The following is a 57,671-nucleotide window of genomic DNA, read 5'->3' as shown; positions in this document are numbered from 1 at the left end:
ACCTCAACCTTAAAAGCCGGAATGAGCGTCTGGCCGTCCCGAGTGGCCAGCAATGAGCCCTTTGCTCCCCATTTGAAGATGCAGGCCCCTGCTCCCAGATCGAGAAAATATTTTGCCGTGTCTTCGGGAGTCTTGGTTCCCGAAACCTCCATGGCCTCTTCCAGGCTGGGCATAAAATAGTCAACATGGGGCATTGCCAGTTTCAATCCATTCAAGGTACCGTCATTGGGCGCGATAAAATCACAGGTAACCGTTGCCCCTTTCTGCCGGGCCTCTTTCAGGATTTCAGGACCGGGGCCTCCATCGAGTTTCAGCATGGTTCCCACGCCGCCCCAGTGAATATAGCGGCTGTTCGTGATGAAATCCCTGGTCCTGCCGTCTATCTCCAGGAGTATGGACGATCCGATGGCATGGAAATTGGGCCGCTGCCCGTCGCTTTTAACGGCCAGCATGGTTGCCGCCGTGGGCAGCTCGTCCCTGCGCTGAAGGTATGAAACATCGACACCGTTTTTTTCCAGCGCCATGGTGAGGAACCCGCCCATATCGTCCTTCCCGATGGCGCCCACAAGGGCTGTTTCCACGCCAAGCCTGGCGGCAATAACGGCAGGTCCCGCCGCTGTGCCGGCCGCCGTAAGGCGTATCTGCTGAATAATAGTGGTTTTCCCTCCCGGTGGTATTTCATCTATAGGCCTGCCCAGAATATCGAGTATGGTAAGACCGACACATGCAAGATTATTATCCATGATGCTCCTCCGCTGAAATATGTATATTCTGTCCTCTTTAATATATGCAGGATATTTCCGTATCCGTCAAATCGTTTCCTGATATATCAGAAATCGGCCTCCGCCTTTTCCCGAAAAAGCCGTGCCAGTTCATCGACTTCAAAAAGGGGCCACTGCGCTTCAGTGCCGCCCTGCATAGCCAGAATACCTTCGCCCTCGCCCAGCACCGTGCCTATACATGCCGCCCCTATCCCCGCCGATTTCAGGCTTTCCATAAGAGGGGCTGCAATTTTTCCGTCACAGCAGATGAGCAGGCTGCCCGAGCCGATGAGTCCCAGGGAATCAATTCCCAGCAGGCGGCACATCCACTCCGTCAGGTCGGAACGGGTAATGGCGTCCATATCCACCTTGATTCCATGACGCCCTGCCGATGCCAATTCAGCCAGGGCCGTGGATATTCCTCCCTCAGTAACATCATGCAGAGCCCTGACTCCCTTGAACGATGCAGCCAGGGCCGCTTCCTCCAGGATGCTGATCTTTCCGACATATGCCAGGCCCTCCTCTATTTCCCCGCGGCTCATCCCTTTCTCAGTCAGCTCCGGGGCAAATTCCCTGGCCAGGATGGAAGTCCCTTCCAATGCCGCGGTTTTGGTCATGATGATACTGTCTCCGCTCCGCATATTCTTCTTTTCGAGGAGGCGTTCCCTTGCAACAAGGCCCGCCATCATTCCCGATACAATAGGGCGCGTGACAGCATCGGTGATCTCCGTGTGTCCCCCGCAGAGCGTGATATGACGGCTTTCAGCTATGACGAAAAGATCACGTATGACTTCATATATCTGCGAGGGTGTGGTCCCGGAAGGGAAAAGGAGAGTCGTGAGAAACCATCGCGGTACGGCTCCCGAGGTAGCGATATCATTGGCATTGACCAGCACTGCATACCGGCCCGCCGATTCCGCCGTAAAAGTAATGGGGTCCGATTTGAGTATGAGGATATCCTCTCCCTCTATATCCACGGCCGCGCAGTCCTCGCCGATCCCGGGATTGATTATGACGGAGCTGTCGCAAATTTTGAACTCTGCCAGGAAAAGCCGCAGCAGATCATTGGGCAGCTTTCCGCTCTGCAAAGGAAGTCCCATTCTTACGATGTTTTCCAGTTCTCCCAGGTTCGATATGATGAAATGACTGTCCGTTTCATCGGGCCTGTGCTCGCCGCCATTGGTGAGAAAAACCGTTGTGGAGCCGGCACGGTTACCGGCCTCGATATCAAAGATATAATCACCCACAACGAGAATATCCGACGCTGATATTCCCAGAAGTTTCGCGGCATGGACCACTCCTTCTTCGTGGGGTTTCGGTTTCACGGACGTATCACGGGATATTATGAGATCAAATGTTGCGGTGTCAACGCCGGTAAAGTTCCCCAGGGCCGTATCCACGGCCTTCCGGCTGTTCCGCGTTATAATGCCCGTCCGTATCCCCAGGGACCTGAGCAGCATCAGGGTTTCACGTGCTCCGTCATTGGGAACGGACCGGGCCGCGGCCTCGCTCTCATGGGTTTCCAGTATGCCCATGGCATGTTTCTTTTCATCACCGTCCGGCATGGCCTCGATGAATTCCAGCACCGGCATGGAATCGGGACATCCCACCTCTCTTTTTATGGCAGGGAAATCCAGGTGCCCCGGTTTCGTCAGTGTGCCGTCAAAATCAAAGAGTACGGCCCCGACCCTGTATCCTTTTTTAATTCGTTTCAGATCTGTCATTGATATCACCTTCGTCAGCTTCAGGGCTCATCCCGGTTTTGACAAAGGGAGAGCAGAGCAAGCCTCCTGCAATGCCGAGAATGAAGCCAACGCCATGGGCCGTATAGCTCACTTCGGCCTGCACCGTTGAGGGAATGAGCATAGCGAGAGAGAAACCCACGGCGCGGAACAGTCTCATGGGAACCGTATGATCGCTGTCAAACCGCACATACAGAACGATCCAGAGCCCAATCATGGAATGAATCATCCCCGAGGCTCCCACGAGGTTCACCGTGGGATCATAGAACAGAAGGGTGATCCAGGTTCCTGCCATACCCAGTACCAGGGACAGAACAGGAAAAACAATCGTTCCAAAATAGGTCCGGAGGAACCATCCGAATATGATAAAGAGCCACGAGTTGGACAGAAGATGCGTCATGCCCGAATGGGTGAAAAGGGACGTTAGAATTCTCCAGTATTGATGCCCGGAGAAAACCGCTTCACCGCTGGCGGGAAAAAGGCTTCCAAAGGAATAGCCCCTGTACATGAGCGTGCTCACAACAAAAAGGAGAAAAATCTGCAATGCGGGATGGATGTCCCTCCACCGGGGCGGCCGGCTCAGCGGCCCCTTTTTCTTCTCCTGCACGCTTGTTTCATCATCATCAAAGTCTATGTCGTGAATTCCGTCATCCATGGGTCTCTCACCGACTTCCTTTTATCGCTACAGAATCAATATATTCCAGTCCATATTATACTCAGGGTGTACTGCACATGCATGGACATATCACAGTGACCTGAAATAGTCGCCTTCCCAGAAGAACACGACAATCATGCACGATTGTCCCATATTTTCCAGCAAAGTTTTAAATCTTTTCACATGCTCATGACCGCAGACAAAAAGAATACGGCGTGCCAGGTGAGGCGCCAGTTTTTCAAACCAGAAATTCTCGCGAATATCCCAGTATCGTACGACCTCTCTGTCCGTATCCTCCTGTATTTTTCTGCGCAGCTCTTCATCGAAAACAAAGGTCCCGGTGACACCGTAGCGCCGCTTCACAGCATCCTTCTGTTCAGCGTAATAAGGGATTCCCAGCCGCCGGCGGTCCCCATCGCCGGGATCACAAAAGAGATGGTCCTTTCCCAGTTCACGGGCCAGGGCACGCAGGGTGGCCTCGCGGGAAAAATAAACCTGTTCCAGGTATTCTTCGTGAAACTCTTCAGCAATGAGGTCAATACTATGGTACTGAATAATATTCTTCATGGATTCCCTGAAGGTATTGAACAGGTTCTCGGGCACGATACGGTTTTCATACTGGATCAGGTGGTCAATGCCAACCAGGTATATCATACATTATTCCGATATAATGAAATAGTTCATGAATAGTACAAATTTTTATATAATATTACAATATTTTTTTTACTTTATTATGATAAATTTCCAAATAAATTAATTTTTACCGCCCGGTTAAGCTTTTTTTTTAATACGGAATGGCCTATTTTTAATTTCCTTTTGTATATTATAATACATATAAAGAAATATCAACCGGAGTGTATATGAACAGGAAATATCTCATTTTGAGAGTAGTGATGGATGAAAGCAGGAATATATCGTACACAAAAGAACATGAATGCGAAACATATAAAGAGGCCCTGCATCATCTGAAGGACAAACCGGACCGAGAAAGCTATATCATCCAGGACATTTTTTTTTAAAAGGATGAGCCCCTGCGCTCCAGGGATTGGATCTCCAGGAAATCCCCGTTCCCTTTCTCCTGCACTATCCTGAAGGAGATCCCCGCCTCATCAATGGTTATTACGGCAAAGGTGGGGGCCGATGGTGAACCTATATACTGGTCTCCAGGATTGCAGAGAATGATATTGTTCCGTTCCGCCAGGAGCGGCTTGTGGGTATGGCCAAAGAGCAGGATATCACACCCCTCGATCTGGGTCATGAGGGCCATCTTTTCATACAGGCCTTCCAGCACTTCACCGGAATGATACGGTGTAATATCAAACTGATCGCCGTGAATGAGCAGAAAATTCCTTCCCTGAACCGGGACTTTCTGCTTCCGGGGGAATTGCGATCCCTGATCTTCATTGCCGCTGATACCCGTCAGGGGAATACCCGCGTCCACGGCAACGGCACGGGCATCCTCAACACCGTCGCCCAGGTGGAACAGGTAATCAAAGGGGCCGCAGGCCAGGATCATCTTCCCCATCGATGCCCGGTTGCCGTGCGTGTCGCTGAAAACAGCGATTCTTGTTTTACCCGTATCCATCATCATATCCTGACATCACGGGTAAAGTATGAGTCCACTGCTGTAAATACTTTTTCCGGAAATTTTAGCACAGATAGTCGGGTTATTAAAAAATAGCGACGGGAATACCCCGGCGAAGACAATTAAGCGATACATAAATGGATAGTCGCCACCCCTGCGAGGGGTTTAATACTATTACTATCTTCTTAATAAAGAAAGTCCCCCTATATGGCAGGAAAAAACATTGACACAACCGGTACAATTGCATTACATTTGTATTATTGTATGACAATATAATATACATATTATAGTTTCCTCATTTTCCGACAAGGAGGCCCTCATGGAAGAGCAGGTAACGGATTACGGCAGCTGCCTGGTCACCAGGAAAGAAAATTACGCCATCGTCACTTTCAATAATCCGGAAAAACTCAACGCCTTCGGCCCCGAGCTCTTTGAGTCTCTCCAGAAAGTATACCGTAATATCAAAAATGATTCACACCTCAGGGCCGTTATTTTCACGGGAAAAGGGGACCACTTCTCGGCCGGCGGAGACGTGGAACAGGATATCAATCCCCTGCGCGGCAAGAGCATGGCTGACTTTAAAAAATATTTTCTGGAACTGAGTGAACTGTACATGGGCGTCTACAATATGGATATTCCCACTATAGCGGCCATCAACGGATACGCGCTGGGTGCGGGCATGGAACTTACTCTTATCTGCGATATACGCATTGCCTCGGAAACCATGCAAATCGGGGAATTTTTCGTCAAAATGGGATTGGTTCCGGAAATCGGCATGTGCCTTCTTCCCAAAATTGTGGGAACCGGCATGGCCAAATTAATGTGCTATACGGGAAACCTCATCGATGCCCGTGAAGCCCTGCGCATCGGGCTCGTTGAGCAGGTGGTGCCCGCCGCTGAACTTCTGCCCACGGCGGAAAAGCTGGCATCAAAACTTTCCAGGGGCCCCGCTTCGGTGGGAATAATGAAACGGGCTATCCAGGAGTTTGGCGATTTAAGCCTGGAAGAGACCCTGAACCCGGCCATTGCCTACCAGTACCAGGCCATACACACGGAAGATCATGCCGAGGCAGTAACATCATTCCTGGAAAAGAGAAAGCCGAAGTTCAAAGGTCTCTGATTCCGCCCCCTACTGGCGGAATTTTCTCATGGCCAGGAAATCCTTATCGGTTCTGACCTTTGCGGCCATCCTGTCCAGGTCAGGAAAGGGAATACCACGGGTTTCCATATCCTGTATCACCAGTGTCAGAATAATGGATTCGTGACTGAAATCGTCGGGAAGGGACTTGATGAATTCAATGATTTTTTTCTTTGCAGTGTTCATGCGATTCTCCTTGTTGTTTTATCTATAACACGAAGGAGAAGCTTGCCTATTGAAATTTTTTTATGCAGGGTTACTGAAAAAAAAGATTTTTTACGGCGAACCGCAGGTTGCCCCAGAATCTTTTTTTCCGGTTTTTCAGTCCGTCATAGAGCCGGTCCGATGTCTCGGGCGGTACGGCCTCATTTATATTCCTGCCCAGTGTAAGGGCACCGCTCGTGCAGGCCGGGACACAGTTGCCGCACCCGATACAGCGCCCTGCGTCAATTTCAACTTTGTCCGTTTTTTTATTGAGCTCAATGGCATCGACCTGGCACTTTTCAAGACAGATTCGGCAGCCGACGCAGGCGTCGTCATTCACCACGGCATGAAAATTGGCGGCCCAGAAATTCACGGGAACGGGAAGGCGCTTTTGAATGCGGAGCATACCGCAGCAGCATCCGCAGCAGGAACAGATGAATTCCACTTTCTGCGTATTCGAGGGCTGGAGAACCAGCCCCTCCTTCTGATTTTCCCCGAGAATGCTCAAGGCCTCTTTTTTATCGATTGTCCTGCCAATGCCCATTTCAACGCACTGCTCCGCCATGGAATCAATGGCCAGGCATGTTTCGAGCCGCGATGTCACTTTGCAGCTCTCTCCTTCCAGGCTCCTGGACTTCCGGCAGATACACTCATTGATGACAAAGGGACCGGTTGCAGCTTCGATTATTTTCCGGACATCGTCCCAGGGAGCCACGGCCTGTCTGCTGTCGAGGCTCTCCTCTATGGGAATTGTCCGCATCTGCTGCATGCCCCCGTTGAGAAAAGAGAGGCCGAAGGAAAGCGTTGACGTGTAATCATGAAAATCCCGCAAAAAGTCAGGGGACAGCCAGTTGACCTGGGCCTCGTAAATTCCAACTATGAGGGGGATAATGGCATACTGCGCAACGCCCTTTTGGGTGCGGAATCCGATGAGGCCCCGGGCCGCCATTTCTTTCAGGCGATCAGCAAGTTCCTGCCCGGCAAATCCCGAAGCGGCCGAACGCTTTTCAATATCAGCGATAGACCTGAACCGGTAATCCAGGGCCATGGCTGTCCTGGCCTGCTCAGGAGTATAGAGGCCCTTCAGCAGCCTGATGTGAGCCCCTGATGAGGCGGCAGGGAATCCAACGGCCTGCTCATCAAGATGCCTGCCGAATTCCCGGTACAGCGTGTCGCTCATGCGGCTGTTCCCTTATAACCTGCCGATCCTTTCCCATCGTATGGACCAGGTGTCAGGATCAATAGACGTCCAGCGGAATACCAGCTTCCCGAGAACGTTCTCTACGGGGACAAACCCCCAGTACCTGCTGTCAAAGCTGTTATCCCTGTTATCACCCATGACAAAAAGCGCCCCCTGGGGAACCGTGAATTTTTTCATGTTCTCTTTTCCATTGACATGGCGATAATTCTGCACCAGGTACTCCCGGCCGTTAAGCTTTTCCAGAAAAATTTCCGTATTTTCATCGCGTGAAATGAACGATCGGGGAATCTTTTTCCCATTGATATATACTACCCTGCCGCTGATCGCGATCTCATCGCCGGGCACACCGATAACCCGCTTCGTATAATTGACCGATTCATCACCGGGATATCGGAAAGCAATGATGTCACCCCGTGAAGGAGAATCCCATAGTACTATATCATGCTTTGTAAAGGGTATCTTCAGACCGTAGGCCGCATTATTGGAAAAAAATTTATCCCCTTCCCGAATCGTGGGATTCATGGAGCCCGTATCAACGGCATAATTGCCCAGAACAGTTGTCCTGATGAAAACCATGAATAAAATTGTCAGGATTATGCTGAATATATCATGTTTTCTCGAAAAATCACGCAGCTTTTTAAAGTACATAATTCTCCTCTGCGGCTCCCGCTCATGGGCCGTTTTTTCCAGACATATGATTATTAATTGATTGCCGGGTGCATTATCCCTGGCAGGGGAATGAAACACCCGGCAATCTTGAAACTGTTAATTTAAAAATAGAGGTGTAATTAACATATATCCTGCAGGCGGCATGAGAATGCCACCAGTGGATACAATATTAAAAGACATCGTACAGCGGAAAATGTTACATCTATATGGATCAGAATGAGACAGGGATACCTGTTTTTACCTGCAAAAATAGCGACAGCACAATAGTGCATTTCGTCAGTCAGCGTCTTTTCTCATTACATTGTACACCGCGCCAACAAGCTCGACTTTATCAATGGGCTTATGAAGATAAGCCACCGGATTAGTCGCAAGGGCGCGCTGCTTTACTTCCTGGTCGGCATTTGCCGTTATAAATATCACGGGTATATCGAACTGTTTTTTCATTTCCCCTGCCACGGCAATGCCGTCCATATCATCTTCGAGAAATATATCCATAAGGACCAGATCGGGCTTCTCCAATATCACGGCGGGCAGCACATCGGCACCCCGGGAAATGACACGGGAAACGCCGTATCCCGCCCTGATCAACATGGCTTTCATATTCATGCCCGTGATTCTTTCATCTTCAACAATGAGGATTTTTATATTCCGCACTTCGCCGGCGTCCCTGCCGGACAAATTGGCTGCGGAAGGCCCCGCTTTCCCTCCCTTCCCGAAGGACAGCATGAATTTTGTACCGGAACCCGAATCACAGCTGATAGATCCTTTCAACTGGTGAGTAAGTGCATGAATGAGCTGCATGCCGAGACTGTCATTATTTTTAATATCAAATTCCCGGGGTATCCCCACGCCGTCATCGGCAACGGTCAGCGAATACAAACCCTCTTCATCTACATAAAAATCTACGGAGATCGTACCCCTTCTCCCTCCGGGGAAGGCATGTTTCAGGGAATTGGTCAGCAGCTCATTGACAATGAGAGCACAGGGAATGGCGTCATTGATATCCATATAAACATCCTTCACGCGTATATCAATGACCACATTTTTTGTCATACTGCTCAGTGTATCATTATATTCCCTGATCAGTCCCTGTATATAATTTTCAAAATCTATGTTGGTCATACTGTCGGACTGATACAGCTTTTCATGTACCAGTGCCATGGCGCGGACGCGGTTCTGGCTGTCGAGAAAAAGCTGCCTGTCCGTTATGTTGATGATACGGTGATACTGCAGATCCAGGAGGCTTGATATTATCTGCATATTGTTCTTCACGCGGTGGTGAATTTCCCTGAGCAGCAGTTCCTTCTCCTTCAGGGACTCTTCCATCCGGTTTTCATTTTCGCTCCGCTCATCTATCATTCTATCACAGAAGGCCTTTCTTGAAAGAGAGATATTTATTTCCGTGTTAAGTCTTTCGGCACTGAGAGGCCGCAGCAGTATTCCCGACATTCCAAGATCAGGTCTGCCGGCGTGCGGTTGATCGGTCACTGTGTCATTGATAAAGATAATTGGCGGATTTTTTCCATCAACAAAAGATGAGATAGCCTGCAGCCAAAGGCTGTCATAAGGAAGAGACCCATCGGCGATGATGACATGGGGATTCGCCTCCTCGATGCAGGAGTGCCAATCTCGGGGATTCCTGACGATTCCGGTCACAACATAACTGTCTCCGGGAAGAAGGGGAATAATTTCCCGGGAAAATTGTACTTCATGTTCAATTATTACTATATTCTTCATACTCAGTACACTGCTTTATCACAAGTCCCTTTTTGAGGGTTCATTGTCCACGGGACATAATAGGTCTTCATCCCCTGCCTGAGCAGCCGTCCTTATTTCCATAAGTATACACCATAATACACCCCTGTTCAACAGTAAATTTTTTCGATATCAATATTTTACCTCCTACTATTTAAGATATGGTGCATAAAAAAGTACTGGATTATTATAAACGATCCATGATAACTGTTTTGCATGACCGATTTGAGAGAAAATTCTCTGCCGGAACAAGTATAGCAACCCCCATGAAATACATACTGGAAATAAAAAACCTGGTGAAGGATTACAGTGAAGTCCGCGCCGTCGACGATATAAGCTTCGCCATTGAGCCCGGTATCTGTTTCGGGCTCCTGGGACCCAACGGCGCCGGGAAAACCACGACTATCGAAGTGATCGAGGGAATCCTGAAACAGACCGGCGGGGAGATTTTATACAAGGAAAAACCCCGGCTGGCCGGCTTCAAGGAGGAAGCGGGAATTCAATTCCAGAACACGGAGCTTCCCCAGTATCTTACCGTGAGGGAAACGCTCGTCATGTTCCGGAAACTCTATTCGCGAAAGGCCGATATGGATGAACTCATTGCCATCTGCCGCCTGGAAGAAATCCTGGACAGGGACAACCGAAAAATCTCGGGGGGCCAGAAACAGCGCCTCCTCCTGGCCATGGCCCTGGCCAATGATCCCGAATTGCTTTTTCTGGACGAGCCAACGACAGGACTTGATCCCCAGGCACGCCATCACCTCTGGAATATCGTGAAAGACATTAAAAGCCGGAACAAGACCATCATCCTCACCACTCATTACATGGAGGAAGCGGAACTTCTATGCGACCGCATAGCCATAATGGACACGGGAAAAATAATCGCCATGGGCTCCCCGTCGGAACTGTTGAAAGAACACGCTAACAGGACTATCATTGTCATCCGGAATGACATAAATGAGGAGAACCTCTGCAGCCTTCCGTGCCGGTATTTTAAAATACACGACGGGTATGAAATCCAGACTGACAATCTCAACACATGCCTGCAGGCCCTCATGAAAAGCAATGTGGATTTATCCGATATCACCGTCCGTTCCCAAAACCTTGAGGATCTTTTTCTCAAGCTCACGGGAAAGGAACTACGGACATAGGAACACCGCCATGATACGACGTCTCTGCGCACTCATATCAAGCCGTACTAAAGAATTCTACCGCGACCGCTCCGCCCTGGGATGGAACCTCCTCTTTCCCTTCATGATCATTTTCGGCTTCAGCCTGATCTTCAACCAGGACAAGCAGGTGCTGTACAAAGTTGGTGTTCTTAAAGAAACCTCAGCGAACTCCCTTCCCGTTGAACCCGAATTTGCCGGTCGATATGAGCACTTCAGAAAAACCCGTTTCATTGAATTCATCGATTTCAATTCTCTCGAACGGGGTATGAACAGGCTTGAGCACCACCGCATCGACTTCCTTGTCAGTCCGGAAAGAGGAGAATACTGGGTCAGCAAAACCTCCCCCAAGGGATATATTGTTGAAAAGCTTTTTCAATCAAGCGCTGAGATTGGCCCCGGCCATTACACCAGGCAGGATATAACCGGAAGAGAAATACCCTACGTGGAATGGCTCTTCCCGGGCATCCTGGGTATGAACATTATGTTCAGCTCCCTCTTCGGCGTGGGATACGTTGTGGTGCGCTACAGAAAAAACGGTGTACTGAAAAGATTCAGCGTCACACCGGTACGCACCTTCGAATTCCTCACGGCCCAGATCGTTTCTCGCATGGCCGTTATTCTCCTCACCACATTCATCGTGTACGCGGGATGCGCCCTCATCTACGGGTTCCAGTGCCGCGGTTCCTACCTGAACCTTTTCCTCTCCTTTGCCCTGGGAGGCTTCAGCATGGTGTCCCTGGGCCTCCTCGTCGCTGCCCGAAGCAGCAGCGAGGAATTCGCCGGGGGGATATTGAATATTATTACCTGGCCCATGATGTTTCTGTCCGAGGTTTGGTTTTCCCTGGAAGGAGCCCACCCCTGGGTCTCGGGTTTTTCAAAAGTACTTCCCCTGACCCACATGATTGACAGTTCGCGCATGATAATGAACGATGGCGCCGGTCTCATGGAGGTAAGGGAACACTTCATAACTCTGGCAGTCATGTCCATTATCTTTATAACCCTGGGCTCTCTCATGTTCAAATGGCAGAAGGACTCCTGATCCCTGCAAAAATAAATCTGAGTTACATCTGAAAATACTCCTTGAAAAATGCCCTCCCGTGAGCTACAGTACAGTATAGGCATATTTGAACCGTGACAAATGGCATGAAAAATATAAAAATAATAATAATCGATGTAAAGAAAACAAAGGCCTCTGTCCTGGCCGATCTTCTGGACGATCTGTCATATTCCGTCATTGGATCTTTTGTATCCAATGAAGATACCCTCGCTCTGTGCGTGAAGGAACGGCCCAATATCATCATTCTGGGCATCGCAGGCGATGGAAATCGGGCAGGCATGAAAATCATAGAGTCACTTCGGGATCAGTACCAGCCCCTGCTTATTTACTGCGCTGATCAGTTTTATCAACATGCCCGTGAAACAATGCTGCCGTCACAGGGGTATATCGTACCGCCCTTCAACACCGGTCAGATCAGTGCCATCCTTTCATCGGTCCTGGAGAATAATTCCGCCGGTACATCACTCATGGCAGAAGAAAAGTTCCGACAGCTCTTCAATAACAATCCTGAATACTGCTATCTCATCTCACCGGACGGGACGATTCTGGATATAAATAATTCCGCCCTCGGGATACTGGGATACACCAGGGAGGAAATGGTAGGAAAACCCCTGAGCATAATTTATCATCCCGATTCGAAGGCGAACATGGATATTCTTTTTAAAAAATGGAAAGCCTCGGGCAATCTGCATGATGAGCGGATAGACATTATAACACGCGACGGGCAGCGGAGAAAGGTTATACTGCACGCCGCATCGATACGGGACAATCAGGGTTCTATTATCCATTCCATCTCCTATCAGCACGACATCACGGATTTCGATAACATCTTCGACGCCTATCGTGACAGTGAAAGGAAATACCGGAACATTTTTGAAAACGCCCCCATGGGCATTTTCCAGACCTCGTCCACAGGAAAAGTGCTGGCGGTTAACAACAAAATGGCGGCTATATTGGGATATGACTCCCCGGTGGAGGCAATTGAGGCCTACAATAACCTTGACAAAAAACTCTATGTCGATCCCGAAAAGAGAAAAGAATTCCTCAGACTCCTGGAGCACGATAAAGCCGTGGTCAACTTCGAATACGAGGCTTTCAAAAAGGACGGGACAACCACCTGGATTTCCATGAACGCGCACGCAAGCGGATATAATGATGACGGTTCATTTTTTATAAACGGCTTTTCCGAAGATATCACGGCCAGAAAAAAGGCCCATGCCATAATAAATATGGGAATCAGCCACATGGTTCTCATAAACGAGTTGAATTCGGACATCAATAAAAATGCCGGGACCGATGAAATAATAAAGAAAACCTGTGACCGGCTGAGGGATATTCACGATCTTCGCTTTGCCGATTTTTACTTCAAGGCCGTTTCCACCGATTTCAGCGAATACCTTATATATCAATACAGCAATATCCAGAGTGTCATCCTGAGCGCTGCTGAAAAACTCTCAGGCCTGTCCCTGCAGAAAATACGGATACCCCTTTTCGCGGGGAGTGTTTATCTGGGACTCTATACGAACCGTATCCCCATGGAATTCAACGGCAAGGAAGAAGTGGCGCGGGCCATCAGAGATTTTGTCCCGCCAGATAAAAAACTTCTCCGGGCCCTGGCAGGCGAAATTGCCCAGGTTGCCGGCAACAAGTATGTGTACCTGGCTCCCCTGATCGTACGCGGTGAAGCTATCGGACACATCGGGTTTAACCGTGAAAAACCATTTTCCCGCGAAGAAAAGGAATCGGTCTCCATGGTCATTGACAAACTGGCCAGCATCTTCGACAAGATAAAAACCGATGAAGCACTGCGTTCATCTCTGCGAGAGAAGGATATACTCCTCAAAGAAATACATCACCGGGTCAAGAACAACATGCAGATCATCTCGAGCCTCCTGGCCCTGCAATCGGGATTCATAAATGACGAGCGTGACCTGGAACTCTTTGCCGACAGCCAGAACCGCATCCGCTCCATGAGTCTCATCCATGAGCAGCTCTATCAATCCAGCAACCTGTCGCAGATTGATTTCCGATCCTACACGGACAGGCTGGTCACTGAAGTGCTGCAGTCCTTCAATACCGGTTCAAGAATCGGCATTGACATGGACATTATAAACACTCCCCTGCCAATCAATGTAGCCATCCCCTGCGCGCTCATTCTCAATGAGCTTTTAAGCAATGCGCTGAAACACGCCTTCCCTGAAAAACAAAGCGGCAAAGTTCATATTTCCTTTATTAAAAACGACGGTCACCGCTATATATTCTCCGTCAGCGACAATGGCATTGGGTTTAGCGCTTCACAGGACACCTCAACAGGTAAGTCCCTGGGGATGCACCTTGTGTCAGAACTGACACGGCAGATAGGGGGTACTCTTACTATCCAGCATAAAAATGGTACAAGCTTTATTATAGAATTCAGCGATCTGTACGAGCCGTCCAGGGATGAAAAAATCAGCTGCCTGGAACCCAGGAGGGATTCGGAAAAACTCATTCTCATCGTAGAGGATGACCTCATCACCGGCAATTTCCTGAAAAAAATGCTGGAAAAACGCGATTATAAAATACCGCCCGTAATGGTGACGGGAGAAAGCGCCATTAATTTTGTCCGCCAGTGCAGACCAGACCTGATTATTATGGATATCATGCTCGGCGGCCCCATGGATGGTATAGAAACGGCACGGATCATCAAAGAGCAGTATGGTGTCCCCGTAATTTTTTCATCGGGAAGCAGTGAAGACGCCACACTGACGCGCGTACAGAAGATCAGGCCCGCCGGTTTTATCCTGAAGCCCATCGACAAGGAACGACTCCTCTCTCTCATCCGGCAGGTTTTTGGGGAATAGAAAAACGGCAATTTCCGGTCGCGGATATGTATATAAATATTTGACAAAATAATGCTTATTTATTATAAAAAGTAAACCTCATGAGAAAAAGAAAATAACCGTCCTTTTAAATATGAACAGAGCAGGAATCATGGAACAGGGAGACAATTATAGCGCTAACGATTTACCGAACCGGATCACCAAGGAATTTATCAACAACCTTCCCATCATACGGTACGCCGGTCCCATTTCCGTCATAAACAGGGGACGGGACCTGGATAACTGCCTTTCCCTTCTCAGCTCGGAAGAATTGCTGGGTTTTGATACGGAGACACGTCCTACATTTCAGCGGGGACAAAACAATCCCGTTTCCCTCATTCAACTGGCCACGGACGAGATAGTATATATCATTCAGCTCGGGCTGACAGGGTTTCGTCCATCGCTGGTAAAATTACTCGAAGATGAGCGTGTAAAAAAAATAGGCCTGGCTGTTCGTGATGATATCCTCAAGCTCCAGGAAATACGCCCCTTTGAGGCCGCAGGGTTCATTGATCTGAGCGACATGGCATCCAGGAAGGGCATAATCCAGACGGGCCTCAAGGCCCTGGCGGCCCGTTACCTGGAAGGCAGAATATCAAAGGCGGTGCAGACATCAAACTGGGCCCGCCCTGACCTCATGGAAAAACAGAAGATTTATGCAGCTACCGACGCCTGGATCTGCCTGAGGATATATTACCCCCTCATAAGCGATGAGCGTGATTATCACGATGATATTGAGGCACCACCTGAACCGGACATGGTGGAGTAGCAACGGACCGATATTGAAATATTGTCCTCTCCATGATTACCCAACGGAAAAGACATTGACATAAAAATCATGCCTGCTCATAATAATTGAAGCACCGTAATAAGGGAACCTCTATAAATTAGATTTTGGAAGTTCCCTTGTGGGCACAAGCATAGGAAAAATTAGGTTTTTCCATTTTTTGGTTAATGAAAAACCTAATTTTTAGAGGTGCCCATAAAATACTATAACAACAGGATTTCCCTATGCTCGGATTACTGCAGACAATAAACAGCTACATATGGGGGCTTCCCCTGATCATTCTTCTCGTCGGTACCGGCGTTTATCTGACCTTCCTGCTCCGGGGACTTCAGTTCCGGCAGCTCATACCTTCCCTGTATCTTGCCCTTATTAAAAGAAAAGAAGGCGGAACCCATGCCGGAGACATCTCGCACTTCCAGGCGCTCATGACAGCCCTGGCTGCCACGGTGGGCACGGGAAATATCGCCGGAGTAGCCACGGCCATTGCCACGGGCGGCCCCGGAGCCCTATTCTGGATGTGGGTCACGGGTTTTTTCGGCATGGCCGCCAAATACAGCGAGGCGGTTCTCGCCGTTAAATACCGTGAAGTTGACAAGCTGGGAACCATGAGCGGTGGTCCCATGTACTACATTGAAAAGGGCATGAAGATGAAACCCCTGGCCGTGGCCTTCGCTTTGTTTGCATCGATCTCGGCCTTCGGCACGGGAAACATGATACAATCCAATTCCGTTGCCGATGCCGTTAATTCCACTTTCGGTGTACCGCACATGATAACGGCCATTGTCCTGGCCGTTATTACCGGTCTGGTCGTCATGGGAGGCATTAAAAACATTGCCAGAGCTACGTCAGCCATTGTTCCTGTCATGATCCTGTTTTATGTTACAGCCGCCCTGGTAATACTTGTCATGTATTTCCGTCATATTCCCGAAGCCTTTGCTCTGATTTTCCGACATGCCTTCAGTCCCACGGCCGCCGCGGGTGGATTTGCCGGATCTGCGGTCATGCTCAGCATCCGCATGGGCGTCTCACGCGGGATCCTGTCCAATGAATCCGGTCTGGGCAGCTCTCCTATTGCGGCAGCAGCTGCCAGAACCGATGAGCCGGTTCGCCAGGCACTGGTTTCCATGACCCAGACATTCATCGATACAATCGTCGTATGTACTCTCACCGGCCTGGTTCTCCTCGTTACCGGCATCTGGTCCTCGGGAGCCACGGCAGCAGCCCTCACGGAACAGGCCTTTTCAGCTGGGCTTCCCGGTTCATGGGGTGGTATCGTGGTCACCGTCGGCCTGGTATTTTTCGCCTATTCAACGATTCTTGGATGGTGCTACTACGGCGAAAAATCCATAGAATACCTGCTGGGTGAAAAATCTGTTACGCCCTACCGTCTGGTTTTTGTTGCGGCGGTATTCGTGGGAGCCGTAGTGAAGCTGGATCTGGTATGGAACTTCGCCGATATCATGAACGGCCTTATGGCTGTCCCGAACCTCATCGCCCTCATCGCCCTTTCAGGCGTTGTCCTGGCGGAAACGAAGGCCTATTTCAGCAAATACCCTTCATAAATATTATTGGCCGGTGCAGTGACAGGTCACAACCTGCCACTGTATTCACCCGAGGTTCCTGCCACATAACGCACAATAAAAGTCTTCTGGAATCTACATTCCCCGAACAGCTGGACGGACATTTTCAATTCCCGCATACAATTAATCCTTGACTCGAATGTCAATCAATTACATTATTTTCCGACAAACAGATGTTATAACTCCTTAAGAGTGTTTGCATGGACAAAATTAATTCAGGCACCAGGAATATGCTGGAAGATTCCCTGGTCAATTCTCTCAGTACCGATATAATGGCTGAAGCAGCGAGCCGCCTCATTCGCGGATACGATATTCACAAGCGTACCGGGATTCCCTATGGGGAAACGGTCTCGAAAAAGGATGCAGCGTCACGCGTCATTTCAGATATTGTAGAGGCCAGGCTCATCCCGCACTTCATAACGCTTCTGGTGGAAATGCAGTATATCGGCATTATGGGAAGAAAATATCCCATATCAAACCTTTCCAGCATCGTGAGGGAACTGCAAAAATACGGGTACATCTTTGACCAGAACAATCGAATTTTCATCGAAAACTCGAGGATGCGTATTACAAAAAACTGGGGTTTTCTCCGCGAAGGGCAGGAATATGTTTTCTCATTCCTCAGATTCGATATCATCGACAACACCCGGCTGGTACGGAGCTATCCTGAATCTAAAATCAAAAAGACCTTCAACGATTTCCATGCAATTGTCCGGGAATCCGTCACAAAGAGAAACGGCCGTATCTGGAATATGGAGGGCGACGGAGGACTGGCGGCTTTCCATTTTTCAGAAAGGAATCTTATGGCCACCCTATCCTCCATGGACATTCTTCATCGTCTTTTCATGTATAACCGGACAGGCAATAAACTGGGTGAACCGCTGCAGATACGCATGGCGGTGCATAACGGCCATTATGAATATTCCGACAGCATGAACACCATGCGTGAAAACGAGATTATAAAAACCGTGCATGATATAGAAAGCAGATATTCCGGCCCCAACAGCGTCACCCTTAGTGAAACAGTGAGCATCTATCTGGATTCCCTTCTCCTTGACCAGTTCCAGCCCATCAGAATCGATAGCAATAAAAATTATTTCAATTACAGCATAAGGATCGGAGACTGAATGGATCTGATTATCTCCACGGTGAGCGGCACTGTAAAAAAAGCGTTTAACAATGCCGCCAAAACAGGGGGACTGAAAGTCTCATGGTGCGATTCAGGCAGCATTATACAGACCGTGATGGAGTCGGAAGAAAATATTTTCATATATATTGACATTTCAGAAATGGACAACGATCAAACTATAGCTCTTACAAACACCCTGTCCAACAAAGCTCATGCCCGTTTCGGTATTATTGATCCCCATGGCAACGTCGAAGATATTGCCGGCCTGTTTTTCCGAGGGGCCAGCGATTATATTGGAAAGGATATGTTGAAAAAGGGGCTTTCGCCCGATCGTCTGAAAAAAGCCGCAGAATTCAGAGGGGAAGCCAAAAAATACGACACAACCGCAGCTAACGGTAAAAAAAAATTCATTCTCTCGGGAAAAGACTGGCAGAATATCATGGAGAACAGGGAATACACTTTCTGCTTCATGTTCATCATGCTGGAAGATCAGGATATCATAGGGAAAAAACTCGGCGACGGTCACCTGCAGAAGGTTCTGGATGCTTTTATGGGCATCGTCGCTGAAAAAGTTTCACACGTAAACGGAAAATTATGGCTGTGGTCCGAATCAGGCGGCCTGGTTCTCTTCCCCTTCGATGGGAAGCGGTGTGAGTGCATAAAGCTCTGTATAGAGATGACCCTGGACAGAAAAATATTCAGCTTTGAAGATTTTGAATTCAATACGCTCATTAACTTCAGAACCGTTCTTCATCTGGGCAATACAATGTACCGGAAAAAAGGAGACACGGGAAACATCATCTCTGACTCCATCAACGCTATTTTTCACCTGGGCCACCAGGCCGATCCCGGCAGCTGCATCATCACCGAAGAACTGTTCGATTTCATTCCGCCTGGACTGGAAGACCTCTTCATCGACGGCGGCACATTCGAAAAACGGCGCATCAGGTGTCTGAAAAAATTTTTATGATGTAATAAATTATGAATCCGCTGCAAATAAAAGACCGTTGCCGCCGGGGCCTTCTGAAATACACACGAAAGGCCTTTCTGAGCATTCCGCCTGTCGATAATGCCGAAATACTCGATATCGGCTGCGGCACAGGCGTCCCCACCCTGGAGATCACCTCCCTTGACAAGGCCCTGCAGGGATTTTGACCGCGTATTAGCCGGAGAAATCCAGGAGCTCGACATGTACCGCCGTGCCCCATCCCGGTTCCGATCGATCTATTATGTTTTGAGGAAAGACAATGACCTGCGGCGCCAATAAATGTATTGACATATAAGGAAATTCATTATTGACTGACATGTCACTCAATATCGCATTCCCAAGGAGAGTACAGGTGAAAAAAGATTACGTTATTCCCGTTCGTGAAAAACTGGCCTATGGCATGGGAGACCTGGCAATCAACATTGCCTATGGCTCCATCGGTTTCTATATGCTATGGTTCATGGTCAATGTGGGCGGCATTTCGCCGGGCAAGGCCGGTGCCGTGTTCATGCTCGCCCGGGCCTGGGACGCTATTACCGACTACTTCATGGGCAGGATTTCCGATCGAACCACCTCCCGCTGGGGACGCCGCAGACCCTATATTCTTTTCGGCGCCATTCCCATGGGCCTGTGCTTTGCCTTTCTCTGGTTCGTACCCCAGGCCTCGGAGACCTGGCGATTCTTCTATTACCTGCTGGCCTTCATCATATTCAATACGGCATTCACTGTTGTAGCCGTTCCCTACAGTTCCCTCATGGCCGGCATGACCCAGAACTACGACGAACGCACGAGCCTCTCGGGATTCCGCATGGGCTCTTCCTTCGTTGGCACTCTCATCGGTGCAGCCGGAGTAACCCTGCTTGTCGATGTAATCTTCACCGATTACGCAAAAAGCAGCAGTTTCTTTTTCATGGGAATGATATTCGGGCTTCTTATAGTGGGCCTTCTGTTCATTACAGGCGCGGGAACAAAGGAGAGGACAAAACTTACCGATCAGGCCTACGAAGGTTTTTTCGAAACCATCGCTTCCTTTTTCAAAATGAAGGAGTTCAGGGTAGTGCTGGGAATGTTTCTTTTCAATATGATCGGATTTGACATCATCATGGCCACCTTCTTCTTTTTCATTTCCGATGTCATACAAGTAGAAGGCGACGCAACAATATATATGGCCATCCCCCTCGTGGTTGCAGTCATGGCTTCGCCGCTGTGGATTTACCTGGGCAACAAGCTGGGCAAAAAGAAGGCCTATGCCATTGCAGCCGCGTATTTTTCCGTTTCAATGCTGGTATGCCTCTTTATTCCCCGGGGAGATGTCAATACGACCATCGTATTATGCGCTCTTGCCGGTATCGGTATTTCGGCATCACAGATTATTCCATGGTCAATCCTTCCTGACGTTGTGGAAATTGATGAACACCGGAACGGCGTGCGCCGCGAGGGAGCTTTCTTCGGTATATCGACCTTTCTATATAAAGTAGCCTCGGCCCTGGCCATTGCCGGAACAGGAGCGATTCTTGATATATTCGGCTACATAAAGGCAAATCCCGATGAAACCGTGGCAGCAGTGCAGAAAATCGTTCAGCCCGAAAGTGCCCTCCTGGCCATACGCGCCCTTATAGGTGTGGCGCCCGGGATATGTTTTATCATTTCGGCCGTGTTTGTGACTATCCTTCCAATCACCAAAGAGAGCTTTGACAAAATCAGGAAAGACCTGGACGATCGCAAGGCCGGTTCTTAAAGAATGGTTTTTACTCTCCCCACGGACCCGTCCTGGAGGCGGACTTTGATGCCGTGGGGATGGGTCGGGGAGTTTGTCAGGATATCCTTAACGATGCCCTCGGTAAGCTTCCCTGAAGCCTGGTCCTTCTTCAGAACAATGGCAACCCGGATTCCTGTTCTTATGTCCGAACGCTTTGTTCCGTCCATATCGTTACCTGCCGTTTAATTCTTTTTCCCGGATGGCACATCCCACAACCCTGGTCGTTCCCCCGCTGGCACTGTGTGTTACATGCTGCTGCTGACGCTTCCAGTAATTGCAGATGACATATCCTGAAGTATAGCTTATGTGATGTGGGCATTTGATGCAGTTTTCAATATTCATTTCATTTTCCTCAATATGGAGAACACAAGTCCGATATTAACGCTTTTTTGTCAAGAAGGTATCTTCGACTTTTTACCACCACTGCAGTATAATTCTCGACAAAGGAGTCCATTTCTTCGATAAAGGCACAAAGCTGATGTCAGAATACAGTAACAAAAGAATAAATCCCTGCAGACCCGGTCATGGCGCTTCCTGCGCCCTGTGCTGCGGCAGCCATAACTACAACATGCCGCAGGAGCAGCTGGAGGAAATGTTTTATGCCAGGGGCCAGAAAGAACCCAGCCGTCCCCTGAAACACCCCGAAGAGGCTGAAAGGGAAAAACTTTTCAGGGATGCCATGCAGTGTTCCCATATGGGAATACTGCCCGACGAACCGGGAATCATGGGATGCCTGATTTACGGGGAGCAGGACCCGGGGCATCACATGGAATCATTTATCACGGGAACCTGCCGCAACTTCTACTGCCCGGCCTGGGAAAATCTCACGGACCGCCAGGTACTCTTTGCCGCCCGACTTATGGGTGACTGGTACTGGTACAGCCTTTTAATAAACCATGTCGAGGCTCTTCTCCGTATTTTTTCCCAGTACGAAAATCCCGAAGATATTCCCGATGAGGAACTCGAATCGTTGAAAGAAGAACTGCTTGAACGGCTTTATGATGAGGATGGGAAGTAAAACAGGTTTTCAATAACTGAAGGGCGGAATTCCGCCCTTCGTATTTTTGTATTATCCTACAAACTTCTGAGCCTGGCGATACGGTCTTCCAGGGACGGGTGCGTTGAGAACAGTGACACCCTTTTCGTAGAACTGATCTTTGCCATGGCAAAGGAATCCTTTACCTGGGGAACACCGGCCATTTTCTGAAGCCTCTGTAGTGCGGAAGCCATGGCCGTCGGTGATGTGATGCGCGCCGCGCCTGCATCGGCCCGGAATTCACGGTACCGCGAAAAAGCCGCCAGGGGAATGGACGCCAGGAGCATGAGCACGGTCTCCAGGGCCATGACCGTCATGATATAGCCGAAAAATCCCAGTCCGCCCTCGCCGTCATCACCGCGAAGAAAGCTGTCAAGAAGCTGGGCAATGATTCTTGCCAGGAACATAACCAGGGCATTGGCCACTCCTGTCAGCAGCGTCATGGTCACCATATCGCCGTTTGCGATGTGACTCACCTCATGGGCAGCCACGGCTTCAACCTCGATTTTTTCCATGGAAGACAGCAGTCCCGTTGAAAACGCCACCAGAGATTTCTCTTTCGAGGGACCCGTGGCAAAGGCATTGGGTTCTGCCGACTTGTATATCCCCACCTCAGGAACGGCAGGAAGACCGGCCTGACGCGACAGGCGGACCACCATGTCATAAATCTCACGTCCACGATGATCCTGCGTGGAGCCGTCAACAAGCTGAATATTATAGGCCCTCTTGGCCATCCACCGGCTCATGGCCAGGGATATAAAGGCACCGGTCATACCGAAAACGCCGCTGAAAACGGCAATCCCCCAGGCGCCCTGTACCCGTATGCCCAGCATGGGCAGAACGATATTCAATATAAGACTCACCGTGAGTACTACAAGCATATTGGTGAGCAAAAACAAGCCGATTCGTTTGAGCATGGATATTCTCCTTATCACATTGATTCTATGGAACAGTTGCAAAATGCGGTCCGAAGGCCGCCCTCTGAAGTTTTCTGTCCAATTACATGCAGTCGGTAATACGGAAACAAACAGGTATTCCGGTTACACTGTCCACACTAATTTTTTATACCCGACAGGGATGTTTATATTCGGTCATTGGAGGCAAGTCGTTTCCAGTGTAAATTATTTTACAATGTAATGTTCCCAGGGCTGTTATACATAAAGGTATTGGCGCCCTTTACGGCCGAATCGCCGAAGGGTACGAGGCTGTTGTCCTTATTATACACAACTCGTCATGCGGTGCGGGTCATCGCAGGTGTAACTCTGTTCCGTGGTGACATTGCCCTCATTCGTGATGGTGAAGTCCTTGTTTACTTCTCCCTGCCTTCTCTTATAATATCAACAATTTCCTGCGATGAAATGTTCGCTTTTATAGTCGGGACATCCAGCGGAGAAGATACATCTTTCTCCGGACTCAGGGCAAAGGTCCTTCCGTCTTTTCTTCGAATCAAGACTTTACCTGTATGCTCCGCCTGCTTCAAAACTGAGGCGAGTTTTTGTCGTGCTTCAGAATATGTATAAACGCGCATCTTAAACCTCCAGCGTCTCAATCTTTATTTTTCGGGCAGCCAATTTCAATTTCTGATCCAGGGTAAGCAGGGGAGATTTATATTTTATTGCACAATCAAGAATGTAGGCATCGTATGCATATATATTTTTCGTTTTTGATAATTTAAGGACATTGAAAAAATCAATTTCAACATACCTGAGTGGAATGCTGTTGAATATTGATACTCCTTTTTGAGCCTCTTTTAGCGTGAGCCTGTTTTGCTTGAACATGGCTGAAAAAGCATTGCCGATCTCCCAGGGGATTGAGCCGGGTCCAATCAGAGTATTTCCTGCAGTCAGTTCAATAATTTTATCCCGCTCAGGCTCACCCACGATTACCGCAATTAAGGCCGATGTATCTATCGTTATATTCATATTATACGTTCAGTATTATTTATCAGACAATTGTACAACAGCAAGAAAGAATGTCAAGTGAAAGATTCCTTACAATATAATCTTGAACTTGGGGTTGTGATTTTTAGGTTCTCCCCATTATATCATTGACAAATATGCAGGTAGTTACTATCTTTTAATGCACAGGAGTACATTATGACTATACATGATATCCTTGCTATCATCGGTCTTTTAAGTGGTATCTATCTGGTATATCGCGGAACGGTCATGCGCCTTGAAAAACAGATTGATCAGCGAATAGAAAAGAAGACGCGAGAACTGCTCCATAATGATAGATAAGATTATCCGCATTCTGGGATTCTTCGTTATTGCGCTAACCCTGACTTATCTATTATTTGACTATACCGGCATCTTTCAAATTATCGTTGATGTAATTTCAATAGCAACAGGCATCCTGGCTCTTTATATATGTCTGACAAACAGAGAATAGCTTTACTTCTCCACTTCCTGTTAGATATAAACCCCGCTTTTGCCAATGCATTTAAAGTCTCTCACCACATTGAGTATATGACAATCACTGGTGGACAGCCACAATGATTTCCTACATTTTAATGAATCTTTGGGCCATATTTGGACAACGCAGAGGTTTCAAAGAATCACCTCCCCCTAAAAACAAATAACCCCTGATTTAAAAAAACATCTTTTTTACTTTACACTTTAAACAACTTGCATTTAATTATAAACATCATTGCACAATGAATATTGATTTATACTTCGGAGATAAAAATGAATATACAGGATATAAAAAATATGACTGCTTCCGAAAGAATTCAGACAATGGAAGCTATCTGGGACTCACTGATCTATGAAAACAAAGACATTGAAACACCCGCATGGCATGAAGAAATAATCGAAAACCGCAAGAAACGAATTAAGAGTGGAAATGCTCAATTCATTTCACTTTCTGACCTTAAAACGAAGTATAATAAATCAATATTAAAGATGTCTATATTTTAGACGAAACGGCTGCTGATTTAGAAGATGGAAAACTGTTCACAGTATCATTTCTGATATTGAGTCTCTGGTCCTATATGCAGGCATTCATAAAAAAGTATATGACTTGTTTCAAATGTATTCAAAACGCTTCCCCTATGCTATTTATTACGATATGAATAATCAAAGCGTCTATGTGATAGCTATTTTACCTATGCGACGAGACCCGGCATTGATTTCACAAATATTGGGTGATAGGAATTCATAAATCCCCGCTCTCTCTGTTGGCCCTTATTACAAAGAAGCCTTTTATTCCTTTATAAAATAATGACTAATCTTGACCGTGCAAAAATCGTGCAAACCCTCCACCGGCACCGATGCTGTTGTCAACGCTGAAGCTATTTTTCATGCTTTAAAAATATTTATTGACTATTTCCATAATATTGTTAACTTTATTTATCAAGTAATGACAGTTAAATAAAATGAATCATTCGAAATTCGAGCTTACAAAACATGCTGCTGATGTTATAGAGGAGCGACAAATTTCTTTAAAATTGATTGAAAGGGTTATTGATAATCCGGGTTTGATCATACCGGATATGGCTGATAATGATTTAGAGCATTTATTATTAAAAATAGAAGAATACGACAACAGGATTCTGAGAGTCATAATCAATAGAAATTATTCTCCACTAAAGGTTATAACAGCATATTATGACAGGACTATGAGAGGGAAACTATGAAGATAAAAATTGACGAAAAAGCCGACGCACTTTATTTGCGGATAGATGATTCTGTCATAATCGAATCGGAAGAAGTTATGCCAGGAGTGATTCTGGATTTTAATAATAATAATCAGGTTATAGGCGTGGAAATTCTTAATCTATCAAAACGGTCGTCTGCTATAAATTACCATTCTCTGCAATATGAGATAGCATAAGGGATATCTGCGCTACCTCTTTGACCGGCTGCCTGGTGCTTCTTTAAAAGAACAGCTCCGGGCACTGCCCCCTGATTTGGCCATTATTACAAAGAAGCCTTTTATTCCTTTATAAAATAACGACTAATCAAGACCGTGCAAAAATCGTGCAAAACCTTCACCGGCACCGAACACACACAGTCCCTTAAAAACAAATAACCCCTGATAAATTCAGGGGTTACATGAGCCAACGATCCGAATTGAACGGACGACCTGCTCATTACGAGTGAGCTGCTCTACCGACTGAGCTACGTTGGCGTTTCTTTTTGATACAGTGAACATTTGTTGAAATGAGCCGTAAATTTCAAGACAATTCCTGTCTTCAAATCGTTTTTTTACTGTTATTTACTCTACTCAGAAAAACCATGTATTACTATAATTTTTGAACCCCCACCGAGGGTGGCGCCTGCCATTGACTGCACCCCCCCGGGATTCCTTCGCCGGGGGCCGTACGTCTATTTAAACACCTTCGAAAGCGGAATTTCCGTAATATCAGCGCCCTTTTTTTCAACATTCACGCGCCGGATGAGAAAACTCTTCCTCGCCATGGATTTCAGCGCCGATATGTTCTGGGCAATGCCTGTCTCGAATATCTCTATGGAAAAATCAAAAAGACTCAGGGCCTCGAGAATGGTCTCCACGTTTTTGCGGGCAACGGGTTTTACCACGCTCTCCTGCCGGTAGCTGCCGCCGAACAGTCCCAGGCAGGCGATATGCGTGCAGCCCTTTTCCTGGAGGCCCGTGCGCAGAGCCGATACTTCCTTGAGGGCTACATCGACCTTTTCATTGCGGGACCTGATCATATGGTTTATGCCGAACCAGACCTTCCCGCTTTTATCCTGGCCCGCGAATATCACGGACACGCAGGGACCGAGAATGAGATTGATGATATGGCTGTCGTCGGCGATGACGGTTTCTTCCATCTTGACGGTTTTGATCTTTTTCTTCGACGCCTCGGCATCAAAAACGCCGACCAGGTTTTCCCCTTCTTTCGGCGTATCTTTATCTTTTTCTTTCTGCATGATATTTGAGCGCCTGTTTCCGTTTCAGTTTTTCAAATCTTTTATATGCCCATACCGATACCCTGTCAATATAAAAACAGCCCCGGTTCAATAACTCTGTTCCGTGCCAAAGGCCCCGCGCCCCTCGACGGGAATAAAATTGTACTTCCCGTAGACGCGCCTCAAACCGTCAGTCACCTCCCGTGCCGTATCATATAACGTTTTCAGCCCCTTCCCGAGATACGAAGACCCGGCATCCACGAGGAACTGTTTCGTGCCGCCTTCGGGCCTCAGGGCCTTGATATGCCCGCCATGCGTCGGGACAAAATTGAAGGGTTCGCCGCGAAGGCTCATGACAGTTTCCTCGTGGGGCTTGGTGCCGATGGAATAAAAAAGAGGATTGTGTCCCTTCGTGGGAGGAATCATGGCCACATAGGTTACATGGTCTCCCACCTTCAGATCATCCAGTATTTTTCTGAAAGTCTCCTTGCGCTCCTTATCCCAGTTGACCTCCACTTTAAAGCGCCCTATCCTGAACTTCTGCTGGAGAGGAATAAAAAGATTCTGAAGCTGGTCTGTCTTTTCCAGATGCAGTATATGGGCCGGGGCATAGGCCGTGCGTACAAAATAGTCAATGGCGTTCTGGATATCGGTATTCTTCCTGTACAGCGGCCAGTTTGATATGATTTCCATGGCCCGCTGCGAATCCCTGTCTTTGCCGAAGGTCCCTCGGTAGCAGTATAGCTGTTCGTCATTTCTCAGCCGCATGATGCCGGCAGTAGCGAGGAAGGAGCAGCCCGCACAATCTACGACATTCACCACGATGAGATCACCGCCGTCATCGCGGTTCATGAAACAGCCCTGCTGATCCTTGACACCGGAAACCCTGCGTATTACCGAACCCCGCTCCAGTACGCCGGGATCTTGAACGGGATACAGAATATCTTCACTCAGCAGCTTCTCGATCATCGCTCTTCTTTTGCCGGCATCTATACTGAACAATCACGCGCGCCGCTGTATTCCCCGTTTATCAATCCTGTTCCTTTAACATGGTTTTGGGACAAAGCGGTTTCAGAACACGTTTTTTCTGCTCCACAACCAGGGACAGGTTAAGCAGTTCCTGGTACCAGTAGGAACCCGTTGGATGGTAATATCCCCGCTCATCTCCCACGGTATGATAGGTCCGCCGCGCCGTTACATACTCCGCCGCAGCCTTGTCCACGACGCCGCAGTCATTGCCCGGTATCGCCGTGCATTCAGTTCTGCATTTTTTTACGAGGCCGTCCGTTTCCTTATCTTCACCGGAAAAGAGCAATGATCCCGCCGCACCTAAAAGTATAAATACCATAGAAAGAATTAATACAAACCGTGTCATAACATGCCTCCTGTTTTGATTCCTTCCCTTATTGAAAGGTTTACATCCCGGGTCAGATTGAGTTCATTTTTCATACAATTTTCACAACTGATTATTATACTGCAGGAGAATAAAGATGTCCATACAATTTTATGCAAAACTCTATCAACGAGACTATTAATTCTTCTTCAGAAAAAGATGCCCCGGACGTAAAGATGGAAGTAATAATACATTAACAGAAGAAGATACCAGAAATAGAGGGAAGATGAGACCCCGGCATCGATACCTTAGGATTGCATAAAAGAACTGTTGCCACCCCTGGGAGGGGTTTATAATTTTCTATTTTTCTTTCAAGTCCCCCTCAGGGGGATTTAGGGGGATAAGGGGTAATTATGCTTATTTTGCCGACTATATCTTGGAACTCATTTCCTTATACAGCATGGTAGCCAGGCCCAGGTTTGCGTTTTTCGACATTTCAAGGGAGTATTTATCATAAAGCATATCCTCGAAAATATCTTCGGCAAAACCGCCATGGATCCAGCCCGTCTTATGAACCGTGCTGCGCATTTCCTTCATCATCTTCGCGACAAAGAGAGACTCCATTTCCACGCAGACATCCATGAGTTTTTTATCGACGACCTTTTTCCCGCCGGCATCACTTTTCTGAAGCTCAACGGTCTCACGCAGCGTTTCCTGAAAATCCTTCTTGCCCGCGGCCCTCTCGGCCTTTTCTTTAAAAGCGGCGTCTCTATTTCCCCGGGCACTGTCGAGTATCTGGTTCTGCAGCATGGTGGTGTCGATCATTGCTCTGCTCCTACTTGATTATGAGTTCCGCGTGAAGAGAACCGGCGTCCTTCAGCGCCTTCAGTATCGCTATAATATCGCCGTTTGAAGCGCCCATGGCATTCAATGAATCAACCAGGTCCTTCACCGTTGTTGCTTCCTTGATTTCTGCCGCCGCTCCTTTTTTTTCGGAATCTTCTATCTCCACGACCAGGCCTTCACGGCTCACGAATGCCTCGGATATCCTGATATTGCCGCCGGCCACGATAGTCCCGTCTTTTTCATTTATCACGACACGGGGCCGGTCACTGGGCGCCACTTCCATATTCTCGATGGTGCCGATGAATTCCGGCAATGGAATCTTCTCGATAATCTGCAGTTTGATCTTTCCGTCGGCAGTCATCTCGGGTGCCGATGCCGGATATTTTTTCTTTATAACCTTTATGATCCGGTCTGCCTGACCATAGTCGAAGTCGTGGAGAACCAGGAATATTTTATTGTCAGTGATAATTTCCGGCGAGAGGTCCCGCTCGATGACAGCGCCTCGGGTCAGTATTGCAACAGTCTTCACGACCTTTTCCTTTCCAGTCTTCCGCGGGAATTCCAGCCTTCCCTGCGCAGCAGCATAGGTGTTCCCATCGGCGCCGAGCAGCGATGATTGAACGAGGATTCCCCCTTCCAGGGATTTGGCGTCTCCGATTGATGACACGGTTATATCGATTCGGTCGCCGATTCTCACAAAGGGAGGAAGTTTGGCCGTGAGAAGCACGGCTGCCACGTTCCTGGTTTTCGTATCATCACTTTCAAGTCCCAGGCCTTTCAGAAAATTTTTCAGTGATGATTTCGACAGGGATGTCTTGGAATCACCGGTTCCCGGGAGTCCCACTACAAGGCCGTAGCCATAGATCTGGTTTTCCTTCAACCCATCGATGGTCACGATGTCACGGAGCTTTACCGTCACCTCAGCCATTAGCGCCGACGAGACCGGGAAAACAACCGCAACAGCGAGTAGCATATGTATGATATTTCTTTTCATTTATCGTGTCAGCTCGTTTATCATTTTTTCAAGATAATCAATTATAAGCCGCTGCTTTTCCGCTTCCGTCAGCGACACCTGGGCATTCTCTCCTTCTTTCAGAGCAGGGCGCTGGAGCCTCAATCCCTCGCGGGTGCTGCGGATCTCTATTCTAAAATTTGCCACTTTATCGGAATCGACGTTTCTTCCCTTCACCAGGACGGGATCAACGAGGCCCGTGACTGTTACAGTGCTGGCAGCTCCATTAATTGCGTACACCCTCGTACCCCCCAGGGTAAATTTACCGTCGGGCGTTCTGTTCTGAAGCTGTGCCGCAATGGTAAAATTAAATTTGCCCTTTTCGCCGAACTGTGTCGTATCATCGCTCTTCATGGCCTTGGTGCCGTTCACCTTGGGCAGGAAACCCGTGATGGTGAGATCAGGACTTGACGTAAGCGATGACGTTACGGTGTTCTTCAGATTTATAGTGAACTGCATGGCCGAAATATCCAGGACATTGACGACAATGATATCACCCACGTTTAGATTTCCCGCTGAGGCAAAATTATTTTTATTCACCCAGATCGTTTTCCCCTGGAGGCTTGAAAAGGATATGATGCATGCCATGATGAATATGATTTTGCTTTTCATAGTTCTTTCCTGACCGTGTATCGGTCAATAATCCTGGCCGACATTGCCCTGCCTTTCACTTTTACCTGGATTATCTCTCCGGCCTTTCCCTTTTCCATGGCGATACCGCCCGTCTCTATACTGATCCCTTTTAATGAATAAAACACCCGTACAGGTGCTCCTTTCTGAATCAGCTCTTCACTTTCTTCTTCTGTTTCAGCAGACGGTTCCTTGTCATGACTTTGAAACACCCTGACAGCACTGCCGAAGATCACGGGTTTTTCGCCAACCATGGTCTCGACCAGGCGGGCTACTTCATCCTTACCGATTAATCCATTTTTCATTAAGGAGGGTCCGATCTCCAGGGCCTCTATGCTTTGCCTGAGACCATCCCTGGCCTCCACAGTGCCTATATCCGCCACGCTTATTTTCTCACCGATGATATCGGCCCGTGAAAAAAGATATATCTTAACCGCGGCATCAGCGCCAACAGCGCAGAACAGCATAAAAAATGCAATAATGCCCCGGCCCAAAAATCTCATTATCGCTTCAGGCCTATGGCCGTTCCCAGCATGGAATCGGAAGCCTGGATTGCCTTAGAATTCACTTCATAAGCCCTCTGTGCCACGATCATATTGACCATCTCTTCAACGACCTTCACATTGGACATCTCAAGAAAACCCTGGTGTACCTTGGCCAGTCCGTCCATTCCCGGCTGTCCGGCAATTTCCTCACCCGAGGCTGGAGTCGTCTTGTACAGATTTCCACCGATGCTGCTCAAACCTGCCGGGTTGACAAAGCGGTAGACTTCCATCTGGCCCACCTCAACGGAATCTTCTTCTCCTACCAACTTCACGGTAACGCGGCCGTCCTGGCTTATCGAAAGAGTGTTCATAATAAAATTTTCCGGAAGAACCAGCGGCGGCTCCAGCAGATATCCATTGGCGGTAACAACCTGCCGGTTAGAATCTATCTTGAAGGCCCCGTCTCTCGTATAAGCCATGGAACCATCATAAAGCTGTATTTTAAAGAATCCTTCTCCTTCCATGGCAAGGTCCAGCTTATTTTCCGTGGACTGAAGGCTTCCCTGCTCGAACATTTTCTGAGTCGCTGCCACCTTGACACCGTGTCCTACCTGAATTCCCGTGGGGACCTCTGTTACTTCCGTTGCAGGCGTACCGGCCATGAGGATCGTGTGGTACAGGAGATCTTCGAATTCAGCCCTCTGCTTTTTGAATCCCGTAGTATTGACATTGGAAAGGTTATTGGAAATGGTATCGATATTAAACTGTTGTCCCACCATTCCCGATGCTGCTGTCCACAAAGATCTCATCATATGGGGTTACCTCTGTATTATTAGTCTGTGCTGATCAAGTCAGTATCGGGAAGCACTTCTGCCTGTTTTCAGGCCAAATATCCCGACCAAATAACTTAAAACAACTATAAAAAACAAACTATCCTTAATAATCAAATTGATAAAAAAAATATTTGACTCACTTTCATACTACTACTATTTTCGGATAAAATCCCGGGGGCCTGAAGATGAAAAGGCCGCAGGGAGAATTAAAAATCATATATCGGACATAAAAAAAGAGGTTTATTTGCATGAAAAAACACAGCATTTTTATTCTCACACTCCTGCTCGTGGCGCAGGTTCACTGTGCATCGTCACAATCCGCACTGGAGGACCGGATCATTGATACATCGGGCGCCGATGATATTACCATCATGAACGGGACAGCGGAACTACACTGGTCCGACGGCTCATTGAAAGCGACAGGCACAATTAAAAACGGTCAGAGACACGGAAAATGGACCTATTTCCATGAAGGCACTGAAGGGAAAAAAATCATGTATGAAGGCACCTTCATATATGGTAAAAAAAACGGGATATGGATATCCTACTTTAAAAACGGCAATAAGCAGATTCGGGAAACATATGTCAATGATACACTGCACGGTTCCCGCCTAACTTTTTATGAATCAGGCATGGTCCACAAGGAAGTCTGGTACCGGAATGGAGTAAAAAACGGCAAATTCCAGGAGTACTATGAAGACGGGAAGCCCATGGAAATCTGCTGGTATATCAATGATGAAAAACATGGCCAGTCAAACCAGTACTATCCCAATGGCATGAAAAAGGCCATCGGCAACTACGAGAAGGGTTTCAAGTCGGGCAACTGGACCCTGTTTAATGAATCGGGTGTCATTCAGTCGCGGGGAACATACCGTGATGATCAAAAAACCGGGACATGGACCTACTTTGACGAAAAGGGAAAAGCCATTGAACTCCAGTAAAAAAATCGTACTCATAGGCCCTCCCGGCTGCGGTAAAGGGACCCAGGCCTCGCGCATCCGGGAGACCTTCAGTATCCCCCATATATCCTCGGGCAACATACTCCGCGACGAGGTCCGGCGTGGTACTGATTTTGGCAGACAGATAAAGGAGTTCATGGATCGTGGAGAAATCGGCCCTGTGGAGCTCATTACCGAAGTAATAATGAATTATCTCGGAGAAAACTGCCCTTCCGGGTTTCTATTCGACGGCTTCCCCCGGGCCCTGTATCAGGCGGAAAAACTGAAAGAACGGCATAACATCGATGCGGCAATCCTTATATCCGTACCCGATGAGGATATAATTAAAAGAATAACGGGCCGCAGAACCTGTACAGCCTGTAGTGAGATCTTTCACGTCGAGTACAATCCCCCGGTAAAGCCCCATATCTGCGACCGCTGCGGCGCCCCCCTTATCCTGCGTGATGACGATAACAGGGAAACCGTTCAGAACCGTCTCTCTGTTTATAGAAATCAAACCATGCCCGTGATAGAATTCTACAAGAAGGAAGGACTGCTTCGCGAGGTAGATGGAGCAAAAGAACCGGCGGCCGTTTTCCAGGATATAATGAAATTATTTTCGTGATATAAAATTGCGGGGGCGAATCTCTTCGCCCTCCGCAATCCGAACATCTATTCCATATCAGGCGGGTACAGGCCCTCAATCTCTTTTGCGTACTTGCTTTCCACGACCCGGCGTTTTACTTTCTGACTGGGGGTCAGCTCTCCGCCATCCTGAGTCCATTCCGCATCAAGAAGTTTAAATTTTCTTATCTGCTCGACACGTGAGAATTTACTGGTGAATTTATTGATTTCCCCCGCAACAAGCTCATTGACCTTCTCATTGTTCATGAGGTCCTCATTACTGGCAAAGGTTATCTCATTTTTCTTGGCCCACTTTTTAATTTCATCAAAGGTGGGCACGATGAGTGCCGAAAGATACTTCCTCCTGTCTCCGATGACAGCAACCTGCTCGATAAAACGAGAAGATTTCAGCTCATTCTCTATATTCTGGGGAGAGATGTTCTTTCCGCCGGCCGTAACAATGATGTCCTTGATCCTTCCCGTAATGGCAAGCCGACCCGTATTATCAATTACACCCACATCGCCGGTCCTGAAGAATTTATCCTTGGTAAAGGCTTCCTTAGTGGCCTTGGGATTCTTATAATATCCCACCATGACCTGACGACCCTTCAGGAGGAGTTCTCCGTCATCGGAAATTTTTGCCTCGGTCTGGGGTATAGGATGTCCCACCGTACCCGGCTTAATTTTCCCGGGGCGGTTGAAGTGGGTCACGGGTGAAGTTTCGGTAAGGCCGAAACCCTCCAGTATCTGTATTCCCATCCCGATGAAAAATTCCGCGTCTGAAACGCTGAGCGGTCCGCCGCCTGAAATGGCATACCTGAGTTTATCAAGTCCCAGGGCGGTTTTAAGCTTGGAAAAAACCAGCTTATCCATCAGGTTAAAACGCTTGGCAAAAAGCCCTGATCGGGACTTATTGGCGCAGGCATAGGGAAGATTCTTCTGTGCAGTTTTTGAAGCGAAATTGAATATGGCTTTCTTCAGCCCGGGAGCGTCGGAGACCTGTGAAAGAATACCTGCATGAAGTTTCTCGTAAATCCTGGGTACGCTTATAATAATCGTGGGACGCACTTCCTTGAAATTATCCAGCAGCGTGTTGATGCTTTCCGCGAAGGCAACAGTGGCACCGATATAAAGCGGGCCGTAATATCCCGTAGTCCTTTCAAGTACATGCGACAGAGGCAGAAATGAGAGAAACAGATCGTTCTCCGTTATTTTCCCCGCCATCTCGCTGAAGATATTTTCCGCCTGCGATACAAAATTATCATGTGTCAGCATAACACCCTTGGGATTTCCCGTTGTGCCTGATGTATACATAATCGTGGCCAGGTCTTTCGGCTTCACATCGGCTAAACGTTTATCCAGCATGGTCTTGTTTTTAAAGGCCTTTCCGGCCTCGAGTGCTTTGGTAAATGTTATCACATCGGTTTTTTTCTGGCTCGTCTCGTTGAAAACAACCAGCTTCTTCAGCTTTTTCAGCTTCTTCTTTACCTTCAATACCCGGGCAAGATGATCCTCGGTGGACACCAGACACGCTTTGGATTCGGAATTTTCCAATATATAAAGCGCCTCTTCCGCGGAATTGGTAGAATAAATAGGTACATTTATAGCACCTACACTGAGAATAGCAAGATCTCCCACCCACCATTCATAGCGGTTTTCAGAGAACAATCCGACTTTATCGCCTTTTTTAATACCGATGGAAAGGAGATAATTTGCAAGAGCCCTCACCATGTCGTTCATCCCACTCCAGGAGATGCCGGTATAGATACCATCTTTCTTATACAGACAGCATGTGCGATCGCCATATTTTTCAGCCCGTAGCTGAGCAATGGCAGGAATTGTGTTTTCTTTAAGCTTCACTTGTTTAGCCATTAAGACCTCCAGGTTAGTGCATAAATTATTGGGGAAAAGTGAAAAACAAAAAATAAATACTATGATGCAGATTATTTTATTTTGATTATGAGAAATTTTATTTATAATTTATGGTAATGTCAACCAATAATTTTTATCATTCAGAAACAAAAAAAAGAGAGCGGCAATTACCGCTCTCTTTTTTCCAATATAGAATAATATTCTAATCTTCGTCAAACATACTTTCAATCTCAGTTCCGTATTTCTCTTCTATGACACGCCGCTTAACCTTCAGTGAGGGTGTGAGTTCACCGCCGGCCTGGCTCCATTCACTGACCAGGAGCTTGAATTTGCGAATTTGCTCCACACGGGCAAAACTAGCCATATATTTTTTAATCTCTTCACCAATTATTGCTAAAACCTGCTCATTTTTGATAAGCTCCTCTTCTGAGCCGGCCGCAATGCCGTTTTTCTTCGCCCATTTCTTGAGTTCGTCAAAAGAGGGCACAATAAGAGCTGCAAGATATTTCCTCCGATCGCCGATGACCGCCACCTGTTCAATAAAACGTGAGGCCTTCAGAGCATTTTCGATATTCTGGGGAGAAATATTTTTTCCGCCGGCAGTGACAATGATATCTTTGATACGGCCCGTGATTGACAGATATCCATCCTGATCAATCACCCCGATATCCCCGGTTCTGAAGAATCCGTCCTTAGTAAAAACCTCCTTGGTTGCCTGAGGATTTTTATAATACCCTTTCATGACCTGCGGTCCTTTGAGGAGTATTTCGCCCTCATCGGAAATCTTTACGATGGTATCCTTGAGAGGAGGTCCAACCGTGCCGAGTTTTATAAGCCACGGCCTGTTTACATTTGTTACCGGCGTAGTTTCGGTAAGGCCAAATCCCTCATAGATTTTAAATCCCATGCCTATGAAAAATTCTGCATCAGTTACACTGAGCGGTCCACCGCCCGAAATCGCTATCTTGAGCCTGTCAAGACCCAGGGCCTTTTTCAGGTTGGAAAAAACAAGCTTATCGGCCAGGTCATATTTTTTGGCAAAAATACCCGTCCTCGGTTTATTCTGGCAGTTGTAAGGAATATTTTTATGTGATTGAGCCATTGCCCAGTTGAAAATTTTCTTTTTTATGGGCGGAGCATCGGCTATTTTTGAAAGAACGCCGGCATGAACCTTTTCATATATCCGGGGAACGCTCACCATGGCTGTGGGACGTATGGCAAGAAAGTCTTGCATCAGAGTTGTAGATACGTTCTCCACAAAAGCAACCTTTGATCCCTGGTAAATGGGCAGGTATAATCCAATCGTCCTTTCCAATGAGTGGGAAAGGGGCAGAAAAGAGGCAAATGTATCATCGGGAGTAACCATGTCTTTAAAGTCATCGACGCTCTGCTTTGTATTAGACAGGAAATTATTATGCGTCAGCATAACGCCCTTGGGATTTCCCGTTGTGCCCGATGTATAAATGAGCGTAGCCAGATCTTCTCCCTTAATGGCTTTCAGTCTCTTGTCAAAATCAGCCTGGCTTTTATACTTAGCTCCTTCCTCTAAAGCCTGGGCCATGGTTATCACACCCGCTTTCTTCTTTTTCATTTCATTAAAGATGACTATAACACTCAGCTTGGGAAGCTTTTTCTTTACCTTGAGAACCCGTTCGAGATGATCCTCTGTGCTGACAAAGCATATCTTCGAATCTGAATTGCTCAGTATATACTGAGCTTCCTCGGGCGAATTCGTGGAATAAATTGGCACATCCGTTGCCCCTACCGACAGTGCGCCAAGGTCCGTCACCCACCATTCATAGCGGTTCTCGGCGAAGATTGCCACTTTCTCGGCTTTTTTAATTCCCCTCGACATGAGGAAGCACCCGATATTCCTGACCATCGTGTTCATGTCATTCCAGGAAATATCAGTATAGACCCCATCTTTTTTATAGGCTACACAGGCCCGGTCGCCAAACTTTTCGACCTGATTCTGAAACACAGCCGGCATAGACTTTTCCTCAAACTTAGCCATTTCCCCCTCCATAGTTTTATATTTTATGTGTATTATATATTAATTGTAATATATCTGTGTGCAAAATAGAGATTTTAAAAACCAATCGCGGCAGTCAGAAGCAGGATACAACCTGATATACATAAACACATTCATATCAGTCAATTCCGGTTGAATACAAATCTTCATGTCAGGGTATACGGGCCTGCCGTCACGAGACCCGTCTTTAAATATTTTTTATTGAATATGATCATTCTTTGTCAACTAAGATATTATAATTTAAATAAAAATATTTCCATAAAGAGTACTTAACTTTCATAACCATATAATTTCTATTACATTCTAAAATACTTGACATATATGCTTCCAGTGTGGATACATCATCCTCATTAACTGGCATTTTGATTGTTGTCATTCATCATAGCAGTTAGATATGGGCAGTTACTTTATATCATTTTGATCATCTGGTTTCAGGAGATATACTTTGGCTGATAAAATTAAAAAAACCAAAACGACAAAAACAGGCGGGCAGAAACCCAGTACAGCTCCCTCAAAAAAAACTAAAACTCCGGCGACAGATGCCAAAGGTAAAAACGTAAATAAAAAAGCTGGAAAAAAACCGCGAGTGAAATCTCCAGGGGTTAAAAAGGCTTCTCCATCAAAAAAAACGACCCCCGTGGCAGTCCTGGAATCAAATGAAAATAAAGAGATTACTATTCGCGGGAAAAAAAGGCAATCGGAAGATACGCGGACCGATGCACTGCCGGTAAAGAAAACCAATGATAAAAATTCCGCCAAGGCCTTAACCCGCGCAAAGAAAAAAGCCCCGGAGGAAAACCTGCCGGCAACAGTGGAAGACGAGATCGACCCCGAAGCCCTGCACAGGGGTGATATGCCCATGAGCCTCGTTGATCATCTCGAAGAATTCCGGTCACGCATTCTTGTAATTCTCGGCACCTTGATTGTACTGACTGCCGTGGGAATATCTTTCTCCGATTATCTCATAGAATTCATCAACAGACCATTCCCGACCAGTCAGAAACTGCATGTATTCAAACTCCTGGGCGGATTTTTGATCAGGCTCAAGGCCTCGGCGGTCGTGGCGCTTCTTCTCACCATTCCGCTCATATTCTACCATGCATGGAAATTCATTGTTCCGGCCATCAACAAGGAAGACCGAATGTTCTCCCGCATGACCCTTCTGGCCGCCATTCTGCTTTTCTATGGAGGGATGGCATTTGTGTTCTTTGGGCTGATACCATTTGTTCTGCAAATACTTATCCAGTTCATTCCCCCCGATATGCAGAGTACCATCGGGGCCGATGATTATCTGAGCTTCATCCTCCTCTTCAGCCTCGCCATGGGTTTCCTTTTCGAACTTCCCATAGCTGTATTGATATTGACTCGCATGGGCTTACTGACCCCTCAATTTCTTATCGCAAAAAGGAAAATAGCCATAGTTCTTTGTTTTCTCATCGGCGGAATTATAACGCCCCAGGATCCCTTTTCCATGTTCTTCGTAGCTGTTCCCCTGTGGTTTCTCTATGAAATATCAATTTTTGTTTCCCGATTCGTACTGGTAAGAAAGAAAAAGCGTGAACTAAGAAATCAAAATTGACCTTGACCGTATTGCTTTTTAACTTTATATTCAACATGAAAATAGAATTCATATTGTCATTTTTTCATTTTGAATAATTTGAAATAATTTTATAATAATCGAAGAGGTTATTCTCATGACAATTAAATACATCGACCAGATTGATGTCGCTTCAAAAAAAGTTATGCTGAGAATGGATTACAATGTACCCTACGACAGCGATATGAACATCACGGATGATACGAGAATTACCGCCACCATCCCCACCATCAATTACTGCCTGGAGCGCGGCAGCAGGATCATTCTTGTATCCCACATGGGCAGACCGAAGGGGAAAATTGTTCCTTCCATGAGCCTGGCACCTGTGGCCAAAAGACTATCAACAATCCTTAAAAAAGACGTGAAATTTATCACTGACCCCATAGGCGATAGCGTAAAAATAATCATCGACGCCATGAAGGATGGGGAAATCGTCCTTCTTGAAAACATCCGCTTTTATCCCGAGGAAGAAAAAAACAATGAAGATTTCGGCAAGCTGCTGGCCTCTCTTGCCGAAGTATACATCGACGACGCTTTTGCCGCCGCTCACCGGGGACACGCATCGAATGAAGCCATAACACGCCATATAAAAACGTGTGCCGCGGGATTTCTTCTCAAGGATGAAATTGAATACTTCAAAAAAGCCATGACCGATCCGGTTCATCCCGTCGGGGCTATTATCGGCGGAGCCAAGGTCTCATCAAAACTCGATGCACTGAAAAATATTCTCAATAAGGTCGACTTCATTATAATCGGCGGGGGCATGGCCTTCACCTTCCTCAAGGCCCAGGGATATTCCGTAGGTAAATCCCTCCTTGAAGAAGAACTGGTTGAAACTGCCAAAGCCATCCTTGATGAAGCAAAAAGCAAGAAGGTTGATATTCTTCTTCCCATTGATATCATCGCAGCGCCTGAATTTAAAAATGAATCACCGTCAAAAACAGTTGCCGCAGACAAAATCCCCGATGACCACATGGGACTAGATATCGGGCCCGAGACAGTAAAACTTTTTTCCGAAAGGATCAAAAAATCGAAAACCATAATCTGGAATGGGCCCATGGGTGCCTTTGAAATGCCCAGTTTTTCCCGGGGCACCAACTCTATAGCCGGTCTTCTTGCCGAAACCGACTGCCTCAGCATCGTGGGCGGCGGCGACAGCGTAACTGCCGTCAATCAGGCCGGAGTCTCGGACAAAATATCCTATATATCCACGGGAGGCGGAGCATTCCTTGAACTCCTGGAAGGGAAAATTCTGCCGGGAGTTGCTGCGCTCGACAAGTAAACAATTGCCGGTTGTCTCACAGAAAATAAAAGAAACCGTCTGCTATAGTGCATGACGGTTTCTCCAGTTATTTGCAGCATATACAATTCAATTTTTATTCTATTTTTCTTCAACCTTTCTTGCAATATTGATCTGCGCTATCGCCAGCTTTGCCAGTGGAATAGAGTACGGTGAAGAAGAAACATAATTCAAACCGGCATCCATACAGAATTCAATATTGCTGGGATTTGCTCCGTGCTCGCCGCATAGACCCATTTTGATATCAGGCCTGGTAAGCCTTCCCCGAAGCGATGCCATCTCAATAAGCTCCTTCACTTCCGGTCCCAGAACGTTAAAGGGATTGTGCTTCATGAGGTCATAGAGAGAATAATCGGGAAAGAAAGAGTTTGAATCATCCCTTGACAAGCCATATGTTGTCTGCGTCAGGTCATTTGTTCCAAAACTGAAGAACTCGGCATATTTCGCGATATTGCCAGCTCCAAGTGCAGCAGCAGGCAGTTCTATCATCGTTCCGACATGATATTCAAGGTCATCAACACCATATTCCTGGCACACCTCATTCTTGATATCATTAATGCCCTTGACTTCCTTTCCTTCTATTTTCTTTCCATTTTTAATAAACTTGATTTCCTGCTCGCTCATTACAATGGGAATCATAATCTCCGGTTTAACTTTTACCCCTTCTTTTTTCAGCATGCATGCAGCTTCAAATATGGCCTTACACTGAATCTCATAAATTTCAGGATAGGTAATAGCCACGCGGCAGCCCCGGTGTCCCAGCATGGGATTCATTTCTCCCAATTCTTCACAGCGTGATTTAATATCCGCCGCTGACATTTTTGAATTACGGCTTTGCATATATTTTAAAAATTCTTTCATACTGGCATCGCTTCTTGGCAAAAACTCATGCAGAGGAGCGTCCAGGAGACGGATGGTGACCGGTTTCCCATCCATTATTTTAAAAAGATCATAAAAATCCGATCGCTGCATGGGCCGAAGGGCTTCAAGGGCTTTTCGTCGTTCTTTCTCATCAGAAGCGATGACCATTTCCCTGAACTTCATGATTCGCTTTTCATTAAAAAACATATGCTCAGTCCTGCAGAGCCCGATTCCGGTGGCATTGAATTCCTTCGCCACTTTCGCGTCCCTGCCCTGATCAGCATTGGCCCGTACATTAAAAGTTGTAACAAATTTTTCCACTATTTTCAGGAAATCGAACAGACCGTTTTTCTTAAAATCCGGTTCGATGAGCTCAACTTTCCCAAGATAAATGGTTGGCTCTTCATAATACGGAACATTTATTGAGATGTATTCTCCTTCCTGAATACTCTTCCCGCTAATTGTCAGAGTATTTTTACCGATCTTCATATCAGGCTGAACCATTGCAACCTTTCCAAGGCTCCTTGCAACAACAGGCGCATGAGACGAGAACCCCCCCTCACAGGTAATGACGCCCTTGGCCACTTCAATGGCCTTGACATCCTCGGCATATGATGAAGGAAGAATGAGGATCATATTAGTGTCTTCCCCCTTCATGATAGCCTTTTTATACTCCTCCAGCAATTTCGGTGTAGAAAAATAAATTTTGCCGATTGCTGCACCTGTAGATCCGGCTATACCACCTTTAATGGACTTGATATTCTTAATAGTCCTGGGGTCGATGACGGGATGAAGTAGTTCGTTCAGTTGATTAGGTTTTATGGTTTTTATAAGTTCGGTTTCAGTAATAACTTTCCGCTGACATAAATCGAGTAGTGTTTTAATCTGTGACTGCGTGGATTTTTCATCCACTTCACGCTGTTCAACAAGCCAGAAATCCTTTTCTTCAATGGTAAACTTAATATCGCGGATCTCGTGAAAATTATCCTCAACCTGCTGCGATATCTGTGTGAATTTATCAAAATAATTCTTATCAATCTTCTGAATATCTTTAGCTTTGCCTCTGACAAGGTCAAATTCATTCTGTAGATATTCCCCCTGTATTTCCTTGTCGCCGGTTATAATATTCCTGGTGTAAAAATTTCCCGCATACGAGTGCTGACCGAAGTTTCCATAAACCATGGCCTGAATCATTATGGAGAGCGAATCATCGACATCAATTTCCGAGTCGCAGTATTTCGATGATGCCTGTTTTAATATCAGACTCAACTGGTCATAAACGTCGAGCTCAAAATCACCCTCATATTCTTTAAGAAATCTATCAATTACCTTTTCCAGATCTTCAACCCTGGGTTTAGGAGGTAATTTGCCTTCAATCTTTTTAATCGTCTCTTCATCGATATCAAGAAGATTTTTCCCTATACTTTTCAGGAGGAAAATAAATTCTCCATGGGCAAATGCCGGATCAGTAAATTTTGCGAATCCCTTAACCGTATCAAAATTCATCCCTATATTGTGGATCGAAGGAAAGTAAGGAGTATTAAGATCGGAACTAAGTACTACCTTAAGCATCAACGGCTTCTGAGGATCGCCGAATTTCTTTTTTGTTTCTTTTTCGATATTGGATATATGTGTTTTTACGATTTCTTTAAGATTAACCTGCGGAAGTTTTTTTGTCAGCTGCGAATCTATTATAAAACCGGGAGCGATGGGCAGTCCCATCATGGCAAGATCAACAGCCCTTTTCCCTCGTATCCCCAGCCTCTGACGGATTTTTTCATCAAGCCCCTTTATGTCTTTGCTAAAATATATGATGTTTTCCATGATTTTATCTCCACGTTTTTTGAGTTAACTATCACTATTAAATTAACCTAAAATAGATTGAGTACCTTGCCCACATCAATTTTCAGAAACTGTTCGTATCGCTGACTGGCGCCTTCAAAAAGGTACTTTTGCAACTTTGATACTCCCCGGATATTTTCGCCTGAAACCTGAAACAATATGGAATCACCATGTTTTACCTTTCCCCATTTAAACAGGGCGTTGATATCATTGATAACCTCGCCTTTATGATATATATGAACTTTCAGGTCAGGATATTTCACTGTGAAGCTTTCTATTATTTTTTTCCATGCTTCAACATTCCCGTTGTGGAACAGCTCATTGGAAACCTGCACCGCGTATTTGGGTGTAACATTGGTTTTGAGATTTTCAACCGGTACTTCTTTTTTTGGAGGAAGCTTCGGCTGAATAGTCTGATCAATAAAACTCTTATTTATAAAAACATCCTTGCCGGAGATCATTTCTTCAATGGCGTTTATCGCTTCAATTTCGATTTTTTTATCATCACTCTTCAGATACTTGGCATACACAACAATAAGCTGATCCTGTACCAGCTCCCTGGCTTTGCCCCAGGTCACAATATTCTTTGGATTAATCAGAAAAACTTTATCGCCTGGGTCATAGTATACAATAACAATATCCATACCGGTCCACTTAACCGTTTCATTTGCTATTTTTTCAAAATCCGAGATAGTGGCCGGAATCCCGCACGACTTATAGCTGTAATTATATTTATCCCTGATGACCGCTCCCACTATGGGCAGTATCTGGTCTTCATGAATATCCTCACTGTCGATTTCATTATTAATTATATCAGCCAGGTTGGCCCTGGATTCGATTTCTTCAACGACATCATTTACCTTGTAAAAATGCCGAAGAGCCTTATTAAAATTATTCTTCGATGCTAAAGAATAAAACGTTGTTTCCATATGACTACTCCTCAATTAGAAATCTTGAACATCTGCATTTTATACGCACAAACTTTTCAAGGATTGAATAATAATGAAATATATATTTTATTGCAAGTCTTTTGTTGCTTTTTACCGGTAATTCATAAAAAAAGAGGATGCCAAGGCATCCTCTTTTTTATATTGCTACACGATGTATTTTACAGTTCCTTCAGACCTGATCTCTTTTTCCCTGCTTTTGGCCTCGGTGAAAGGTCAACAGATCCCTTTATTTCTTCCGATCCTGTGGCATTCATGGAATATGCATTTTCAAAAAGATCCTCTGCAACTTCTTCGTCACCGAAAGACTGATCAATGTCGGCGCGAATTGTTGATCTCCTTCTGGAGTATGTTGCGAAGGCAGCATCGGCAAATCCCTTGGAAATACTATAGAGGAATTCATTCAGCACATTAGCCATACCTTTCAGCATGTACTGCTTACGCTTGATTGTCGTTATATCGATATCAAGAATAAGACCGGGCTGAATATGATGCGGGTTAACGATATAGGTGAACTCGTTGAATCTCTTTTCCATAAAACTGATCCGCTCATCGAGAATTACACGCTCAACGGGGTTCTGATATCCATGCATCTTCTGCAGCATATCATTGAGATAAACAAGCTTCCCTTTCAGGTTTCTGATTCTGTCTTCGTAAGTGCGGTTGTTCTTTTCAACGAAGGTATTTTCGTTGTACATCTCACCCACTTCATTCCAGAGAACAGCATCGGATTCTTCTTCCCTCATCTTCTTCTCGCGTTTCCATTCCTTGTTCATGATCCTGTTTGCAAGATCATCAAAATCCTTCAATGAACGGAATCGTTTCTTTGACTCGTAGTAAGCGTGAATAACTTCCCACAGTGCTGTGATTTCCATAGTGAAAGCAGCCATCTGTTTGTCGAATTCCTTCTTGGATTCCCTGAGCTGGTTCTGATCATAGAACTGCAGTCTCATGGCATATCGTTCGTCGGGAAGGATTGTTTTATCGGCCTCTTCGTACTCACGAATGTTGCATGTACGGGCGTTCTTCATATTATCACATACCTGATATCCCAGTTTACTGGTATCGAGGATTGATGTGATTGAATTAACAGCAGTGTTGTAACCCCTGTTCCTGATATTCTCTTCATCAATGATAAATTTGATATTTTCCCTGATGTTCAGAGGATCATACTCTTCCACATCGATCTCGGCGCGGAGTCCTTCGATCTTGTCAAGAAAACGTTTTGCCATGATGGTATAACGCTTTGACTTCTCATCATCTTTTTCGTCATCGGTGAAGTTTTCTATCCGTTTGATCTTCTCAAACATCTTCTCACTTGCAGAAAGCTCATTTCTTCCCTGGTCTACCAGTTCATCATTAAACTGCTGAACCTGACGATCAATAAGATCCTGAATGTGCTTCTGGATTGCATCCTTCATAAGAGCTTCAACAGTTGTCTGATAATGATACATGGGGCTGATGAGCTCACTGTCCAGTATGTTTATAGATAATTTTACATCATAAACATATTTGGGCCTCAGTTCATTATCTTTAAAGACGCATTTGAGGATTGCGTAGGCGTTTTCGCCACGAACAAATGCACCAACATCTGTTTTCTGCCGGAGAATTGCATTCGTATCAACTTCGAGGTCGTTTACTCCCCTTTGAATATGTCCCTGCAGGTGGCCATACATATTAACTATTGATTTCTCAATCTCACCGGTATGAAACTTGTCAGCACCGCCGATTTTATCGAGAATTTCAATGATTTCTTTCGGTGTGTATCGAGCCAGACCCTTGGCTTCCTCACGATCGACGAAGTCACGTACTTTCTTTACAAATTCGTCTTCCATGGTCACCGTGTAGCGGTTGAACATGTTAACATAGGTCTGGTTAACGTAATTATAAAGCTTCTCTTTCAGGCCACCCATAACATCCAGCTTTTCAAGGACATCGGCAGGCAGTTTATTCATTATTGAATTCAACACCTTATCGGTGGTTTCCTCAAGAATAAGCTTTGCCTCATCAACCTTATTTCGCCCTTCCTGAGCAAGAGATTCCCTTGAACCGACAGCACTGGGAATTGTAGGGTGTACCTTGTTTGGACTTTTGGGGAATTGAGTTATCGACATCTAAGAATCCTCCTTGTTTTACTTAAAAACACTTATTCGTTTCTTAATTTCTCTGAATTTTTTGAAGATAGAACACGATTTGTTTTCAATAGTATATATAAAAATATAAAATATTAAGCAAAGATATAGTAATACATCACAAAATGTCAAGATATATTTTACAGTAGATTATTAAGTTTTAATTAAATTTTTATATTAGAATAACTATTTATAGTAATTATTATTCTAATAGCTATATCGACAGGACAATTCTCTTTATTTAATTAATGAATTGTCCTCAAAGCCTGCCCGCTGCTTGCCGACAGAATACATTTTTGCCAAATTTGGTCCGAAATCATGTAAAAATCAGAATAATATACTAAAATTATCCTGATTTGAAAATATTTTTTTGTAATATTTTTATCTTTTTTTGAAAAAATTGTATCTACACAATAAAATATTTGAAAGTGAAATTTTTTGCCTGGAAAATATCCCCATCTTCGAGAAATTCTCCCGTTTCCCTGTTTTTGAATTCAATTGCGTAGTCCTTACCGCCTCCACGGATAGCCATTTTCACTTCCTTTGCCGGTCCACGGACAGCTGATATCACAATCGGGCTTTTGCCTTCAAAATCACGTATATTGAGATGACATCCCAGTGAACTTCCGATAACAATATCCTTGGCCAAATACTTGGTCAGATCGAAGTTCTCAATATTGGGATTGATGAGTTCATTGTTCCAGTATTCGAGCCTGCCTGATACTTTCAATTCCGAAAGTTTTTTAAAATAATACAGAATACCTATAAGGCCGGCAATGACCAGCAGCGCGATAAGCAAAGGAAAAAGAATTCCTCCATATGAGGCTTCTTTTCTCTGAACTTCTTCTATCCCTTTATCAACAGGCATTCTGCTGTCAACATCAATTATTTCAGTCTTTTCACTTACTACTTTCAACTCTTCTTTTAATTTTTCGCGACGGGAAGTCAGCTGTTTATCTTTTTTAAGGTCACTGTAATTGACAAAAAATATCCACCAGTCCTTGTCCTGAAAACGTTTTGAAATCTTTTCAATGTTGAGATGTTTAGTGCTGTATGGCGGCGGATCATCAATCCCGTCGGTCATTACCACAATGACAACCTGCCGGTCTTTATCTTCATTTTGAAGGGTCTCGGCCTTGCTGAAGACCGCATCGATCATCGCATAGGTGTGAGTCCACTTCCCTTTAACTTCGGTGGAATTTATATACTTTTTAAGAATATCGCGGTCATTCTGGTCATCAACCATGACCGTGGGATACGCCCTCACCTCGGTATCAAAGGAGATAAAGGTCACCTGATCGCCATCTTCAAGCTGATCAATATAGCGGGCCACACTCCCCTTTACTTTATCGAGAATATTCTTTCCGCCATACCCCAGCATGCTTAAAGAAGTATCGAGTACGAGAATGACATTTTTGCTGCCTTTCGCATATATACTCTGATTGCACAGTATAAGAACAGTACACAAAACAAGTGTATTCAGTATTCGAGCTATTTTCATTTCTGATAACTCCTGCTTTTTTGTTTGGCTGTTACCATTTTAATATTTATGCAAAAAAAAACATGTGTCAAGTAGTTTATTTACGATGTATATACAATATTGTATTTATCGCATGTCGCAACATTAAATCCGCTTTCAATACTGTTTGTATGTCTTTTCAGTTTTGATGTATTTCCTGAAATCAAGATCCTCTGTTCTCTCAGTCTCCAGGTATTCCGCCATCAGAATAAAAAACCACATCATTGTATCACTTTCCGTCTCGAGGCTGATGAAACTGCGGCTTTCACGCCAGTTTTTAATCACCACGCCCCTGTTCATTACCATAAATATATCAAACTCGAAATCGGCATCAATATTATTATTGATATAGTAGTTCAGGATATCATTTTTAAGGTCCATCATGCCATGATCAGCTGTTCCGGCAATAATAAAGGCCGGGATCTTAAATGCTTCTTCTTCAGTCCCGGCATATTTGCTGATTTTTTTTATGCCCGATACGCGATTTAAAACATCCTGGAGAGTCTTCTTATCGAGATGGGGAACGACAAAACAGGCACCGTGAATCAGTTCAAAGGGAACATATCCTCCCATCATGTTGACAATGTCCCGGCAATATGGGCGATAAATCAGCAAATCCGCTCCATCGGGAGAGAATCCATTGGTATCGATGGGTTTTGCATTGGAAATAGACAGATAGGAGGGGATAATGCTCTCAAGTTTTTCCTGCAGGGCCTGCATGTCCAGTTTCACCGCTGCTGTTTTTGCCACAACCCCTTTCCCGGCAGTTTTTTTTGCCGCAGCCCCTTTTTTTGTCGCCGTCTTTTTTACAGATCCCGTTGATTTTAGAATCTTTGCGTGAAAATCCTGAAAATATTTACTCAGCATAACCAGAACTCCTCTTAAGGCCTTTTATGTATAAAAATTTGATTTATGATATTACAACGATTAGGGAACTAATCATATGGAATGAGATACGATTCATTCTGATCGTTTTTCAACAAATTAGCCTTCATGTCAATTACTTAAAAAAATTGTTGCCAAATTTAGCAGATATTTTCTGCTGTAAACAAGCCTGCGTTGCACGTGATAGACATGTCGTATTTTTGAGCCAATACTATACGACAGGGATCCTTATATCCGGACTAAAAGATCATGCTTCTTCGCGGAGTAGATCGGATTTTCCGTGCGGGAACCCACCTGGTTAACCAGGTTCAAAAATCCTTTTCTACACGGCATCGCGGGCCTTTTTTATTTCCCGCCACGATTATTGCCCTGCATCGGAGAGCCTCACGGCAAGTTCTTCCGACATGTCCTTAAGATCCAGTGCGCTTTTATGGATGCTTTCCGTACTGACCAGGTTATCCTGCACTTTTTCATTGTTATTCTGTATAGCACGTGCAATGTCATCCATAGCCTGGCTTTGTTCATTCATGGATGATTTTATAAGATGGGATTTTTCTTTTACTGCTTCTGCCTTCCCGGTCATTACTTCTTTCAGCTCATTCAAGCCCATGATCTCCTTCATGGTGTCCATGGAATCGGACTGTATATTCTGCAGGTCCTCCATGAGCTTGCCGATGTACTGTACAATCCGGTCAATTATAGCGCTGCCGTTCTTTACATCCGCACGATTCCTGTCTATAATTGCCGTTATCTGTCCCAGTTCCTTGGCGGAATTATCGGACAGTTTGCCGATCTCCTCGGCCACAACGGCAAAGCCGCGGCCGTAATCCCCTGCACGGGCCGCTTCTATCGAAGCATTGAGAGCCAGGAGATTTATCTTTTCAAAAAATTCCTCTATTATATTGACCACGCTGAGAATATCATTGGAGTTTTCGGATATTTTCCTGTTTATCTCCTCCAGCGCCGTCGACTCATTTTCACCTTCCCTCGCCCTTGTCATTACCGATACGAATGTCTGGGAAAGTCGCCTGCCCGATTGCTCCAGCAATTCAACGGAACCTGTGAGGGAGGAAAGATCGTTCATCAGTTCCTCAACGGATGAATTCTGTACCAGCGCTTCATGGTTTACGTTGGTGATATTTGCAGATATCTCCTCTATTGCCGATGATATTTCCTCCATGGTAGCCGCCTGGGACTGGGCGTTATCATTAAGCTGATTGACACTTGCCAGATTGGATGTTATTGCCGTATCGAGTTCAATACCGGCTCTCTTCAACGTCCCCACGAGATTCCGTATTATGCCCAGCTGTTTATGGTTTTTTTCCGATTCACTGTCGCTCAGGTCAACGGCGCGCTGCAGGAACCTTGCAGTGGAATAACATATCACGTAAATTATTATAACCGTAAGATTGGAATCAATATTGGCGGTTTTTATAACTGCAAGATCAGTTGCATCGGTTATGACTTTTGCGCTTGTTACAATGTGGACAATATGGCTTATCACATAAACCGCTGTTATCATAAAAGAAATGAATGTGGGTGTATAAAATGCAGCAAAAACAATTATCATAATCATGACATAGCCGAATGAAGCAATGGCCATGAGAGGTTCGCGGGCAAAATAAAAAAAAGTATCGGTTATAACGGCTGTTACTGCGATGATGGTGGCTCCAACGCCGGACCTGCCCCGTATTATAAAATAAAAACTTATGGCGTTGAAAACAAAGAAAGGAGCAATAAAGAGAAATGTAACCATGAATCTCTTGAAACTCACTGCAAGAAATCCGAAGGGAAGGAGAATCAGCATGACAGTGTAAATTGCCAGGAGAACAACAAGAAATTCGGCCTTTTTTCGGTTCAGATATTCATTCTCATCATACCTTCTGAGTACGAACCCCATAAGTCTCCCGTAGCTTTTATTCATGTCATCACCCTGATTATTTTTTTTCTTCATGATACTATGCTGTCAGAATAAGGAAAAGAAATTTTTTATGTATATTTAGATTTATTTTTATAAAATAACCAAAGCAAAGAGCAGGATATTCCATCAACTGTCAGATACCAATAGAGGCGGTGCATAAAAAAGGCCGTACGGTTTTATCCGCACGGCCTTTTGTCCGTTCATTCAATACAATGTGCTCAGTATTTCATTTCAACAAAACGTTTGTACGTATTGTATCTCAACAGGGCATTATTCTGGGCTGTCTTGAAGAGTTCCTCAGCAGCATCGGGAAATTCTTTTTTAAGAGATGTGTAACGGACCTCTCCCATGAGAAATGACTGGAATTTATCCCACTGCGGTTCTTTCGAGTCGAGGATAAAGGGATTCTTCCCTTCCTTTTCAAGAAGAGGATTGTAGCGCCAGAGGTGCCAGTATCCGCATTCCACGGCAAGCTTTGATTCCATCTGGGATTTACCCATTCCTGCCCGCAGTCCATGGTTGATACAGGGGGAATAGGCAATAATCAGCGACGGTCCGGGATAAGCCTCGGCCTCCTGGAGCACCTTCAGATAATGTGCCTGATTCGATCCCATTGCCACCTGGGCCACGTAAACATAGCCGTATGACATGGCCATGACTCCCAGATCCTTTTTGCGAACCTGCTTGCCTGCTGCGGCAAATTTTGCTATGGCTGCAGTCGGTGTGGCCTTCGATGACTGACCTCCCGTATTGGAGTATACCTCCGTATCAAGAACGAGTAAATTTATATCGTCTCCGGAAGCCAGAACATGATCGAGTCCGCCGTATCCTATGTCATAGGCCCAACCGTCTCCGCCGATAGCCCATACCGACCGCTTGACAAAATATTGTTTTAACTTAAAAAGTTCCACAGCCGTTTGGTTCTTTTCCTTCTCAAGAAGCGGGAGCAGTTTTTTCGAGGTTTCCTTCGAACCTTCACCGTCATTTTTATTTTCAACCCACTCCTTCAGCGCCGTCTTCAGTTCGGCTGAGACATTTTCCTCAATACACTGAACTGCCAGACGTTCAATACGATCGCGCATTTTTTCCGCCGCCAGAGCCATACCGTATCCATATTCTGCGCAGTCTTCAAAAAGTGAACTGGCCCATGACGGACCCCTGCCCTCACTGTTGATGCAGTATGGCGTTGATGGAGCCGAGGCTCCATATATTGATGAGCATCCCGTGGCGTTTGCCACCATCATCCTGTCTCCATAGAGTTGGGTGATGAGCTTGATATAGGGAGTCTCGCCGCAGCCGGCACATGCTCCCGAATATTCAAAGAGGGGCTGGCAGAACTGGCTCCCCTTGACGGTATTCTTTGCCATGAGTGTGTCCTTGTAAGACACATTTTTAGCGAAGTAATTCCAGCGCTCATTTTCGACCATCTGCGAATCCAGAGATTTCATAACCAGGGCCTTTTCCTTGGCGGGACACACCTCTGCGCAATTGCCGCAACCCGTGCAGTCCAGGGGACTGATCTGTATCTTGAATTTGTGGCCTTCGAGCCCCTTGCCCTTGGCATCGAGAAGCATCGTTCCCTTGGGGACACCCGCTACCTCTTTCTGGTCAAGCAGAAAAGGACGTATTACGGCATGGGGGCATACATAGGCACACTGGTTGCACTGAATGCAGTTGTCGGGAATCCATTCCGGAACATGCACGGCAATTCCGCGTTTTTCATAAGCGGACGTGCCCGGAGGAAATGTTCCATCGGGGAAATCACTGAATACGCTTACGGGAAGAAGGTCGCCCTCCTGCCGGTTCATGGGATCAGCCACATCCCTTATAAAGTCAGGCACATCCTGTCTGACCCGTTCGTCTTTTGCGGGAATGTTTTTCCATTCCGCGGGAACGGGAATCTCCAGAACGCCCTCGCCTCCCCGGTCAATGGCGGCATTATTCATATTAACAATCTGGTCGCCTTTTTTGCCATAGGTCTTTTTAATGGCATCCTTCATGTTTTTCACGGCCTCTTCATAGGGAATGACGCCGGAAAGCCTGAAAAAGGCGGCCTGCATTATGGTGTTCGTTCTTGTCCCGAGACCGATCTCCTCGGCGATCTTTGTCGCGTTGATTATATATAATTTAATCTCTTTTTCTGCCAGGTATCTTTTCACTGTTTCAGGAAGCCTGCTCTTTGTCTCCTCCACATCCCATATACTGTTGAGCAGGAAGGTGCCCCCTTTTTTTAATCCACGAAGCATGTCATACTGATACAGGTATGCCGGAACATGGCAGGCCACGAAATCCGGTGTCGTAATCAGGTATGTGGATTTAATAGGCTTTTTCCCGAAGCGAAGGTGTGAAATGGTGATACCCCCTGATTTTTTTGAATCGTAGGCAAAATATGCCTGGGCGAACATATCAGTATTATCACCGATGATCTTGATGGAGTTCTTGTTGGCCCCCACCGTTCCATCAGAACCGAGTCCGTAAAACTTGGCTTCGAAGGTTCCGGCAGGAACGACACTGACAGCCTCGGGCGTAGGGAGCGATGTGAAAGTAACATCATCGACAATGCCGATGGTGAAATTGTTTTTCGGTTCAGGCAGCTTCAGATTTTCAAAAACGGCTATGATCTGGGCCGGGGTCGTGTCCTTGGAGCTGAGTCCATATCGCCCTCCCACGATGAGGGGAGCATTTTTTTTGTTATAGAATATATCACGCACATCAAGATAGAGTGGTTCACCGTTTGCACCGGGTTCCTTTGTTCTGTCAAGAACAGCAATCCTCTTTGCCGTCTCGGGAAACGCTTTCATAAAGTAGTCCGCCGAAAAGGGACGGTACAGGTGCACCGATATCAGGCCCACCTTTTCTCCCTTGCTTACCAGGTAATCAACAGTTTCCGTGATGGTTTCAGTAACGGAACCCATGGCAATTATGACGCGATCGGCATCGGGTGATCCGTAATAATTAAAAGGATGATATTCCCGGCCGGTAATTTTGCTGATCTCCGTCATGTACTGCGCCACGATATCGGGAACTGCATTGTAATAGGGGTTAGCCGCTTCCCTCTCCTGGAAATAAATATCGGGATTCTGCGCGGTACCCCGGGTCACGGGATTATCTGGGTTGAGGGCCCTTTTCCTGAAGGCAGCCAGGGCTTCCTGATCGACAAGTTTTTCCAGGTCAGCATAATCTATCAGTTCAATCTTTTGTATTTCGTGGGACGTACGGAATCCATCGAAAAAATGCATGAAGGGTACCCGGGACTTCAGTGCCGCCAGGTGTGCGATGCTGCCCAAATCCATGACCTCCTGAACTCCACCGCTGGCAAGCATGGCAAAACCGGTCTGCCGGCATGCATACACATCGGCCTGATCACCAAAAATCGAGAGGGCCTGGGCTGAAAGGGATCGGGCAGTCACATGAAACACGCCCGGCAGCAGTTCGCCTGAAATTTTATACATGTTGGGGATCATGAGCAGCAATCCCTGCGATGCAGTAAAAGTTGTAGTCATGGCTCCCGTCTGGAGGGATCCATGCATGGCACCGGCCGCTCCCGCTTCGGATTGCATTTCCACGACTTTTACGGTCTCTCCGAATATGTTCTTCCTGCCGTACGCTGCCCATTCGTCAACATGTTCGGCCATTGGCGAAGATGGTGTAATAGGATATATCGCGGCAATTTCCGTAAAAGCATATGCCGCATGGGCCGCTGCCATATTTCCATCCATTGATTTCATAACCTTTTTTTCCGCCATGTAAAACTCCTTACATTCGATAGTTTTTTTATATTTTTTAACCGATCCTGTCTCAATGCATCAAAAACAGAAACAATATACAGAAAATATCACCTTGTAACAATTATCAGAACTATGGGGATGGATTACAAAAAATGTAACAATCCCTCCAGAAAAGGGCAAATTATTATTGGTATTCTATCACAAGTACGTTTTTTTTCAACAAAAAAAATTCATTGTTCACTTATTGTCTCATCCACGGCCATACCGAAATGCCGGGCACATCCCTCGATAAAGCCAAGCACTTTATCACCGGGCTTCAGCTCAACCACGCTGAGCGGTTCACCCCCGGGAGATGTGAGACGGATGGTTTCGGCGTTCTGAAGAACGACGGAGTGCTCCTCCCCGTTCTCATCCGCAGCGTATACTACCAGCATGGGTCTTTTTTCGATCTTGGACCTTCCCACATATACCGTGTTTGTTTTACCAGAACTTCCAATAATCTGCACGGGATCGCCGGTTTTCAGCTCGCCCAGGTACCGTGTCCGGTCACCGGGAACCCTCACATAGGAATGAACGGCGCCGGCATTGACCCTGAAAGGCCGCGGCGCAACATAGGGATTTTCCACATTTTCGGCATGAACAAGAAAAAGGCCCCTGCTGGAATTCCCCACAAGAAGGCCCTCGCCGGTATTCAGATTGCTGCAGGTATCAACACATACACGGTCACCGATTCCTATGGTTTTAACACCTGTTACGGTCAATTCAACAAGATCAAAGTTTTCCGACCCGAGGTCCCTCACATATCGTACGACGCTGCCGATGTCTGCCGCGTCCATTGTTTCCAGCACGATTCCGGCAACTCCCTTTTCCATTATTCCCGTGGAGAGTTTGACGTCGTCCATATTTCGGACAAAGGCAAAAAGACTGTCTCCTCCCTGGGGGATAAGATTTTCTATGGGAATAATTTCCCAATCCGTTGTCCGAACAACTACTATCCTGCTCTTCAGAGCCTGGGCAACACGGTTCTCGTCGCTTTTATTTCCTATGGCGATTATTTCTACATCCTCGGGAATTTTCAGGTCTCCGACACCGGGAGCGACGACCGTTATCCTTCCCAGTTCCCGCACGCGGGGTGCCAGTTCCGCCGTGGTAAGTATGGCGTCAACACCGTTCTCGATGGATTCGGTTACCAGGTCCTTTTTCCATTCAGACAGATGCAACCAGCATTGCTTCATAATTTAATACCATGCACGATGGATGCTATCTGCCTCACTATATCTTCAGGGTTATCGTGCTGAAAAATATTTCTGCCTATTGAAACTCCGGCTCCCCCTGCGCTGATTGCTCCCTGAACCATCTCACGTATTTCATCATCGGTTTCCATTTTCTCGCCGCCGGCAATGACAACCGGGACGGGACAGCCTTCAACCACTTCATGAAAAGTTTCGGCCGAACCGGTGTAGCTGACTTTCACTATATCGGCGCCCAGTTCGGCACCCACTCGCGCAGCGTGCTTGACGACTTTGACATCATATTCATTCTGTATTTTGGGTCCCCTGGTATACATCATGGCAAAAAGGGGCATTCCCCAGTCACGGCATGAGCGGGATATTTTGCCCATGGCATAGAGCATATCCGATTCCGTATTGGCTCCCAGGTTCACGTGGATTGATACGGCGTCAGCTCCCAGGCGGACAGCCTCTTCAACACTGCAGACAATGGTCTTGGCATTTGAATCAACGGCCAGGGATGTGCTGGCCGAGAGATGGACGATGAGACCGATATCCTTCCCTGAGCTCCTGTGCCCGCTTTCAACGAGTCCCTTGTGCATGACGATGGCATTGGCCCCTCCCGATGAAACACGGTCGATTGTCTGAGGTATATCGATTATTCCGTGAATCGGTCCTACGGTTACACCGTGGTCCATAGGCACAATAATAGTCTTATGAGTATTCCTGTTGAGAATTCTTTCAAGACGAATTTTTTTTCCTATCATGATACAGCACCCGATTATTATTAGATTCAGCCGTCAGACGTCACATTACAAAGCCTTTCATGTCCGTCAAGTAAAAAGATATTGCGGATATTTGCAGGAGAAAATAATTTTTGATTGATTTGTATCATGTTTACAGTAAAAATTGAGACATGGAATACTTCCGGCCCACATGTAACACCATAAAGGGGCCGGGTTCTTTAAACCGGAAGGGCTCTATGCATAAAAATCCCATGGAAATAACCGATGCCGATTATACGCGCTTCTGGCAGGACAATATTCAGAAGCTCGAGGAAATCAGCGGCAACCTGGACATCCTGGTCAACAACCTGGAGCTTGAGTACTCTCACTTCGAAAGCATCTACTCGAAGATCGAACTGGATATAGATATCCTCTCTTCAATATATGCCGGCATTAATGCTCTTCGGGGACATGAGTACATACTCAAGCTCAATGCTGTGATAAAGGAATACCGACGACGTTATACGCGTGATGGCATCGATTTTACCCTTATAAACTTTCTCATTTCAAAAATTAATGAACTACGCGATGAAAGCGTCAGTTATTTCCCCGGCCTCGAGCATGAAGAGAGAAAAATATCATCCATTACGACGGGATCACAGGATTATTCCCGGTTGCTCAGCCGTCCCTACAAATGGATTACCTTCGAAAGAAACCAGTCCTGGTTCATGACTCCGTTCAGCGATATTACCATTGTTCCCATGGAAGCATGCACTATATATCTTAAAGATGAAAAAGATTTTTTTACTCTTACGCTTAACGATGCTGATTATTGCGGCCGCGATATCTTCTCCGAGTTCTACAAAAATGCGCCCCTCCCATCCTTCTTCCTGATCATCGACAGCGGAACACAGGTCTATGCCGCAACGCGTATAGGGAAAAAAATATATGCCGGGGTCGACTTTATATCCGCCCGAATCGCCCCGTTCCGGCAGATCCGCCGCACCCCCCTGGCCGGCGGACGCGTAAAAATATTCGGGAAAAACCATATTTATCTCACCAACCCCCGGACAGAATAAACAGAAATTCATCGAACGATGATATTCCGCCCCTGATCTTTAGCCTGGTAAAGACAGCGGTCAGCCTTTTCAACGAGCTGCAGCGCATCCTCTTCATCGTTTTCCACCACACCGCCGCTGATGGTAACCTTCAGATCCTCCGTATCAAATACAAGCATCTCTATTCTTTTTCTCACACGTTCGCAGATTATATATGCCCCATCAAGCCCGGTTTCGGGAAAGATGAGTATAAACTCCTCTCCGCCATATCTGCCCAGGATATCCACATCCCTGAGTTCACCTTTCATTACGGCAGCTATGGTTTTCAGAACATGGTCGCCTGTCTGATGGCCGAAATTATCATTTACAGAC

The 57,671-nt window shown here is 46.2% G+C and carries 51 protein-coding genes, 1 tRNA gene and 1 other RNA gene (2 of these 53 only partly in view); 19 read left to right on the top strand and 34 right to left on the bottom strand.

Going from position 1 to position 57,671, the window contains the following annotated elements:
* From CVV44_19895 to CVV44_19875, 5 genes are all read right to left on the bottom strand, one after another.
* On the bottom strand, positions 1-743 hold the 5' portion of the coding sequence (locus CVV44_19895; protein ID PKL35792.1) for a kinase. The gene continues 199 nt to the left of window position 1, outside the view; the window shows 743 of its 942 coding nt (coding positions 1-743); its start codon is at positions 741-743; its stop codon lies off the left edge, out of view.
* An 86-nt stretch (positions 744-829) separates the two neighbouring features.
* The gene (locus CVV44_19890) at positions 830-2,485 is read right to left on the bottom strand and encodes a hypothetical protein (GenBank protein PKL35791.1); all 1,656 of its coding nucleotides are present in this window, start codon (positions 2,483-2,485) and stop codon (positions 830-832) included.
* Positions 2,463-3,158 (bottom strand): rhomboid family intramembrane serine protease, encoded by a 696-nt coding sequence (locus tag CVV44_19885; protein PKL35790.1) that lies wholly within the window; start codon positions 3,156-3,158, stop codon positions 2,463-2,465. The genes CVV44_19890 and CVV44_19885 overlap by 23 nt, the downstream gene beginning before the upstream one ends.
* Before the next feature lie 90 nt (positions 3,159-3,248).
* On the bottom strand, positions 3,249-3,812 hold the full coding sequence (locus CVV44_19880; protein PKL35789.1) for a hypothetical protein: 564 nt from the start codon (positions 3,810-3,812) through the stop codon (positions 3,249-3,251).
* A gap of 361 nt (positions 3,813-4,173) precedes the next feature.
* Positions 4,174-4,749 (bottom strand): hypothetical protein, encoded by a 576-nt coding sequence (locus CVV44_19875; GenBank protein ID PKL35788.1) that lies wholly within the window; start codon positions 4,747-4,749, stop codon positions 4,174-4,176.
* Positions 4,750-5,062: 313 nt separating this feature from the next.
* Here CVV44_19875 and CVV44_19870 point away from each other — a divergent pair, with 313 nt between their 5' ends.
* Positions 5,063-5,863: a hypothetical protein gene (locus CVV44_19870; protein PKL35787.1), complete on the top strand. Its 801-nt coding sequence runs from the start codon at positions 5,063-5,065 to the stop codon at positions 5,861-5,863.
* Positions 5,864-5,872: 9 nt separating this feature from the next.
* On the opposite strand, the gene CVV44_19865 is transcribed toward CVV44_19870, so the two are convergent.
* The 4 genes from CVV44_19865 to CVV44_19850 all read right to left on the bottom strand — a co-directional run bounded on the left by CVV44_19865 (position 5,873) and on the right by CVV44_19850 (position 9,692).
* On the bottom strand, positions 5,873-6,067 hold the full coding sequence (locus CVV44_19865) for a hypothetical protein (protein PKL35786.1): 195 nt from the start codon (positions 6,065-6,067) through the stop codon (positions 5,873-5,875).
* A 70-nt stretch (positions 6,068-6,137) separates the two neighbouring features.
* The gene (locus tag CVV44_19860; GenBank protein PKL35785.1) at positions 6,138-7,265 is read right to left on the bottom strand and encodes a 4Fe-4S ferredoxin; all 1,128 of its coding nucleotides are present in this window, start codon (positions 7,263-7,265) and stop codon (positions 6,138-6,140) included.
* 12 nt (positions 7,266-7,277) lie between these two features.
* Positions 7,278-7,934, bottom strand: coding sequence for a signal peptidase I (gene lepB, locus CVV44_19855; GenBank protein PKL35784.1), 657 nt, complete (start codon positions 7,932-7,934; stop codon positions 7,278-7,280).
* A gap of 297 nt (positions 7,935-8,231) precedes the next feature.
* Complete coding sequence (locus CVV44_19850; GenBank protein PKL35783.1) at positions 8,232-9,692, bottom strand: hypothetical protein; 1,461 nt, start codon at positions 9,690-9,692, stop codon at positions 8,232-8,234.
* Between the two features lie 284 nt (positions 9,693-9,976).
* Between CVV44_19850 and CVV44_19845 the strand changes: the two genes are divergently transcribed.
* The 8 genes from CVV44_19845 to CVV44_19810 all read left to right on the top strand — a co-directional run bounded on the left by CVV44_19845 (position 9,977) and on the right by CVV44_19810 (position 21,019).
* Positions 9,977-10,861, top strand: coding sequence for an ABC transporter ATP-binding protein (locus CVV44_19845; GenBank protein ID PKL35782.1), 885 nt, complete (start codon positions 9,977-9,979; stop codon positions 10,859-10,861).
* A gap of 10 nt (positions 10,862-10,871) precedes the next feature.
* Complete coding sequence (locus CVV44_19840) at positions 10,872-11,921, top strand: ABC transporter permease (protein PKL35781.1); 1,050 nt, start codon at positions 10,872-10,874, stop codon at positions 11,919-11,921.
* A 104-nt stretch (positions 11,922-12,025) separates the two neighbouring features.
* Positions 12,026-14,779 (top strand): hypothetical protein, encoded by a 2,754-nt coding sequence (locus CVV44_19835; protein ID PKL35780.1) that lies wholly within the window; start codon positions 12,026-12,028, stop codon positions 14,777-14,779.
* 112 nt (positions 14,780-14,891) lie between these two features.
* Complete coding sequence (locus CVV44_19830; protein ID PKL35779.1) at positions 14,892-15,566, top strand: hypothetical protein; 675 nt, start codon at positions 14,892-14,894, stop codon at positions 15,564-15,566.
* A gap of 242 nt (positions 15,567-15,808) precedes the next feature.
* Entirely contained in the window at positions 15,809-17,146 is a 1,338-nt protein-coding gene (locus CVV44_19825) for a sodium:alanine symporter family protein (protein ID PKL35778.1), read from the top strand.
* A gap of 248 nt (positions 17,147-17,394) precedes the next feature.
* Positions 17,395-18,291, top strand: a complete 897-nt coding sequence (locus CVV44_19820; GenBank protein PKL35777.1) for a hypothetical protein — start codon at positions 17,395-17,397, stop codon at positions 18,289-18,291.
* Positions 18,292-19,263 (top strand): hypothetical protein, encoded by a 972-nt coding sequence (locus CVV44_19815; GenBank protein PKL35776.1) that lies wholly within the window; start codon positions 18,292-18,294, stop codon positions 19,261-19,263.
* A 334-nt stretch (positions 19,264-19,597) separates the two neighbouring features.
* Positions 19,598-21,019 carry a hypothetical protein gene (locus CVV44_19810; protein PKL35775.1) on the top strand — a complete coding sequence of 474 codons (1,422 nt, stop codon included), beginning with the start codon at positions 19,598-19,600 and terminating at the stop codon, positions 21,017-21,019.
* On the opposite strand, the gene CVV44_19805 is transcribed toward CVV44_19810, so the two are convergent.
* Positions 21,016-21,207, bottom strand: a complete 192-nt coding sequence (locus CVV44_19805) for a hypothetical protein (protein ID PKL35774.1) — start codon at positions 21,205-21,207, stop codon at positions 21,016-21,018. The two genes, CVV44_19810 and CVV44_19805, sit on opposite strands and share 4 nt — an antisense overlap.
* 311 nt (positions 21,208-21,518) lie before the next feature.
* On the opposite strand from CVV44_19805, the gene CVV44_19800 reads away from it, so the two are divergent.
* The gene (locus tag CVV44_19800) at positions 21,519-22,058 is read left to right on the top strand and encodes a hypothetical protein (protein PKL35773.1); all 540 of its coding nucleotides are present in this window, start codon (positions 21,519-21,521) and stop codon (positions 22,056-22,058) included.
* Positions 22,059-22,114: 56 nt separating this feature from the next.
* On the opposite strand, the gene CVV44_19795 is transcribed toward CVV44_19800, so the two are convergent.
* From CVV44_19795 to CVV44_19785, 3 genes are all read right to left on the bottom strand, one after another.
* The gene (locus CVV44_19795) at positions 22,115-22,993 is read right to left on the bottom strand and encodes a protease HtpX (protein PKL35772.1); all 879 of its coding nucleotides are present in this window, start codon (positions 22,991-22,993) and stop codon (positions 22,115-22,117) included.
* A gap of 392 nt (positions 22,994-23,385) precedes the next feature.
* Positions 23,386-23,604 (bottom strand): prevent-host-death protein, encoded by a 219-nt coding sequence (locus CVV44_19790; protein ID PKL35771.1) that lies wholly within the window; start codon positions 23,602-23,604, stop codon positions 23,386-23,388.
* 1 nt (position 23,605) lies between these two features.
* Complete coding sequence (locus tag CVV44_19785; protein PKL35770.1) at positions 23,606-23,998, bottom strand: VapC toxin family PIN domain ribonuclease; 393 nt, start codon at positions 23,996-23,998, stop codon at positions 23,606-23,608.
* 765 nt (positions 23,999-24,763) lie between these two features.
* On the opposite strand from CVV44_19785, the gene CVV44_19780 reads away from it, so the two are divergent.
* The 3 genes from CVV44_19780 to CVV44_19770 all read left to right on the top strand — a co-directional run bounded on the left by CVV44_19780 (position 24,764) and on the right by CVV44_19770 (position 25,910).
* Positions 24,764-24,994 (top strand): cysteine methyltransferase, encoded by a 231-nt coding sequence (locus CVV44_19780; GenBank protein ID PKL35769.1) that lies wholly within the window; start codon positions 24,764-24,766, stop codon positions 24,992-24,994.
* A 458-nt stretch (positions 24,995-25,452) separates the two neighbouring features.
* Positions 25,453-25,713, top strand: a complete 261-nt coding sequence (locus CVV44_19775; protein ID PKL35768.1) for a hypothetical protein — start codon at positions 25,453-25,455, stop codon at positions 25,711-25,713.
* Positions 25,710-25,910 carry a hypothetical protein gene (locus tag CVV44_19770; GenBank protein PKL35767.1) on the top strand — a complete coding sequence of 67 codons (201 nt, stop codon included), beginning with the start codon at positions 25,710-25,712 and terminating at the stop codon, positions 25,908-25,910. The genes CVV44_19775 and CVV44_19770 overlap by 4 nt, the downstream gene beginning before the upstream one ends.
* A 224-nt stretch (positions 25,911-26,134) precedes the next feature.
* Here CVV44_19770 and CVV44_19765 read toward each other — a convergent pair.
* The 9 genes from CVV44_19765 to flgG form a co-directional block, all read right to left on the bottom strand.
* Positions 26,135-26,207: transfer RNA gene (locus CVV44_19765), tRNA-Thr, on the bottom strand.
* 197 nt (positions 26,208-26,404) lie between these two features.
* Positions 26,405-26,971: a hypothetical protein gene (locus CVV44_19760; GenBank protein PKL35766.1), complete on the bottom strand. Its 567-nt coding sequence runs from the start codon at positions 26,969-26,971 to the stop codon at positions 26,405-26,407.
* An 87-nt stretch (positions 26,972-27,058) separates the two neighbouring features.
* Positions 27,059-27,919: a hypothetical protein gene (locus CVV44_19755; protein ID PKL35765.1), complete on the bottom strand. Its 861-nt coding sequence runs from the start codon at positions 27,917-27,919 to the stop codon at positions 27,059-27,061.
* 61 nt (positions 27,920-27,980) lie between these two features.
* Positions 27,981-28,325, bottom strand: a complete 345-nt coding sequence (locus CVV44_19750) for a hypothetical protein (GenBank protein PKL35764.1) — start codon at positions 28,323-28,325, stop codon at positions 27,981-27,983.
* Positions 28,326-28,712: 387 nt separating this feature from the next.
* Positions 28,713-29,108: a cell division protein gene (locus CVV44_19745; GenBank protein PKL35763.1), complete on the bottom strand. Its 396-nt coding sequence runs from the start codon at positions 29,106-29,108 to the stop codon at positions 28,713-28,715.
* Positions 29,109-29,118: 10 nt separating this feature from the next.
* Positions 29,119-30,123 (bottom strand): flagellar biosynthesis protein FlgI, encoded by a 1,005-nt coding sequence (locus CVV44_19740; protein ID PKL35762.1) that lies wholly within the window; start codon positions 30,121-30,123, stop codon positions 29,119-29,121.
* Positions 30,124-30,753 carry a hypothetical protein gene (locus CVV44_19735; GenBank protein PKL35761.1) on the bottom strand — a complete coding sequence of 210 codons (630 nt, stop codon included), beginning with the start codon at positions 30,751-30,753 and terminating at the stop codon, positions 30,124-30,126. It lies immediately after the preceding gene.
* A complete protein-coding gene (locus tag CVV44_19730) occupies positions 30,750-31,274 on the bottom strand; it encodes a hypothetical protein (GenBank protein ID PKL35760.1) in 525 nt (174 codons plus the stop codon). Before CVV44_19730 ends, CVV44_19735 begins: the two co-directional genes overlap by 4 nt.
* Positions 31,274-32,068 carry a flagellar basal-body rod protein FlgG gene (flgG, locus tag CVV44_19725; GenBank protein PKL35759.1) on the bottom strand — a complete coding sequence of 265 codons (795 nt, stop codon included), beginning with the start codon at positions 32,066-32,068 and terminating at the stop codon, positions 31,274-31,276. Before flgG ends, CVV44_19730 begins: the two co-directional genes overlap by 1 nt.
* Before the next feature lie 269 nt (positions 32,069-32,337).
* Between flgG and CVV44_19720 the strand changes: the two genes are divergently transcribed.
* Positions 32,338-33,030, top strand: a complete 693-nt coding sequence (locus CVV44_19720; protein PKL35758.1) for a hypothetical protein — start codon at positions 32,338-32,340, stop codon at positions 33,028-33,030.
* A complete protein-coding gene (locus tag CVV44_19715) occupies positions 32,927-33,652 on the top strand; it encodes an adenylate kinase (GenBank protein ID PKL35757.1) in 726 nt (241 codons plus the stop codon). The genes CVV44_19720 and CVV44_19715 overlap by 104 nt, the downstream gene beginning before the upstream one ends.
* A 47-nt stretch (positions 33,653-33,699) precedes the next feature.
* On the opposite strand, the gene CVV44_19710 is transcribed toward CVV44_19715, so the two are convergent.
* On the bottom strand, positions 33,700-35,523 hold the full coding sequence (locus CVV44_19710; protein ID PKL35756.1) for a long-chain fatty acid--CoA ligase: 1,824 nt from the start codon (positions 35,521-35,523) through the stop codon (positions 33,700-33,702).
* Between the two features lie 202 nt (positions 35,524-35,725).
* The gene (locus tag CVV44_19705) at positions 35,726-37,549 is read right to left on the bottom strand and encodes a long-chain fatty acid--CoA ligase (protein PKL35755.1); all 1,824 of its coding nucleotides are present in this window, start codon (positions 37,547-37,549) and stop codon (positions 35,726-35,728) included.
* A 451-nt stretch (positions 37,550-38,000) separates the two neighbouring features.
* On the opposite strand from CVV44_19705, the gene tatC reads away from it, so the two are divergent.
* Positions 38,001-39,134, top strand: a complete 1,134-nt coding sequence (tatC, locus tag CVV44_19700) for a twin-arginine translocase subunit TatC (GenBank protein PKL35754.1) — start codon at positions 38,001-38,003, stop codon at positions 39,132-39,134.
* Between the two features lie 115 nt (positions 39,135-39,249).
* Positions 39,250-40,434, top strand: a complete 1,185-nt coding sequence (gene pgk, locus CVV44_19695) for a phosphoglycerate kinase (protein ID PKL35753.1) — start codon at positions 39,250-39,252, stop codon at positions 40,432-40,434.
* A 99-nt stretch (positions 40,435-40,533) separates the two neighbouring features.
* On the opposite strand, the gene CVV44_19690 is transcribed toward pgk, so the two are convergent.
* From CVV44_19690 to CVV44_19670, 5 genes are all read right to left on the bottom strand, one after another.
* Positions 40,534-43,137 carry a pyruvate, phosphate dikinase gene (locus CVV44_19690; protein ID PKL35752.1) on the bottom strand — a complete coding sequence of 868 codons (2,604 nt, stop codon included), beginning with the start codon at positions 43,135-43,137 and terminating at the stop codon, positions 40,534-40,536.
* Positions 43,138-43,184: 47 nt separating this feature from the next.
* Positions 43,185-44,084 carry a hypothetical protein gene (locus tag CVV44_19685; GenBank protein PKL35751.1) on the bottom strand — a complete coding sequence of 300 codons (900 nt, stop codon included), beginning with the start codon at positions 44,082-44,084 and terminating at the stop codon, positions 43,185-43,187.
* Between the two features lie 179 nt (positions 44,085-44,263).
* Positions 44,264-46,216: a cytochrome C oxidase subunit II gene (locus tag CVV44_19680; GenBank protein PKL35750.1), complete on the bottom strand. Its 1,953-nt coding sequence runs from the start codon at positions 46,214-46,216 to the stop codon at positions 44,264-44,266.
* Positions 46,217-46,640: 424 nt separating this feature from the next.
* Positions 46,641-47,735, bottom strand: coding sequence for a hypothetical protein (locus tag CVV44_19675; protein PKL35749.1), 1,095 nt, complete (start codon positions 47,733-47,735; stop codon positions 46,641-46,643).
* Positions 47,736-47,870: 135 nt separating this feature from the next.
* Positions 47,871-48,620: a hypothetical protein gene (locus tag CVV44_19670; GenBank protein ID PKL35748.1), complete on the bottom strand. Its 750-nt coding sequence runs from the start codon at positions 48,618-48,620 to the stop codon at positions 47,871-47,873.
* 181 nt (positions 48,621-48,801) lie between these two features.
* Between CVV44_19670 and ssrS the strand changes: the two genes are divergently transcribed.
* Positions 48,802-48,983: non-coding RNA, 6S RNA (gene ssrS / locus CVV44_19665), on the top strand.
* A gap of 16 nt (positions 48,984-48,999) precedes the next feature.
* Here the strand turns inward: ssrS and CVV44_19660 are convergent.
* From CVV44_19660 to CVV44_19645, 4 genes are all read right to left on the bottom strand, one after another.
* Entirely contained in the window at positions 49,000-50,592 is a 1,593-nt protein-coding gene (locus CVV44_19660) for a hypothetical protein (GenBank protein PKL35747.1), read from the bottom strand.
* A gap of 185 nt (positions 50,593-50,777) precedes the next feature.
* Positions 50,778-54,305, bottom strand: a complete 3,528-nt coding sequence (nifJ, locus tag CVV44_19655) for a pyruvate:ferredoxin (flavodoxin) oxidoreductase (GenBank protein PKL35746.1) — start codon at positions 54,303-54,305, stop codon at positions 50,778-50,780.
* A 212-nt stretch (positions 54,306-54,517) separates the two neighbouring features.
* Positions 54,518-55,522: a 3-dehydroquinate synthase II gene (locus CVV44_19650; protein ID PKL35745.1), complete on the bottom strand. Its 1,005-nt coding sequence runs from the start codon at positions 55,520-55,522 to the stop codon at positions 54,518-54,520.
* Positions 55,519-56,283 (bottom strand): fructose-bisphosphate aldolase, encoded by a 765-nt coding sequence (locus tag CVV44_19645; protein ID PKL35744.1) that lies wholly within the window; start codon positions 56,281-56,283, stop codon positions 55,519-55,521. The genes CVV44_19650 and CVV44_19645 overlap by 4 nt, the downstream gene beginning before the upstream one ends.
* A gap of 215 nt (positions 56,284-56,498) precedes the next feature.
* Between CVV44_19645 and CVV44_19640 the strand changes: the two genes are divergently transcribed.
* Positions 56,499-57,320 (top strand): hypothetical protein, encoded by an 822-nt coding sequence (locus CVV44_19640; GenBank protein PKL35743.1) that lies wholly within the window; start codon positions 56,499-56,501, stop codon positions 57,318-57,320.
* Positions 57,321-57,328: 8 nt separating this feature from the next.
* Here CVV44_19640 and CVV44_19635 read toward each other — a convergent pair whose 3' ends face one another.
* Positions 57,329-57,671 carry the end of a diguanylate cyclase response regulator gene (locus CVV44_19635; protein PKL35742.1) on the bottom strand. The gene runs 920 nt beyond the window's last position, so 343 of the gene's 1,263 nt are visible here — the last part of the coding sequence; its start codon lies off the right edge, out of view — the gene reads right to left on this strand; it ends in the stop codon at positions 57,329-57,331.

The organism is Spirochaetae bacterium HGW-Spirochaetae-1, from assembly GCA_002839375.1.
GTDB lineage: Bacteria > Spirochaetota > UBA4802 > UBA4802 > UBA5550 > PGXY01.
Note: the sequence above shows the minus strand (reverse complement) of the source record. Positions and strands in the feature narration are given on the sequence as shown.

What these genes read in the sequence shown, in the direction of transcription:
- CVV44_19890 (PKL35791.1), bottom strand. Translation starts at nt 2,485, where the DNA reads ATGACAGATCTGAAACGAATTAAAAAAGGATACAGGGTCGGGGCCGTA.
- CVV44_19885 (PKL35790.1), bottom strand. Translation starts at nt 3,158, where the DNA reads ATGGATGACGGAATTCACGACATAGACTTTGATGATGATGAAACAAGC.
- CVV44_19880 (PKL35789.1), bottom strand. Translation starts at nt 3,812, where the DNA reads ATGATATACCTGGTTGGCATTGACCACCTGATCCAGTATGAAAACCGT.
- CVV44_19875 (PKL35788.1), bottom strand. Translation starts at nt 4,749, where the DNA reads ATGATGATGGATACGGGTAAAACAAGAATCGCTGTTTTCAGCGACACG.
- CVV44_19870 (PKL35787.1), top strand. Translation starts at nt 5,063, where the DNA reads ATGGAAGAGCAGGTAACGGATTACGGCAGCTGCCTGGTCACCAGGAAA.
- CVV44_19865 (PKL35786.1), bottom strand. Translation starts at nt 6,067, where the DNA reads ATGAACACTGCAAAGAAAAAAATCATTGAATTCATCAAGTCCCTTCCC.
- CVV44_19860 (PKL35785.1), bottom strand. Translation starts at nt 7,265, where the DNA reads ATGAGCGACACGCTGTACCGGGAATTCGGCAGGCATCTTGATGAGCAG.
- lepB (PKL35784.1), bottom strand. Translation starts at nt 7,934, where the DNA reads ATGTACTTTAAAAAGCTGCGTGATTTTTCGAGAAAACATGATATATTC.
- CVV44_19850 (PKL35783.1), bottom strand. Translation starts at nt 9,692, where the DNA reads ATGAAGAATATAGTAATAATTGAACATGAAGTACAATTTTCCCGGGAA.
- CVV44_19845 (PKL35782.1), top strand. Translation starts at nt 9,977, where the DNA reads ATGAAATACATACTGGAAATAAAAAACCTGGTGAAGGATTACAGTGAA.
- CVV44_19840 (PKL35781.1), top strand. Translation starts at nt 10,872, where the DNA reads ATGATACGACGTCTCTGCGCACTCATATCAAGCCGTACTAAAGAATTC.
- CVV44_19835 (PKL35780.1), top strand. Translation starts at nt 12,026, where the DNA reads ATGAAAAATATAAAAATAATAATAATCGATGTAAAGAAAACAAAGGCC.
- CVV44_19830 (PKL35779.1), top strand. Translation starts at nt 14,892, where the DNA reads ATGAACAGAGCAGGAATCATGGAACAGGGAGACAATTATAGCGCTAAC.
- CVV44_19825 (PKL35778.1), top strand. Translation starts at nt 15,809, where the DNA reads ATGCTCGGATTACTGCAGACAATAAACAGCTACATATGGGGGCTTCCC.
- CVV44_19820 (PKL35777.1), top strand. Translation starts at nt 17,395, where the DNA reads ATGCTGGAAGATTCCCTGGTCAATTCTCTCAGTACCGATATAATGGCT.
- CVV44_19815 (PKL35776.1), top strand. Translation starts at nt 18,292, where the DNA reads ATGGATCTGATTATCTCCACGGTGAGCGGCACTGTAAAAAAAGCGTTT.
- CVV44_19810 (PKL35775.1), top strand. Translation starts at nt 19,598, where the DNA reads ATGTCACTCAATATCGCATTCCCAAGGAGAGTACAGGTGAAAAAAGAT.
- CVV44_19805 (PKL35774.1), bottom strand. Translation starts at nt 21,207, where the DNA reads ATGGACGGAACAAAGCGTTCGGACATAAGAACAGGAATCCGGGTTGCC.
- CVV44_19800 (PKL35773.1), top strand. Translation starts at nt 21,519, where the DNA reads ATGTCAGAATACAGTAACAAAAGAATAAATCCCTGCAGACCCGGTCAT.
- CVV44_19795 (PKL35772.1), bottom strand. Translation starts at nt 22,993, where the DNA reads ATGCTCAAACGAATCGGCTTGTTTTTGCTCACCAATATGCTTGTAGTA.
- CVV44_19790 (PKL35771.1), bottom strand. Translation starts at nt 23,604, where the DNA reads ATGCGCGTTTATACATATTCTGAAGCACGACAAAAACTCGCCTCAGTT.
- CVV44_19785 (PKL35770.1), bottom strand. Translation starts at nt 23,998, where the DNA reads ATGAATATAACGATAGATACATCGGCCTTAATTGCGGTAATCGTGGGT.
- CVV44_19780 (PKL35769.1), top strand. Translation starts at nt 24,764, where the DNA reads ATGAATATACAGGATATAAAAAATATGACTGCTTCCGAAAGAATTCAG.
- CVV44_19775 (PKL35768.1), top strand. Translation starts at nt 25,453, where the DNA reads ATGAATCATTCGAAATTCGAGCTTACAAAACATGCTGCTGATGTTATA.
- CVV44_19770 (PKL35767.1), top strand. Translation starts at nt 25,710, where the DNA reads ATGAAGATAAAAATTGACGAAAAAGCCGACGCACTTTATTTGCGGATA.
- CVV44_19760 (PKL35766.1), bottom strand. Translation starts at nt 26,971, where the DNA reads ATGCAGAAAGAAAAAGATAAAGATACGCCGAAAGAAGGGGAAAACCTG.
- CVV44_19755 (PKL35765.1), bottom strand. Translation starts at nt 27,919, where the DNA reads ATGATCGAGAAGCTGCTGAGTGAAGATATTCTGTATCCCGTTCAAGAT.
- CVV44_19750 (PKL35764.1), bottom strand. Translation starts at nt 28,325, where the DNA reads ATGACACGGTTTGTATTAATTCTTTCTATGGTATTTATACTTTTAGGT.
- CVV44_19745 (PKL35763.1), bottom strand. Translation starts at nt 29,108, where the DNA reads ATGATCGACACCACCATGCTGCAGAACCAGATACTCGACAGTGCCCGG.
- CVV44_19740 (PKL35762.1), bottom strand. Translation starts at nt 30,123, where the DNA reads ATGAAAAGAAATATCATACATATGCTACTCGCTGTTGCGGTTGTTTTC.
- CVV44_19735 (PKL35761.1), bottom strand. Translation starts at nt 30,753, where the DNA reads ATGAAAAGCAAAATCATATTCATCATGGCATGCATCATATCCTTTTCA.
- CVV44_19730 (PKL35760.1), bottom strand. Translation starts at nt 31,274, where the DNA reads ATGAGATTTTTGGGCCGGGGCATTATTGCATTTTTTATGCTGTTCTGC.
- flgG (PKL35759.1), bottom strand. Translation starts at nt 32,068, where the DNA reads ATGATGAGATCTTTGTGGACAGCAGCATCGGGAATGGTGGGACAACAG.
- CVV44_19720 (PKL35758.1), top strand. Translation starts at nt 32,338, where the DNA reads ATGAAAAAACACAGCATTTTTATTCTCACACTCCTGCTCGTGGCGCAG.
- CVV44_19715 (PKL35757.1), top strand. Translation starts at nt 32,927, where the DNA reads ATGAATCGGGTGTCATTCAGTCGCGGGGAACATACCGTGATGATCAAA.
- CVV44_19710 (PKL35756.1), bottom strand. Translation starts at nt 35,523, where the DNA reads ATGGCTAAACAAGTGAAGCTTAAAGAAAACACAATTCCTGCCATTGCT.
- CVV44_19705 (PKL35755.1), bottom strand. Translation starts at nt 37,549, where the DNA reads ATGGAGGGGGAAATGGCTAAGTTTGAGGAAAAGTCTATGCCGGCTGTG.
- pgk (PKL35753.1), top strand. Translation starts at nt 39,250, where the DNA reads ATGACAATTAAATACATCGACCAGATTGATGTCGCTTCAAAAAAAGTT.
- CVV44_19690 (PKL35752.1), bottom strand. Translation starts at nt 43,137, where the DNA reads ATGGAAAACATCATATATTTTAGCAAAGACATAAAGGGGCTTGATGAA.
- CVV44_19685 (PKL35751.1), bottom strand. Translation starts at nt 44,084, where the DNA reads ATGGAAACAACGTTTTATTCTTTAGCATCGAAGAATAATTTTAATAAG.
- CVV44_19680 (PKL35750.1), bottom strand. Translation starts at nt 46,216, where the DNA reads ATGTCGATAACTCAATTCCCCAAAAGTCCAAACAAGGTACACCCTACA.
- CVV44_19675 (PKL35749.1), bottom strand. Translation starts at nt 47,735, where the DNA reads ATGAAAATAGCTCGAATACTGAATACACTTGTTTTGTGTACTGTTCTT.
- CVV44_19670 (PKL35748.1), bottom strand. Translation starts at nt 48,620, where the DNA reads ATGCTGAGTAAATATTTTCAGGATTTTCACGCAAAGATTCTAAAATCA.
- CVV44_19660 (PKL35747.1), bottom strand. Translation starts at nt 50,592, where the DNA reads ATGAAGAAAAAAAATAATCAGGGTGATGACATGAATAAAAGCTACGGG.
- nifJ (PKL35746.1), bottom strand. Translation starts at nt 54,305, where the DNA reads ATGGCGGAAAAAAAGGTTATGAAATCAATGGATGGAAATATGGCAGCG.
- CVV44_19650 (PKL35745.1), bottom strand. Translation starts at nt 55,522, where the DNA reads ATGAAGCAATGCTGGTTGCATCTGTCTGAATGGAAAAAGGACCTGGTA.
- CVV44_19645 (PKL35744.1), bottom strand. Translation starts at nt 56,283, where the DNA reads ATGATAGGAAAAAAAATTCGTCTTGAAAGAATTCTCAACAGGAATACT.
- CVV44_19640 (PKL35743.1), top strand. Translation starts at nt 56,499, where the DNA reads ATGCATAAAAATCCCATGGAAATAACCGATGCCGATTATACGCGCTTC.